The organism is Psychrobacter sp. M17(2026), assembly GCF_055699815.1.
Window position 1 is genome coordinate 1,038,086 of sequence record NZ_CM146741.1, and the last position, 57,671, is coordinate 1,095,756.

A 57,671-nucleotide genomic window follows, 5' to 3' on the forward strand; every position below is an offset into this window, starting at 1 on the left:
CCCGTTGGGTTATTTAAGACTTTGTTTAAGCGCTCGGACTTACGCAATCATCGCAAAATAGTCGTTATTGACGAAAATATTGGCTATACGGGCAGCTTTAATCTGATTGATCCAAAGTTTTTTAAGCAGGATAAAAAAGTAGGTCAATGGATAGATGTAATGATACGTAGTGTCAGCTATCAGCCGATCAGTATCGCCACCGCGATGGCAAAAGTCGTGGTTACTGATATTGGCGCTGAAAGTAAAAGCAATTTGGATGCGCTACATCAGCGTATGAATACTTATACTCGCAAGCTGTATGTGCTGCCACCGACGATCAATGATATCGATAGACGGATACAAGTGAGTGATGATGCTGATCACTCAGACAGTCAATCGGCTCAGCACTTATCTCACCAATTAGCAACAGGCATGAGTGCTATCGAAATTGCGCCAATGCCAACGGTTCATAATGTCATAGCCCAGCTGATACCCTCTGCGCCGCAAGTGACCGCTCATGTTATCTACAATACTTTAGTGACGCTGATCCATCGTGCTAATAAGCGTATTCAAATCACCACCCCGTATTTCGTACCAGATGAGGCGTTATCAGGAGCGTTAGCCACAGCCGCGAAGCGTGGCTTGGATGTGACCCTTATTATCCCTGAAAAGGTAGATTCGTTCTTAGTTCAGCATGCCTCGCAAGCTTATTATCAAGAGCTGCTTGAGGCAGGAGTCAAGATTGCGCTATTTAAAGGCGGATTGCTGCATGCCAAAATGGTCGTAATCGATGACGACTATTGTCTGTTTGGCACGGTCAATATTGATATGCGTAGCTTTTATCTCAATATGGAGGTCAGCTTAGCCATTTATACCCCTGAGATGGTCGCGCAAATCGCTGATTGCCAGCGCTGTTATCTACAAAACTGTCGCTATCTGAGCTTGAACGAGTGGCAACAGCGTCAGGGCTATCAGCGTCTATTTGATAATATGGTACGTCTGTTTAGTCCGTTATTGTAGCGCTTAGACTTTTGGGTTAAGGTAGTATCGATTGTTGTTATTTTTGATATATATAGATGGGCTTATTTTATGTTCGCTAACGCCACTGTTTCTACTACAAAAACGCCGCTGGATTATATGGCTGAGGGTTATTGGCAGGATTTTTTAGCGCAGCGAGCTATCGCGGGTGGTATTGCTTATGAGCAGCCATTACATGCCTGTCAATTGGATGAATCGCTACTCAGTCTGCAGCGTATCGATATATTACTCAGTCAAATACGACGCGATATCATCAAGTCAGACGAGCTCAATGAGGCAACAGTGTTAGCGGATGAGCGCTATCGTAACCTATTTATATTTTTAGCATTTTATGCAGGCCGAGTATTGGCTGAACAAGGGCGTTATATATCCAATTGGTACAGTCAATTTGAGCTGGCTAAGCGCTATCCCAATTTGCCTATAATAGAGGATGATTTTTATCAGCATATAGCGGTGGTCCATTGTGATAATGCTGAGTCGAATGATAGGGTGCTGAGCGCCTTATTTTTTGCTTTAGAGCCAATAGGACAGCGGCTATTCGGTAATATTGATCGTCAGTTCACAGCTATACAAGGTGGACAAGTGGCAAGTGGTCTATATCAAGCCGTGTTAGAGCGGCTGCCTAAAACAGTAGTCAATGAAAATTTAGAGACTAAAAGTTCAGATGCTAGAAATGTAAATGATAAAAGGTCAGTCAATGATGACTTAAGGGTTAAAGACTCAATTGCTACTATCGATAATAGTGATGATAATGATAATTCGTCTCAGTCAATAGCTAATAAAGCCTTAATTAAAGAGTCCACTATTAGCGAAACAGCTGCAGTTAAATCAAATATTGTCGATCGCGCCAGTAGTGAACCTAGCTTTAAAAAGAGTGCTTCACAACAATTTACGGTTATCACGAACAAACCAGTAACACCGACGCCAGAGATGTTTACCCAGTTATTGGATGAGCTAAACAGCATAGAAGTCGCGCAAACTAATGGCAATGAAGACTATAACCAAGCGTGCAGAACCTTAGATCAGTTCGAGCGTCATATAGCACGGCAAAAAACAGCTCGCAGCGAAGTTGATTTCTCAGATGCGCATCAACAGCAGCGTCAGCAAGCGCTCATCAAATTGCAAGATGCTGCTAGCGTTGGCCATACTGGCGCTATGCTGAGGCTCGCTATGTACGAGCTATTAGGTGAAGGCTTAGTCGCTTCAGTCGCTGATGCTGATAATAATACTGATAAAAAGGCCAGTAAAGAGGCAGGTATTGAGCTGGTTAAGCAAGCGGCTAATGCCAATGACAGTCGCGGACAGCGTCTGCTAAGTCGCCTATACTATCGAGGTTTCGGGGTCACGCAAGATATACAAAGCGGTAGACACTGGCTTGAGCAGGCGGCCAACAACGGTCATAGCGAGGCGGCAACTTTGGTCGCCGAGTGGCAACAAGGACAGACGCTTATCACGACTCGCCAGCAAGAGCAGCACAGTACTAAGCGCTATCAATGGCTTATTATAGCAGTGATAATAGCGGCTATTGCGTTGATTGTTTTTGCATAAAAACTATTGCTATAGTGCGCTACCGTGCTTTATTTTTAAATGTTATCTTTAATTAAAAGAAGCTGTTTTTGCATAACTTCTTTTATTATATCTCTCAATTACTCACACTTATTATTCTGAGCACTGACATGCCGTCCTTTGATCCGCTATCGTCCAAATCTAATGTCAAATCCGAGCCTTTAAATAAATCTCAAGTGAGCCTGCCACCTTGGTACTATCGTTCAGCTATCGCTGTCCTAAAGCCTCTATATCGGCTGCAAGTATGGAGGCGATCCCATCAGCGTGATAATTACCAGCAAGAGGTTGCGCAGCGTTTTGGTAAGCAGTATCCGCCCGCGCCAAAGGCTGACTCTAAAAACAACAGTAATAGAACCATTTGGTGTCATGCGGTCTCTTTAGGCGAGACCAATACCGTAGCGCCGCTACTCGATGCGCTCATGGCGAATGGTTTTACTATTTGGCTGACCAATACTACCCAGACGGGGTTCGCTCGTGGAGCTAGTCGCTTTGCTGATGATATTACAGTAGGGCGACTGAGTCATAGCTATGTGCCCGTTGATAGTCCAGCGGTGATTGAGACATTTTTGGCGCATGTCCAGCCGATCGCGGCGATGTTTGTAGAGACTGAACTGTGGGCAAATATCTTAACCAAGCTCTCAGAGCAGCATATTCCCAGTGTTTTAGTCAATGGACGCCTGTCAGAGGCATCTTTTAAGCGCTATCAAAAGATAGCTAGCGTAAGCGCTAGTATGATGCAAAATCTAACCCTGATTATTGCGCAAGACGAGGAATCAGCCCAGCGCTTTAGTCAGCTTGGCGCGCATAGCTCACAAGTACGTGTTGGCGGCTCGCTAAAGTGGGTGATTAACACCCCAAAAACTGCTAGTTCAAGCACTACTCAAAACGCTAAAGATGATAAAAATCTTAAATCAAGTTCAGATACTAAGAACAAGCCAGATGTTTTTTCAAGCAACGCGCATCGTCCAATTTGGATAGCAGCTAGCACGCATAGTGGCGAGGAGAGAGCGGCTATAGCTTTGCATAAGCAGCTGTTATCGAACCCAGCCCTGAATTTAGCATCGAATCCAGAACTGGCAAATAGCTTATTAATTATTGTACCTCGACATCCTGAACGCTTTGATGAAGTAGCAGAGTTAATTGCATCAGCTAAGCTTACGATGGCACGACGCAGTGTGGATGATACTATTACTGCGCAAACGCAAGTCTATCTAGCCGATACTATGGGCGAGCTGATGCTGTGGTATAGACAAGCAGATGTAGCGCTAGTCGGTGGCTCACTGGTCGATATTGGTGGTCATAATCCAGTGGAGCCAGCCAGTGTCGGCACGCCAATAATAATGGGTCAATACACACAGTCCTGTCAAAATGTGGTCGATAAACTAGCCAGTGTAGGGGCGTTATACCAGCCTAATAATCCATTTTATAAAGCGATTGCTGCCAATGAAAATCCTTTAATTGAATATAACCAAGCGACGAAAAACGAACCTTTGATCGCTGCAACAAATCAAGGCGATACTGATCCTATGGTGCTCATTTATTTGCAATTACAGAGTTGGCTGAGTCATTCAGAGCAAGCTCGCCGCGCAGGTCGATCAGGCGAGCAGCTAACGGCTCAACAGCGCTCAGCGTTGACCAAGCAATTGGCTATGATTGAAGAGGTCATTGAGTCGTCTACGAGCGTCGATCAAGTAAAGAGATAGTATGAACTGTATTTTATTATCCTCTACTGATTTTGTGCAGCACAACGCGGGTTATATGGCGCAGATTACAGCGCCTGCGCAGATTACTCATGTTCATAATATCCTTGGCGCGCAAGTAGGCGATACGCTAAAGATTGGCATGCTTGGTGGCAATCTTGGTACGGCTATTATCGATACTATAACGAACGGTAATATTCAATTGCGAGAAGTCCAGTTAACGATTCCGCCACCTGCTAAGCTCGATGTCACCGTCGTTTTGGCTTTGCCACGTCCTAAAGTACTGCGCCGTCTTATCATGGATATGACCGCGCTTGGCGTGCGCGATATTGTATTAATAAATAGCTATCGAACCCAAAAGAGCTATTGGCAAAGTCCGATGCTCAGCCGTCTTGATGAGTTTGTGCTGGAAGGGCTGCAACAAGGCGTGGATACTATCGCGCCGACTATCATTTTGCAAAAGCGCTTTAAGCCCTTTGTAGAGGATGATCTGCCAGCGTTAATAACAGATCGGGCTATCATCGCACATCCTTATGCACCGCTTTCATTAGCAAACTATTTGCGGCAATCAGTAGAAGAGGCCTTACCGAGTGTGGTGTTTATTGGTAGTGAGGGCGGCTGGATAGATTATGAGATTGAGCTTCTACAAGCGCAAGGTTGCCAAGCGCTCAATATTGGCGCTCGAGTATTAAGAACAGAGGCGGCTGTCAATGTGGTTTTGGGGCAGTGGCTGATACATCGTTAGTTACCAAACAAATATTCGCGTATAAAATCTATTATTTTAATAACGTAATAGGATACTGCTAAAGGCTAATACAAAAGAAGTTATAAGAAGTATTTATAGGTTAAATAAATGTATTGATAATTAATCTCATTTCCATTAGTATACTGTTTTAGTTATTTAACCGCTCTATTGCTATTTATTTTTCGCTATATATGCTGATTTTACTGTAGCTATCATTGCACTATTTTGGAGACTTCCATGCCGTCAAAAACGCTTAACACTTCACTATCCTTAGCTAATCCTGCAAAACTTGGCTTATCTGTTGCTGTATTTAGCTTGATGTTAGGGCTGGCAGGTTGTACTAAGTCAGAAACAGCTGATGCTGACGCGCCAGTAGATAGCACGGTGGCAGTAAGCGACAATGATGCCGCTGTCGCGCCAAGTAGTGATCAAGTGGTTACGATTTACTCATCGCGTAATGAGCAATTGATTAAGCCATTATTAGATAAATATACTGAAGAGACTGGGGTCAAAATTGAGCTAGTTACGGATAAAACAGGCCCGTTAATGGCACGTCTGCAAGCGGAGGGCAAGAACACCCCAGCCGATATGCTGTTGACGGTAGATGCTGGTAACTTATGGCAAGCGGCTGAGCAAGGCTTATTACAGCCCGTAACCTCAAGCGTGCTTGAAGCAAATGTGCTGCCAAATATCGGCTGCCAATATCGTGATCCAAAGGCCAATGGACAGGGCTATCATTACGTGCACGTACTATTCTTTATGATCCTAGTAAAGTTGACGCCTCGCAGTTATCGACTTACGCTGATTTAGCTGATCCCAAGTGGAAAGGTAAGCTGTGCCTGCGCACTTCAAAATCTGTCTATAATCAGTCATTAGTAGCCAGTATGATAGAGAATTTAGGCAGTGATGAAACTGAGCAAGTTATTCGTGGCTGGGTTGATAATTTAGCGACCGATGTGTTTACCGATGATACTAGTTTACTGGAAGCTATTGCCGCAGGTCAGTGTGAAGTTGGTCTTACTAACAGCTATTATTACGGTCGTATCCTTGATGAAAAACCTGATTTCCCAGTACAGATATTCTGGGCCAATCAAGACACTACTGGCACGCACGTCAATATCTCTGGTGCTGGGGTAATTGCCAACTCTGATGATCCAAGCGGCGCGCTAAAATTGATGGAGTGGTTGTCATCCGATGAAGCGCAAGGCATTTATGCCAGCTCAGACAAAGAGTTTCCAGTCAAAGAAGGGGTCGATAAATCAGAGCTACTTAAATCATGGGGCGAGTTCAAACCTGATAATATCAACGTACAAAAATTTGGCTCACTGCAAACTCAAGCGATTCAAATGATGGATAAAGCAGGATATAAATAATAACTGTTGAGTATTCATAAAAAAGCACTATTGATAGCTAAAACGGTAATAATTAGATGATTAAAGCTTTATGGTAACGGTATCAAAAACAGCTGATTATGGCTCTGATGATAATAATAATGATGACAACGCGATCTCTGCAGGCCGCGTTGTTAGTCGAGACCATACCATTATTCGCCGTGTACTATCCAAATCAGTCTTAGGACTGATTTCGTTGTTTATGCTCATACCGATTATTATCGTGCTATTTTCTTGGACGCAGCCAGTTGCTGATATTTGGCAACACATGGCAGATTACGTACTGCCACAAGTACTCAAAAACACCGCCATATTGCTATTAATGGTGACTGTCATCTCCGGTACTATCGGTACGGCGTTGGCGTGGATTACCAGTATGTACCGCTTCCCAGGACAGCGGTTTTTTTCTTGGGCGCTGATGTTGCCCTTAGCGATGCCTGCTTATGTCCTAGCCTTTGTCACTATTGGCATCGTTGACTTTAGCGGCCCGCTGCAAACAGGGCTGCGTGATTTAGGTATTAGCACCGCTATTCCTTCCGTGCGTAATATTTGGGGCGCAGGCTTAGTGCTATCGCTTGCTTTTTATCCTTATGTGTACTTGCTGGCACGTCAAGCATTTTTATCGCAAGGTCGCCGAGCAATTGAAGCAGGGCAGATGCTAGGGTTGAGTCGTAGCCGGGTGTTTTTTCGTTTAGCACTACCGCAGGCGCTACCTTGGATTTTGGGTGGCTTATTGCTTGCCACTATGGAGACTCTAGCGGACTTTGGTGCGGTGTCGGTGTTCAATGTGGATACTTTTACCACTGCTATTTATAAAGCTTGGTTTGGCTTTTTTAGTCTAACGACTGCTGCGCAATTAGCTGCGTTACTTATTGGGATGGTCTTTATCGTAGTACTGTTTGAGCAGTATTGGCAAGCTCGTCGCGGGCAAGCTATCACTCAAGGTAGCAATCGTCGTTTTGAGAGTAGCAAAAGCGCTAAATTTGCGATGAGCCTGCTCTGTGCTAGCGTATTTCTCACTGCTTTTTTAATACCGTTTTTACAACTGGTCTACTGGACGGTGCTGAACTACAAGCAAGATTTTGATGCGCGCTATATAGACTTTGTAATCAATAGTTTACTGATAGCGAGTATGACTACCTTACTTATTGCCGTGTTAGCCGTTATTATTGCTTGGGTGAAACGTCAATATCCTGATAAAAGCACTAAGCTGATGACCACTTTTGCCACGTTAGGCTATGTGGTACCTGGTACAGTATTGGCGGTAGGGGTTTTTATTCCTATCGCTTGGTTAGATAATCAACTCATCGCTTTCGGCATCACCTCTCAGCAAGTTTTATCTGGTAGCGTAGTAGTGATGTTGTTAGCTTTATCAACGCGCTTTATGACGGTAAGCTTTCAGCCTGTCGATCGGCAATTGCAACGTTTAACGATCAATCAAGAGGCCGCAGCTAAACTGCTTAGTGCCAGCCCTGTGCAACGTTGGCGACAAGTGGTATTACCGGTGCTCAGTCCGGGAGTATTAACAGCATTATTAATGGGCTTTGTCGAAGTAATGAAAGAGATGCCGATTACCCTGATGACCCGACGCCAAGGCTGGGATACTTTAGCTGTGCGAGTATTCGAGATGACTAGTGAAGGCATGTGGGAACGCGCGGCACTGCCTAGTCTGTTGATTGTCGTGGTTGGTCTGATTCCTGTATGGATATTGCTGCGCCAAAGCGATAAAACCAGCTAATAACAGACAATTTTTGCCCTTAGCAAGTTTAAGATTTACTCTATTTATAGCCTATTGGTGACGTTTATGACTACCGAATCAGTTTACAACTTAGCCGACCAGCCAGCCTTAAATAAGGATTTGGTTGAGGTGCGCCTTGATAATAAAGGGCAGCCGTTAGTAGCTTCGCAACAGATGCAACAGATGCAACAGCCACCAGTCTCTAAACCGCTCAATCACATCCGTGACGCTGCGGAGCACTATATTCCCAATAAGCCTTATCTTGCTGTACAAGATCTAATCGTTGGTTATGATGATACTACGGTGGTCAAAGGTTTATCGTTATCCTTGCAACAAGGCGAGATCGGTTGTTTTTTGGGGTATAGCGGTTGTGGAAAAACCACAGCGCTACGAGCGATAGCAGGCCTTGAGCAGTCGCGTCAGGGTATGATTAGTCTTAATGAACAACGTTTGACTGAGCAGACCAAAAGCACCTCATTTACAGTAGCGCCTGCCAATCGTGGTATGGGTATGGTGTTTCAAGACTATGCGCTGTTTGGTCATTTAAGTGTCGCCAAAAACATTGGTTTTGGTCTTAGTAAATGGTCTGCCAGCGACAAAAAAGCGCGCGTGGCTGAAATGCTAGAATTAGTGGGCTTAGCTGAGCATGCCAATAAGCGTCCAGCTGAGTTATCTGGCGGTCAGCAGCAGCGGGTGGCTTTAGCGCGGGCGCTCGCACCCAAGCCTAAATTATTATTATTGGATGAGCCGTTCTCGAACCTTGATGTCGTATTGCGCGAGTCATTGGCTATGAGTGTACGCGATATTCTAAAGCGTACTAATACTACGGCAATTTTGGTCACCCACGATCAAAATGAAGCTTTTGCCTTAGCGGATAAAGTTGGCGTGATGCATAATGGCAAACTGGTACAGTGGGCCACTCCAAGCGAGCTTTATCATGAGCCGATTAGTCCTTTCGTCGCTGAGTTCGTCGGTGAAGGCGCGATGATAGATGGCATCATTCAAGAAGGTCATGTCGAGACCATATTAGGCGATATTTATCGACCGATGGAGGTCTACGACTCATTAGGACGGCCACAGTATTGCGAATACGACTATCCTAATGGTACTGCGATTAAAGTACTAGTTCGTCCTGATGATATCATTCATGATGATGATAGCACTCAGACTGCGCTTGTGATCGGGCGCGTATTTCGCGGTGCAAACTATCTATACCGTTTGCAATTAGAGGATGGGCAGACCGTATTATCGCAAGTGCCCAGCCATCATAATCATGCGGTGGGCACGCATATCGGTATCTTGCCTATGCTTGAGCACGTTGTCGTCTTTGATGAGAAGAACATCAATGCTACGACTTGGTCAGATTACAATAAGGCTTAGCCTAAGCTTTAAGCTGCCTGATAAAAGCTATCTGATAAGAACCCTTAGCGAGTCGCTAGAATATGCAAATAGCGACCCAGTTGCTTAAAGGGTTCTTGACGCGAGTAGCGCAGCTCCATCCGAATCACTTCCTCGGGCACGTTGTGACCACCGCGTTTGAGTGGCGCGTAATCGTGAAATACTCGCAGACCACTCTCTAACGCTATATTATAGCGATGGTCAGCAAGCCAATGCTCAACCTCAAGCTTAGCGACAGGATGGTTGGGCGTGAGGCTTATTTTATTATCCGCTTGATAGCCGTCTGCACTAAGCAAGCTATCAAGCAGATTAAAATTACCCATAATCAAGTTACGATACTCAAAACTCGCAGGATTATAAAAGCATAAAGATAATGCGCCAGTAGGCGTGAGCTGACTATCAAAAAAGTCCATAATCTCAGCAGGTTTCGCCAGCCACTCTAATAGCGCATGACAGAGTATCAAATCAAATTTTTCTAGCGGTTTATTATTTGGGTCAGCTGCTAATGTCTTTGCAAGTTCTTGATAAGGGCAGACAATCCATTTTATTTCACCAAATGCATTCACCTCACAATCATTTGTATCTACTGCCAATTGCTTAAAGCTTGCTTGCGCTTTAGTTAGCATATTAGCTGAGATATCATTAACCACGACGTTATGACCTTGTGTTGCCAGCTCTATAGCAATCTGTGCTAGACCTGCACCGACATCTAAAACACGTAGGGGACGACCTAAAACCTTAGTCAACTCATCTACATACTCAAAAATATCACGACGCAATACCGCCAGTCGAATATCTCCTTTGAGACCACCATAGACCTTTTTTTCAAAATGATCCGCTACGTCATCAAAGCTACGATCGACCCGTGGCTCTTGCTCTGCCATCTGTGTGCTATCACTCATAGTTATTTCTTATTTTTACTTTTTTTAAAATATTTTTGACTCATGCTAAATTACTTCAGTTCCGTGGTCGTCTTAGCACCCATTTGAACACCAATTTTGAGAGTAGGATGACCACAAACACGACGATAAAGAACACCCAAATACCTGTACCTACTAGGTTATCTCGATAGGTCATAGCCAGATAAGTGGAGAGTACTATAGCGACTAACAGAGAACCCCAACGTATCAAGGGCAAAACTTGAGATTTATAACTGGGGAAAGCGAGCGCATAGTCGCTTGAAAAGCTATACAACACCATAGCTAGCACCCAAACGATTGCAAGAATAATATCCATGATAAATGTCAGCCTTTATAGGAGTAGCATCGCAAAGCTTTTGGATGCCAAAATTAATATTTATGAGTCAACAGTGTAACCAACAAAAATTATTTGTCTAGATAAAGATGAACCATCACTTTATAAGCTTATCGAAATTAATTTGACTTCTACTGACAGATTTTAAAGTAGCTTTTTACAATCGTTTACGGTATAAACAGTAAGGTATGAGCAACAATGTCAGATAAATATCAACTGTTATATCAATTAGCTAGTATCTATTTTTTGACCGCCGATATAACCTACTTCTACTTATTGACTGCTAAGGATAGCACTAATGACCATATCTCAAGATAAAGCTCAGCCAACATTGAGCACTCCCTTGTCTGCCGCTATTCACTCAAAAAAGACGCCAACGATGACTCGTGGTTTATTGTCCGTAGCGGTGGTTAGTAGTTTATTGCTAGTCGGTTGTGGCGATGACGATGATAATACCACGATCAACTATCTTACTACGGTTCAGACCGTCAGTGCTTTTAATCAAGCGCAGATAGATAGTGCAGGTTTTGGTTTGTCGGCTACTGCGACACCTAAAGCGAAATGCGATATTAAAATAGAAAAAGTTAGTTATCCAACGGTAGGGGCTGTAGGTGAGCGCACTAATGCGACAGCTGCTATTATGCTACCTAGTGGCAACAGCGCCGACTGCAAGGGTGATCGTCCTGTTCTGCTCTATGCACATGGTACGACGACTGATAAAGGCTATGACTTTAGCCAAGTAGGCAATGCCAATAACTCAGCAGCCAGTGAGGCAAACTTAATAGCTGCAAACTTTGCTGCGCAAGGGTATATTGTCGTTGCGCCTAACTATGCAGGTTATGACAGCTCTGATTTAGGCTATCACCCTTATTTAGTCGCTGAACAGCAATCAGCTGATATGGTCGACGCTCTCAATAGTGCTCGTACTATTATCTCTGAGCAGCAGCAAACCAATAACGTTAACTATACGGCTATTAATGATTCAGGTCAGTTATTTATTAGTGGCTATTCGCAAGGCGGTCACGTGGCTATGGCAACTGCTAGAGCGCTTGAAGCACAAGGAAAAACGGTAACTGCGATTGCCCCCTTATCAGGTCCTTATGCGTTATCAGCATTTGGTGATGCGATCTTCACAGGTAACGTCAATATCGGTGCGACACGTTTTGCGCCACTACTAGCTACTGGTCTAAATAAAGCTTATGGCAATATTTATAACAGCACTACAGAGATATTTAGTCCTCAATATGCTAATACTCAATTGCCAAGCTCGTTAAGTTTTGCGCAGTTAGTGGCTGCAGGACAATTGCCCGATAATGCGTTGTTTCAAGGAAAGCCTACTGGTAATGCTGTACTTGATCAATTACCTGCCAGTGAGCTACCTTTCGCGTTTTTAGGATTTGCAGCAGATAAATACTTAATCAAAACCGATTTTCGTGCCGCTTACGTGGCAGATGCCTTGCAAAATCCTGATAGTTTGATAGCCAAAACAGGCGTTCTTCCAGCCCAAAATCCACAAAATAACTTACGTAAAGCATTAAAAGCTAATGATTTACGTGGTTATGTACCTAAGATGCCAACGCTTATATGTGGTGGTAGCCAAGATCCAACCGTATTTTATGATCTAAATACAGGATCAATGTCAGCCATTATCAATGGGGTCAGTCAACAGAATCCAGCTGCTAATATCAATGTTACAGTGTTAGATGTTGATACCAGAGACGAGCGAGGAGCTGTTAGCTCAACGGTTAGTGCTATGAGCAATCCATGGATGAGTACTGCCACAACGGATACTATTCAAAAGCGTTTCGCTGCTACTTTGACAGCGGTACAAAATAAAGCTATTGCAGATGCACAAGCTGCTGGGGTTACCAATCCAGCTCTATTGCAACAAGCTGCTGGCGCTGCAGTGTTAGGTAGCTATCATGGTGGCTTAGTAAGTGCGTCCTGTACTGAAGCTACTCGTCAGTTCTTCGATCAAAACTTTGTCAATGTGGTTACTCCAGCCTAAGAAATTCGACATTCTATATTGATTTCTAAATAGTTAGCTATTGATGATTGATTAATAATTCAATAACGATCAAAAAACTGCACTCATAAAAGTGCAGTTTTTTGATGGATTATCCCTATAAGAAAACTATAACGCTAAGATAATCTACCTCGCCAATAAACACTCAAAATGGCTTTCAAAAATAGACTGATTTAGCTTAGTTTAATAGCATCTAAATGCCCCTAAATAGGCAACTTTGTGCTAAAATACACTTTGTTTTTTAGTCCCTTTTCTATTAAAAATAGCATCTTTATATTTCTCTAGTTTTGCCTCTAAAGTAGTGCTTTTTATGATGTATATATGAATACAGACTGCGCATTTTGCAGCAGTATTGATTGATTACCATAAGCGCGCTATAGCTGGCTATGAAAAGTTAGCTACAATCTTTAAGGCGAACATTAGAGCTGAAGATGAATAACGGAGTGTATATGAGCGACTCGATCAGTCCTATTGCCATCGTAGATGAGTTAAAGCAGTCCTATCTGGATTATGCGATGAGCGTGATCGTCTCGCGCGCGCTACCTGATGTGCGTGATGGCTTCAAGCCTGTGCATCGCCGCGTGATGTATGCGATGCATGTCTTATCAAACGACTATAATAAAGCCTACAAGAAGTCAGCGCGTGTGGTTGGCGATGTCATTGGTAAATATCATCCGCATGGTGATAGTGCCGTCTATGATGCTATCGTGCGTATGGCGCAGGACTTCAGTCTTCGCTACCCAATGGTCGACGGTCAAGGTAACTTTGGCTCAATCGATGATGATCCACCAGCCGCGATGCGTTATACCGAAGTGCGCATGACCAAGCTGACCCACCAGATGCTCGCTGATTTGGATAAAGACACCGTCGACTGGGAAGACAACTACGATGGTTCTGAGCGCATGCCAAGCGTATTGCCAGCGCGAGTTCCTAATCTATTGGTCAACGGTGCAACAGGCATCGCGGTCGGTATGGCGACCAATATGGCGCCGCATAACTTGACCGAAGTGGTTAATGCTTGCTTGGCCTATGCGCACAATCCGCAGATATCAAGCGATGAGCTGATGACGCATATTTCAGGCCCTGACTTTCCGACAGGCGGTATTATTTATGGCCGCGCGGGCATTCAAGACGCTTACCGTACGGGTAAAGGCCGTCTGCATATCCGTGGTCGCTATCATATCGAGCCGATGACGGACACGGGCGTCAACCGTGATCGTGAGCGTATTGTATTTACCGAAGTACCTTATCAGTCTAATAAAGCCAAGATGATTGAGCGTATTGCTGAGCTGGTACGCGACAAAAAAATCGAAGGTATCAGTGAAATACGCGATGAGTCTGATAAAGACGGTATGCGTATCGCTATTGATCTTCGTCGCGGTGAGACTGCGGAAGTTATCGTCAATAACTTATTCTTGCAAACGCCGCTTGAGTCCAGCTTTAGTATCAATATGGTGGCGCTCGATAATGGTCAGCCAAAGCTATTAACTTTGCGTCAGCTGATTGCCGCGTTTGTCCGCCATCGTCAAGAAGTCGTCACCCGTCGTACTATTTATGAGCTGAATAAAGCCCGTGTCCGTGGGCATTTGCTCGAAGGTCTAACGGTTGCTTTGGCCAATATCGATGAGATTATCGCTGCTATTAAAGCCTCAGCTAGTCGCGGTGAAGCTCGTGAGAGCTTATTAAACAATACTTGGGGTTCAGGTAGCGTAGTGGCTATGCTAAAAGCGGCTGGTAGCCAATCAGTACGTCCTGATTATATCGAAGGCGAAGACCCTAAAGCACCGTTTGGTTTGATTGTGCATGAAGACGCATCTAAGCAAAGCTATCGTTTATCGCTCGATCAGGTCAATGCCATCTTAGAGATGCAATTGCATCGCTTGACGGGTCTTGAGCAAGACAAATTAACCGAAGAATACCAAGACCTACTACGTGAGATTGCTAACCTTGAGTCTATCTTAGGCGATTTTGACAAGTTGATGACTATTATTTCCAATGAGATGATTGAGATTCGTGACAATTTTGGTGATGAACGTCGTACTGATATTATCGATTCACGTACCGATTTTAGCCGTGAAGATTTGATTCCTGAACAAACGGTAGTCATGACCGTATCGCGGACGGGCTATGCCAAAACCCAGCCAATTGATGATTATGTCGCACAAAAACGTGGTGGTAAAGGCAAGTCTGCGACCGCGATGAAAGAAGATGACGTCATCGATCATTTAATCGTGACCTCAACGCATTCAACCGTGCTGTGTTTCACCGATACGGGTCGCGTCTTTAGTTTACGTGGTTTTGAAGTGCCGATTGCCAGTCGCGGCGCACGTGGTCGACCCTTAGTGAATCTTATTGGTTTGACGGGTGATGAAACGGTCACCACTATCTTACCAATCCCCAAAATGGTAGAAGAATTATCTAGCAAAAATGAAGTAGCTTTAATAGATAGCGATTTGGTAAGCGATGACGAATCACTAGAAGATAGTAATGCCGCTGAGCCGCCTTTTGTTTTCTTTGCAACGGCCAATGGTACGGTCAAACGTGTTGAGCTCAAGCAGTTTGCTAATATTCGCTCTAATGGCCTGATTGCCGTCGGACTTGAAGAAGGCGATAAGTTAGTCAGCGCTCGTATCACTGATGGTAGCCAAGAAGTTATGCTGTTCGCCTCAAGCGGTAAAGCTATTCGCTTTAATGAGACGGATGCTCGCGCTATGGGACGTACCGCCAAAGGGGTACGTGGTATGCGTCTTGCTAGTGATGAATTCATTAAATCATTAGTAGTTATCGAAGATGATGTCCATGAAATCCTAATCGCTTGTGAAAAAGGCTTTGGTAAACGCACCTTTGTTGATGAGTTCAATACTCAGCATCGCGGCGGCGGTGGGGTTATCGCTATCAAGACCAGCGAGCGTAATGGCGCACTCGTTCGTGCCACTAAGGTTGATCCTGAAGATGATATTATCCTGATATCAGATAAAGGTACGCTAGTACGTACACCTGTTGAGCATGTGGCCAGCTCGGGTCGTAATACTCAAGGGGTGACCTTGATTCGTCTATCAAAAGATGAGAAGCTGGTCGCTATGGCGAGAGTTGAGCATGAAGAGGGCGATGATGACGCTTTGATTGATGCGATGAAAGAGGACGGTACATTTGCGGTTGAGGGTCAAGAGCAAGCAGAGGTAGACGCTGCGGCTAATGCTGGCATAGATGAAGTCGATAACGCGGATATCAGTGAAACTATTGATATTGCTAACGATTATAATCCACAAGATGACTCTTGATGTTAGACACTTGACTAGGCTTATAGAGTCAGTCTGATCTTCAGCAAATGATCTAAAACCTCTCAGTAAAAACCTCTAACATCACTGTTAGAGGTTTTTATTTTTTTGCTTATGCCATTGTCAATGGCTCTGACATTTTCTGTCGATTTTTACTAGTATTCAAAATGAGAACATGTCTTAATATTATTTTTATATACGGTATTAATGGTGATAGTAATAAGCTACTATTGTTTATCTGCCTTTATACAATGATTATTTATAGTGATACAAACTTTGCAGCGATGCTGAGCTTTGCGGTAATTTTAAGCTTTACGGTAATTTTAAGCTTTGCAGTAATTCTAAGTTAGGATAAGTCATGTTACATTTGCATCATTTAGAAAACTCACGCTCATTTCGTATTTTATGGCTATTAGAAGAGCTGAAAATAGATTATGAGCTGACTCGTTATAAACGTACTAAAGCCTATTTGGCACCTGATAGCCTAAAGAAGGTTCATCCGCTAGGGCATGCACCGATATTAGAGGTTGACGGTCGCTGTTTGCTTGAGTCTGGTTTTATTATTGAATACCTGCTCAAGCATTATGACGAACAGCAACGGTTTAAGCCTGCTGATAACGATGAGCTTGCTTGGGAGTATTATACTTTTTGGCTGCATTATTCAGAGGCTAAAGCGATGCCGCCTTTGGTCATACGCTTAGTCTTTAATAAGATTGTGGACAGAACGCCTTTTCTTATTAAGCCTGCCGTCAAATTTATGCGCAGAAGAGTCGAAAAAAGTTATATTGCTGACAATATCTTAGCTATGTTGGCACTCATAGAGCAGCATCTAGCAGACAATCTATGGTTTGCAGGAGAGAGCTTTAGCGCTGCTGACATTCAGATGTATTTTGTGGCTGTTGCTGCCAAGTCTCGTACACCGCTAGGTAGTGGCGATTATATTAATGTCATGAATTGGCTCAAACGTTGTCAGCAGCGCACAGCCTTTAAGCGCGCTGAAAAAAAGGGTGGTCACATAACTCTTTAATATATTACTCTCTAAAACTAAAAATTCTAGTTTATATAAAAGAGACGGGTTACTGCTGTTTTAATCGTTTCTCTTTTAATCATCTTATTGTAAATCTAGTTTACTAAGTCTTAAAGTTCTAAAAAAAAGCCTTTGACATTATCGTTGGAGGCTTTTGTAATTTTTGCTTTATTTATAAATCCAAAATATTCTTATATCTCTTAGCGGTATTTTTTGTCAGTTCAATTTGTAAGGCCTTTGTTATGCTCACTTCTAACCAAACTATGCAGGGCACTGTCGCATCAGTAGCATCGAGTTTTTTATTCGCGCTGATGTTTTTATTCGGCCTATTTATGCAGCCATTATCTGGTACACAAGTTGCCTCGTGGCGCGTACTGATTATGCTGATTAGTATTATGCTGTTAGTCAGTGTCACTAAGCAGTGGCAACATGTTTTTAGTTATCTAAAGACCCTAAAAACACCAAAAGAATGGTTATGGTTTATTTTGCCGACACCGATTTTAGGGGGACAGATTTGGTTATTTATGTGGGGGCCAGTCAATGATTTTGCTCTAGATGTGACTTTGGGCTATTTTTTATTGCCGCTGGTGATGATTATAGTGGGACGATTTTTTTATAAAGAGCCGGTTAGCGTGTTTCAGTGGATCGCTGTATTTTTTGCCGCGCTAGGGATAGGCTATGACATCTTTCAATATGGGCACATCTCCTGGGTGACGTTATTTGTTTGCTTGGGCTATCCGCCTTATTATTTGATGCGTCGAAAGCTTGCTGTGCCGCCTATCACAGGCTTGCTATCAGATTTGATATTGCTAACACCGATAGTTATTATCGTGCTTTTTGTAAGCGGCGGTATCAGTTTGGCCGTGCAAAATGCCAAATTGTGGTATCTGCTGCCGCTGCTTGGTGCTTTTAGTGCCATTGCTATGTCGCTGACGATGGTTGCCAGTCGTAAGCTGCCCGTGTCTTTATTTGGCGCGCTAAGCTATGTCGAGCCTATGCTGCTCTTTGTATTCTCGATCACTATTTTGAGTCAGAACCTCGATGAGGGTGGCTCTTTATTTATGTATGCCATGATTATGCTAGCGCTGTTTATTATGGTTGCTGATAGTGCATTAGGCTATGTTAATAACAAGCGTGAGAATCGTCTGCAAGGTTACCATGAGCCACAGATTAACAGCTTCCCGCTACATCGTCGTCTCAAAAATCACCGTATCGAGGGCATATTAGTTGCGCGACGCTTTCGTAAAATTAGACGCTATCAATCTAAGATTAATAAAATGAATCGCAAAATTGACCAGTTGCATTCCAAGTAACCTCTGTTCATTGCAATGTTAGAGCTAGCGTTAAAGTTAAAGATAGTGATGGCATAAACATTGCATAAAATTAAGGGTAAGTATAAGAAGAATGTTATATAAACCTTAGTTTGACTCTAGAATATTCAGAGTTGACCCTATAGATATTGTTTTTCGTAACAGACGCGCTACTAGGCAGTTTTAAAGCACTAGCAGCTAGGTTATTATTAATAATATTTTTATCTATGGCATTTTTATACGGATAAGTTTTATCATACTCTTATATTATTACCATTAATTATGGCTTAACAATAGGATAGTCCATGTTACATTTGCATCATTTAGAAAACTCACGCTCATTTCGTATTCTTTGGTTATTAGAGGAGCTAAACGCTGATTATAAACTGACCGCTTATAATCGTACCAAAGCCCATCTTGCGCCTAAAAGTCTAAAACAAATTCATCCACTCGGTCATGCTCCGATACTAGAAGCAGACGGACGCCCATTAGTAGAATCTGGTTTTATCATTGAGTATTTGCTTAAGCATTATGATCAAGCGCATGAGTTTAAGCCTGCTGATAGTGATGAATCAGCTTGGGAGAATTATACTTTTTGGATGCATTTCTCTGAAGCGTCAGTCATGCCGCTGTTGGTGATGCGTTTAGTATTTACTAAAGTCGTTGAGCGCTCACCGATGTTGATCAAGCCAATCAGCAAGGGTATTCGCAAGCAAGTTGAAAACAGCATGATCAGTAGCAGCTTGACCACGATGCTCAATATGATGGAGGAGCAATTGCAAGACGATCATTGGTTTGCAGGTAGTGAGTTTAGCGCTGCTGATATTCAAATGCACATCGCTGTCGTCGGTGCAAATGCTGGCAAGGGCTTAGATAAAGTAAAATATGTTAATGTGTTGAACTGGCTTAAACGCTGTGAGGAAAGAGAAGCTTTTAAGCGAGCAGTAGAAAAGGGTGGACGAGTGAAGTTTTAGGCTAATTCTCAAGCTATTCATTTAAAATAGCCTATGCTTTTGCTTTTCTTTTTACTAAGGCAATAGGGTCTCAATGACGATAGTTTTGAGGCCCTATTGTTTTTTTGGTTATAATACAGTGCCATTTAGAATAATTTTATTTAGCATAAATAGTACTATAAAAAGGTAAGCAAATGACTGACCCAAATGATCGACCTCTCAAAAATAGCGCTGAACCCAATCTTAAAGATATATCGCCAAAAGCTTGGGCACAAAAGCTACTAGTAGCGCTACTTTGTGTGGCAAGCTTTTATGGCGGCTGGAAGTCCCATGAGTCAAACATGGTGAAACAGTGCTACGCTAGTGGGGGCCAAGTCACTGAGGGCGAGAAAACGTTACTTTGCGAATTGTCTTAAGTTTTCGTTATTTACAACGATAAAAAACAATTAATACGTTTATTCATCAGTCAGCTATTACTAGAGATCAGCCATGTTACAACTGACCTTTTTGGGCACATCAGCTGGTGTGCCGACCAAACAGCGCAATGTCACAGCATTGGCTATTGAATGTCTAAATCTCTATCTAGCAAGTGCTAAACAACATAACAACAAGTCGCGTCCTTGGCTGCTAATAGATTGTGGAGAGGGCACGCAGCAGCAATTGTTACATACTAAGCTATCATTACATCAGCTGGTTGCGATCTGTATCACTCATGTGCATGGCGATCACTGCTATGGTCTGCCAGGACTGCTGGCTAGCGCGGCTATGTCTGGACGTACTGAGTCACTGACTATTATCGCACCAAAAGCTATTGCTACCTTGCTTGATGCGATAATGCTCACAACTGAATTACACTTTTCTTACACTATTAACTTTATAGCGGTAGAGGATGTATTATCTGAGCAAGAAAAAGCAAAAACAGATATAACCCTTGAACTGGATAAGCAGCAACAGCTCACTATTGATGTGACTAAGCTGTCGCACAGAGTGCCCTCCCATGCTTTTGGTATCACCCAGACCATCAGCCATCGACGTCTAGATACCGCCAAGTTAAAAGCCGAAAATATTGCGCCAAGCCAGTTATGGGGCAAGCTACAGCAGGGTGAGGATGTCACTACTCAAGAAGGTAAACACCTACTATCAGCGGATTATGTACATAATGAGCAGCTGCGGGCGCGTGTCGTAGTGGCAGGTGATAATGACACGCCTACGTGTCTAGTAGGTGCTTTGCAAGATACGGATCTATTAGTACATGAAGCGACTTATACCGCTGAGGTATTGGCTAAAATTCAAAGCCGCATCCAGACCCAAAATTCTGACTTTGACGCTGATAGTGATCCTGATACTGAAGCTGGTTTTGACCCGATGCATAGCAGCGCTCAGTTAGTTGGTCAGTTTGCGCAAGATATTGGGCTTAATAATTTGATCTTGACGCATTTTAGCGCGCGTTACCAGAGCTATGATGACCCTGATAGCAGCACAGCAAATATGAGCGATATCCGTATTGATGCTCAAAGTGCTTATCAAGGTAATCTTTGGCTAGCAGAAGACTTTGCGCAGTATTTAGTTAAGGGTAAGTCATCAACATTAGAAAGTAAGGTTGATAACGAAGTAGAGTTCTTAGGGTCTGCTCTCCCTTAAAGCTCACTATCTTCCGCCGCCAATTGCATCTTACCACTCCAATAACGGCTAAACTGATAAGCGATACGACCAGAGCGTCCACCACGCTCTGACGCCCAACGCAAAGCCTCCGATCTGATTTGACTTGCCAGCTCGCCATCATCAATCACTTTATTGCTAATATCTTGATTCTTAATAGGATAGCTATCAGATCCTGATAGCTGCTCAAGCTGTATACTTAAATAATGCTGGACGATATGCAGGTAAGCGGTTTGATCCATTGGCCCAAAGGATAACCAAAGCCCAAAGCGATCCGATAAGGACACGGTTTCATCGATAGTCTCATACGGATTAACTTCATCAGTCTGACCATTATAAATATTGAGATTGTCTTTCATCATTTGCGGTAGCAGGTGACGACGATTGCTGGTCGCATAGACTAGTAGTTTGTCCTGCTCAGAGTCAAGTGCACCATCAAGTACACTTTTCAAGGTACGATAGCTCTCATCTTGCCCATTAAATGACAAGTCATCGCAATACACGACATAGCGACAGTTGGAGTCGTTTGGCAATTCATTAATAGCCGCGCGAACCTTATCAAGCACTAGCAAGTCATCACGGGCAATCTCAATAACCCGCAGACCCTCGCTATGATAGGATTGCAATAGAGCACGAATCAAAGAGGATTTACCCGCGCCGCGTGTCCCTGTCATCAGCACATGATTGGCCGGATAACCCTTTAGGAACTGCCGCGTGTTCTGAATCAGCTTAGCCTTTTGGGTGTCAATCCCATGCAGGTCATCTAAGCTTAAAAATAGATTAACGGTCAGAGGTTGCAGGTGGCCTGTAGACCCGCCAACCCAGCGATAAGCCAACTGCTCAGGATCTATCTGAATAGTAGGGGTGACTTGCTGATGCAAATACTGGCTCAATAAATCTAATAAAGGCTCGGGTAGTGCATAGGAAGAGCAATAGGGATTAGGTGATTTAAAGTCGTCAGTTGATTCAGGCATAATAACTCTATCTAAGTTTAATGGACGTGTAACGGTGGTGATTATGCTACTACATAGGATAAGCTAAAGGTATACTGATTATGAAAAATAATGCCATTAATTATCCAACAAAACAAGCGCTACAAACACAAGCTACACAGCTATTGCCAATATTGACGGCTGCCTTTTCAAATTTAGATTATAAAGAGATAACGCATCAACGTATCAGTCATCAAGATACTAGCCATCAAGATATTAGCTTTCAAGGGTTAACAAAGGCGCGGCACAGTCAGCTTGGTCAAGTTATGATTAAGTGGGAAACAAGCGCAAATATCTATTATGATCTAACGAGTTTAGGTCATGAAATAAAGGTGCTAAAAGCGCTGAATGGTTCTCAAGCTAAAGCGCAAGCTTCTATAATTATTGCGCCACAACTGCTAACTGACAAGAGCTTGATTATAAAAATATTAAACAAAAATTACCAGCTAACCCTTCTAATCATGCCTTACTATCCATTAGGCGCTCTAGCGCGTCAGCTTAACGCTACCAATCGTCAGCTATTAACCTGCCAGCAAAAGCAGCATTATATTATGCAAGCGGCGCAGTTAATAGCTGATCTACACAGCCAAGGCTGGCTACATAACGATATAAAGCCTAGCAACTTTTTGATTGGCTCTAGTCTAACTGACGACAACGTTGATTCAACGCCTAATTTATTACTGACAGATTTTGCTGTGGCGCAGCGTATAGATAACTTTAAAAACGATAGTAATCTTGCTGGCACGCCCGCCTATCTTGCGCCTGAGCGCTGGCAAGGACACACACCAACTCAGCAAAGCGATATTTATGCTTTTGGAATTATGGTGTACGAGATTTTGACAAGGGATAGACCGTTTAAGAGAGCAAAGACAAGTGACGACGCAATGCTTGATTGGGCGACTCAGCATTGCCAGCAGCCTATTGCTAAATTACCTAGCCAGTATCGTGATTATCAAGCTATTATTAATAAAACTTTAGCAAAACGAATTGAAAGTCGTTATAAAGATATAAGTGATGTTATAAGCGATTTGAAGTTTTTTGCCAGTTAGTAGTAGTAATTATTGATAATCTTGATAAAGTGCTTCGACAGGCTTGTCGTTGACGATACTTTGGCACTGTGCAAACTTAGTATCAAACTGCGTCTTTAAGTCATTAATATCTTTTAAGGTTGTCTTATTCGTATTAGCATAATAGGCTTTAGCGCTTATCGCATAGAGACTCAAGGTATCTAAAGCCTCATCGCAGACCTCAAAGGGTTCGATAGTAGGTATACGATTGACGCTCACATTATCCAGAACTCTATAGATATTGTTGGCAGCAATGCCTACTAATTTTGGGTCTTTGTTCGCAATGGCTCTTTCGGTATCGGTTTTTAAGATTACTAATTCTTTTGATAGTATTTCCGCATCATTATGATAGCCACTAAACTTCTCAAGATTCATCATAATCTTATTGTTTTCGTCGGTATCTACACTCATCCCAGCAGTATTAGTCTCTGCTGTGATAGCTGGATCGTACAGACTACGCAGTCCATAAAGCCCAAACGCTAATAGTACTAGCAAGCCTGCCGTTAGCCAAAATCCTTTATTCATCATTTCCACCTAGAGGTTTTGTGGTCTATAGACCTGGCAAGTAGTATGGCACAGTTTATGAGTGCTGAGTTTATCAGTGCTAAACCTGCCTAAATATGATGCAGATAAGAGGCTATCCAAAAATCAGACACAAAAAAACCTGCTAATAAGCAGGCTAATTTTTAATCTTATCTTTTCAATATAAGCTAAGATGTACTATCCGAAAATGGTGGGGCTGGAGAGACTCGAACTCTCACACCTTGCGGCGCCAGAACCTAAATCTGGTGCGTCTACCAATTCCGCCACAGCCCCATTATCCAAACTCTATCATCGTTAACATCCAAAATCAAATGCCAAGCAGATAGATAACTGATTCGGTAGTGCGTCTCAGTGGTTGGCTATTATATAGAGTTTAAATGATTTGGCAAGCCCTTTTTTGAATTAAATTAAATATTTTTTAATAGCCTGTATTTTAGCGTTATAACGTTCTATTTATATATCCATCTTTATTGATCGCTAGGTATGATTATCATACGCTCAGTCATTTCGATTCGACCCGTTTTAACCCTAGTTCCTTTAACTCTATTAGTGGCGACGCTATAGTAATTTTTGAGAGTCGTCCTCTAACAAAGATAATTTACGCGTTAACGTATTGCGTCCCCAGCCAAGTAATGTCGCAGCAGTGTTTTTCTTACCTCCGCTATGGGTAAGCGCGGCGTTAAGTAAAATACGTTCAAACTCAGGAGTAGCAGTCTGTAGAATATCGGTTTTGCCCGCTTGTAGTGACAGCGTTGCCCATTTGGCAAGTGCCTCTTGCCAGCTAGTCGCAGTAGAGTCAGATGCAACTGAAATGTTTTGTAGACTGAGCTGGGGGCTAGGATTGTTGTCGCTATTGTTATCGTTATAAGTAGCAGTCATCTGGGGCAATGACTCATCAATCGTAGTTAATAGCTCCGGTGGTAAATCTTCAACCAATACCATGTCGCCTGTGGTCATTACGGTTAGCCAAAGACAAACGTTCTCTAATTGACGAATATTGCCACGCCAAGCAAAGTTTTGCATCACGCGCATAGCATCGGGATGTAGCTGTTTAGGCGTAGTATTCATTTGTTTACTAGCACGGTGCATAAAGTGGCTGGTAAGCTCAGCAATATCTTCACGGCGATCGCGTAACGGTGGTAATGGCAGACGAATGACGTTAAGCCGGTAAAATAAATCTTCGCGAAACTTGCCTTGCTGCACGAGATGCTCAAGGTTTTGATGAGTGGCGGCAATAATACGCACATCGACTTTGACAGGCTGCTGACCACCGACGCGGTAAAACTCACCGTTAGCTAGTACTCTCAGCAATCGCGTTTGCGTGCTAAACGGCATATCACCAATCTCATCTAAAAACAGCGTCCCACCATCTGCTTGCTCAAAGCGACCTTGACGCATCGTCGTCGCGCCTGTAAACGCGCCTTTTTCATGACCAAATAGCTCAGATTCAATTAAATCATGCGGGATAGCTGCCATATTCAGTGCAATGAAAGAGTGCTTGGCACGCGGTGAATGTTGATGCAAGGCGCTGGCAACCAGTTCTTTGCCTGTGCCTGATTCTCCCGTAATAAGCACGGTAATAGGGGAGTGAGCTAAGCGCCCGATCGCGCGAAAGACATCTTGCATCGCCTGCGACTGACCGATAATGCCACTAGGATTATTGTTCGGCTGTTTTATAGAGGCATCATTAGCGCTAACCTCTTCTTTAACCTGAGTCTTTGGTTTTACAGTTGCTTTCACTGTAGGCAATAACGCTGCTGTAGCTGGTGTAGTATTGGCTCGCTCTGTGCTCTTAACCGCCTGTGCTTTATTATTTGCTACATCGAGGCTAGGTGTTGCGGGTTGATAGTTGATCGCTTTATAAATAACAGCTACGGCATCATCCAAATCAAAAGGCTTGGGCAGATAGTCAAATGCGCCTGTCTGGTAGCTATCTATTGCTGAGGTAATATCGGAGTGTGCGGTCATGATAATAATAGGAATATCAGCAAAATGCTTGTGTACCCAGTCGCTAAAGGACAGACCATCCATCATTGGCATACGGATATCGGTTAAGATAACATCAGGCAAAACAGAGCGGCTCTCTTGCTCCTGCAAAACATCGTTCAGACGCGTCCAAGCTGCTTGTGCTTGAGTAAAGCTCACTACGTTCAAATCAGCATCGGTAAAAGTATCAGCGAGTACTAAACGCAATGCGGCATCATCATCTATCAGCCATAGAGTGGCTATATCACTAGTATCTACGCCATTGGCAGTTGGGTTATCGGACACTTTATTCCCTTTATCATCAACGTTGCTCATAAATTTATTATACTCGTTATTTTATATTTTTAGCGCTGCTCTGTTTTTAGAACGGATAAATCGCTATCGTCATTGAAGATCAAGTTGCAATATTAGGCTGGTTAAAGGGCAGATATACTGTAAAGCTAGTTTGATTACTGTTTTTACCGTTGTTAGGCGTTTTAGTGGAGCTGACCTCTATCCTACCATGGTGGCGGCTGACGATATCTTGCACTATAGACAAGCCCAAACCTGTCCCTGTCGCTCGACTACTTACCATCGGAAAGAATATCTGCTCAATGAGCTTAGGGTCAATACCGCTACCATTATCGGTAATAGTAACTTGCAATACTTGCTTATGTTGCTGACCGCCAATAGTATGCTGAAAGGCAATCCGTGTTTGGATAAATAATACAGGCTTAAAAAACTTGTCATTGCTATTTAACTTTTGACCTTGTTGCTTTTGTAAATTATCTATTTGATTGTCGTCTCTATCTTTAATAGCTTCAATAGCCGCGTTATTTGATAGCGCTTGCTGATGCTCTACCATCGACTCACAAGCATTATTTAGTAAATTCAAAAATACTTGGATTAACTGATCTTTATCCGCTTCTATCTCTGGCAAAGATAAATCATAGTCACGTTGCAATGTTACTTGTGAATATTGGCTCATCACCAACGTCAGTACTTGCTCAAGGATTTGGTGAATATTTAATGTTTGCCAATTGGGGAGCTGATTAGAGCCCAATAGCTGTCCAATCAGCTGAGTTAATCGATCGGTTTCAGAGATGATAATATCGGTATAAGTTAGCATCTTTTGAGTGGTTGATGCAGTATTGGTCTCATATTCTGAGGAATTTTTTACAGAATCTTGCGCGGCGACTTGGTCAGCTGCTTGGTAAGTGACAGCGTTTAGCTTTGCCAGTTGTCTTTGTAGCAGCTGTGCGGCGCCGCGAATACCTGCCAAAGGGTTTTTGACCTCATGAGCCACCGACCGTAGCATATGACGGGCGATATCATATTGCTGCTCTTGCTGCTGCTCCTTTGAGATACGACTTTGTCGATCCTTGCCCCACATCTCAATAATATAATAGATCTGATGCTGCTGGATAACTGGCGTCACGCTATAATCGACTAATATGGCAGCGCTTTTGCTAGAGCTACCCAGCGCTTGTGGATGGATACTGTGATCATGATCGACAAAGGGCTGCTGATACAGGCGAGCATGAGCAAAGCGCTCTGTTAGCGAATAGATATTATTAATAGGGTGATTAACAACATGATTATTTTTATCACCTGTCTCATTAGGAGCTAATAAAGTCAAAATAGACTGATTCAATAGACGGGCGCGACTAATGGTTAATAACTGCTCGGCTTGCGTGTTTAGCCATCTTATCTGTAGCGACTCATCGACCCACAAAATAGCGGTAAATAAATGCTGTGAGAGAAAGGTTAAATCAGGAAGCGTTGTAGCAGCATCTGTTTGAGTAGTCATTATAAAGGCCCAAATAAGACAAGAGTGAAGTAAAAGTGAGGTAAGGTATTATTATTTAACTGTTATTTAACTATAAATCATGAGCATAGCACGGCAAAACTAGCGGTAAGTATAAAAAAAACGTACAATGCGCACAGCCATTTTATCTCAAGCAAGGTCAGCTATGTCCAAAACTTCTAGCCCATCAGCCAATATCGTCTCAACCAATGATCCATCAAGCATGCAGACAGTAAAAGATGCGGTAACCGTATTTAATCCTGCCCAAAGCTCAGAACCTATTCAACAAGCGCCAAGCCAGCCTTATCACCATAAAGCCAATCATAATGAGAACCGTAGTATTGCTCAAAGCAGTGCAGGCAACACTGCGACGGCTAGTGCCCCGACCACAGCGCCAAAGATTGGTTTTGTATCATTAGGCTGCCCAAAGGCTTTGGTAGATAGTGAGCGTATTATCACAGAGCTGAGCCGTGATGGTTATCAAGTCGCCAGTGATTATGAAGGCGCAGATTTAGTCGTGGTCAATACCTGCGGCTTTATTGAGTCGGCAGTACAGGAGTCACTGGACGCTATTGGCGAGGCGATTAGCAAAAACGGTAAAGTCATCGTCACGGGCTGCTTGGGGAAAGAGGCAGACAAAATTCGCGCGATGCATCCAGCAGTGCTCGCAGTGACAGGTGCTCATGCGTACGATGAAGTCATTAGAGCCGTTGCATTACATGTGCCCAAGCCTGAGCGTGAGTTGAATGATAAATATAATCCTAAAATTGATCTGATCAACGAGGCGGGTATTAAACTAACCCCAAGCCATTACGCTTATCTTAAGATATCAGAGGGCTGCAATCATCGCTGCACTTTTTGCATTATCCCCAGTATGCGCGGCGATTTAGTCTCGCGTCCAATTGATAGTGTGATGAATGAGGCGCTAGCGCTAAAAAACGCTGGAGTTAAGGAGCTACTCATTATCTCACAAGACACCTCAGCTTATGGCTTAGATCTAAAGTATAAGACTAGCTTTTGGAATGGCATGCCGCTTAAGTCAAAATTCTATGACATGTGTCAAGCGCTTAACGACTTAGGTATTTGGGTGCGCCTGCATTATGTCTATCCTTATCCGCATGTCGACAAAGTTGTCGCATTAATGGGCGCGGGCAAGCTACTGCCTTATTTGGATATTCCTTTTCAACATGCCAGCCACAGCGTTCTCAAAGCGATGAAGCGACCTGCGCATAGTGAAAACACGCTAGAGCGTATCAAAGCATGGCGTGAAATATGTCCTGATATTGTGATTCGCTCGACCTTTGTGGTTGGTTTTCCTGGTGAAACGGAAGAAGACTTTCAATTGTTGCTTGACTGGCTGGTTGAAGCACGTCTTGACCGCGTTGGCGCGTTTACTTATTCAGAGGTTGAAGGCGCAGTCGCTAATGACTTGCCTAATCCAGTACCTGAGGCGGTAAAACAAGAGCGCTATGAGCGCTTTATGGCATTGCAACAGGATATCTCCGCGCAAAAGCTGCAAGAAAAAATCGGCAAAACGATGACAGTACTAGTCGATGAGATAGACATGGAAGAGAACATCGCTATCTGTCGTAGCTACGCTGATGCACCAGAGATTGATGGTCATGTCTATGTTGATGATATTAATGTTGGTGGTAATGGTCCTACTGTAAAAGTCGGGCAATTCATCACGGTTATCATTGATGACGCTAGCGAGTATGATCTATTTGCCAGCTATCAAGGTTAAATAGTCATTCAAATAAGCAAAAAATAATGGGCAAATAGAGTAGATGAAAATTGCCCAATAGCTAGGGCGTATCATCAATTAAAACATTTATATTTTATGGGTTAAAAATGGCTATATTTCCGCCACTCTTTATAAATTTCTAGACAATATGTTCATATTCTCTGCAAAATTTATCTTGATTGACAAAAATCTATCTCATTTTTACCCTCATAACCTAATTAATGACACGCCCTAGTAGTTTTTGCTACAATTAGCGCAATTTGTTTTTACGCTCTACTCTTCATTATTATAATATCGGCGTTTAATAATAACGCTACGGTTTACTCATATTATTAATAACATATTACTCATAAAAGGTGCTCTTATGTCTGACAAAAACCCTCGTTACTCGCGCATTTTGCTTAAGCTGTCAGGTGAGGCTTTGGCTGGTGGCAAAGATATGGGCATTGACAGCGAAGTATTGGACAAAATGAGTTTATCTATTGCCCATCTGCGCGGTCTTGGTGTACAAGTCGGTATCGTCGTCGGTGGTGGTAACTTGTACCGCGGCGCACAGTTGCAAAAAGAAGGTTTGGTTGGGCGCGTCACAGGCGATCAGATGGGTATGCTTGCGACGGTCATGAATGGCCTTGCTATGCGTGATGCTTTGGAGCGCCGCAATATTAAGACGCGCTTGATGTCAGCGTTACCGATTGGCGAGGTGACTGAAAGCTATAGTAGCCGTAATGCTATTCGCCACCTCAAAAATGGTGAAGTCTGTATTTTTGTGGCAGGTACAGGTAATCCGTTCTTTACTACGGATACCGCAGCGTGTTTGCGTGGCATTGAGATTGAAGCGGGTTTGATCCTAAAAGCGACCAAAGTCGATGGTGTCTATGATAAAGACCCAAGCTTACATAGCGATGCGGTCAAATATGATGGCTTAACCTTTGATGAAGTATTAGAGCAAAAGCTTGGGGTCATGGATTTAACGGCTATCGCTTTATGCCGTGAGCATAATGTGCCACTGCAAGTGTTCGATATGACCAAACCCAATGCGTTATTAAATGTGGTTATGGGCGAAAACGAAGGCACAAGGGTCTATCATTAAACAGCATCATCATACAGAATGATTAAAAGATGACAGCGCCAACTATATATAGTTAACCGTTAACAACCAATAATAAAATATATTATCGATAAGGATAGAACCATGATCAAAGAGATAAAGCAAGAAGGCGAAGCGCGGATGCAAAAAACGCTAGAGGCGCTCGAGAGTACCTTTAGTAAAGTTCGCACAGGTCGCGCCCATCCTGGTATGTTGTCAGGTATTATGGTCAGCTATTATGGTGCGGCGACCCCGTTGAATCAGGTTGCTAGCGTCAACGTCGAAGACTCGCGCACCCTGCTAGTCCAGCCGTTCGATCGTACTATGGTACAAGCGGTCGATAAAGCCATTCGCGAAGCTGATTTGGGCCTTAATCCCATGACCGCTGATGTAATTCGTGTACCGATGCCATCACTGACTGAAGAGACCCGTCGCGATATGCAAAAGCTGGCACGTGGTGAAGCTGAAAACAGTCGTGTTTCTATTCGTAATGTGCGTCGTGATATGATGAACGATATCAAGGACTTAGCCAAAGAAAAAGAGATATCAGAGGACGATGAGCGCCGCGCAAGCGATGAGATCCAAAAGATTACCGATAAGTACATCGAAACGATCGATAGTCGTCTAAGTAAAAAAGAAAGTGATCTGATGGAAGTGTAAGCAGCTTTTTTGCTTATTAAGTCACTAGCCATATAAGAGCTGGCATCCTCTCACAAGAGCTATTTGTTAGAGTGCCAGTTTTTTTTGTAAATGAGTTTTATAAGCCCATTTTACATCTCTTTTTTGCATCGCTTATTTTATGCAGTCTATAATAGCAACAGCTTATGACTTCCTTTATAGACGTTAATTCTATTTTCTGTCTTAAATTTACCAATGATAATGGCTCTAAAATGCACAAAGAACCCACGCTAGATATTCTACCCAAACACATTGCTATCATTATGGACGGCAATAATCGTTATGGCAAACAACACGCGCTAGCTAAAGGCGCAGGCCATAGTAAGGGTAAGGATGCGCTTGATCCTATCGTTGAATACTGTCGTGAAGTTGGCATTGAGGTGTTAACTGTATTTGCCTTTTCAAGTGAGAACTGGCAACGGCCACCAACTGAGGTGGCGCTGCTGATGCACCTGCTATCAGTGACGATTACCGAGCAGCTACCAAGGATGCAAACATATCAAATCCAGTTGCGCTTTATTGGGGATCGTAGTCAGTTATCAGACGAGCTACAAGCGCAAATGGCAGATGCCGAAGCTCAGACTGCGCACTTTACAGCAATGAGCTTAGTCATTGCGATCAGTTATGGTGGTCAATGGGATATTGCGCACGCCGCAAAACAGTTGGCTGAGCAAGTGCAAGAGGGCAAATTAGAAGCCAAAGATATCGATAAAGAGCGACTGGCCCAGCACGTACAGCTTGCTGATGCGCCAGCGGTTGATATGCTCATTCGTACGGGCGGCGAGTATCGACTATCCAACTTTTTATTGTGGCAATCGGCCTATGCAGAGCTGTTCTTCACTCAGACATTATGGCCGAACTTCACTGCAGAAGAGCTAGCATCAATGCTCGCAGAATTTGCTCAGCGTCAACGTCGTTTCGGTAAGACCAGCGAGCAAATACTGAGTCGCTAAGCCAATCATTAACCTGCGCCAATTAGCTGTTATAATGCCTTTCAGCATGAGTATTATCAGTTAACTATTTTCGTAAACCTACTGACTACAACTAAAAGGCTCGATCACTATGTGGCAACGGATTAGAACGGCAGTGGTGCTGATCATTATTGTTGGTATCGCATTATTTGCCAGCCAAACACCGGTTCTATTCGCGCCGCTCCTAGCGATTGGGGTGACTATTGCGGCTCATGAGTGGACCAAATTGATGCCTAAATGGCGTCAGCCAGTGGTGTTTGTGCTGATAGTATTGGCCATCACTTTAGTCTCTCTCATATTTGAAGCGACTTGGGTGCTGTGGTGGCTGGCCTCCTTAGTTATTTGGCTCATGGCACTATCTTGGGTCACTAAGTTTCCGACATTTACTAACTGGTATGGTCAGCGCTTGGCTTTGATGGGCGTTGTCATTTTGACTGGTTCAATCACCGCTATGTTCTATTTGTGGCAAGCATCGCCTTGGTGGCTGATGTATGTGTTCTTGATGGTATGGTGCGCAGATAGTGGTGCTTACTTTGTCGGACGTAAGCTTGGCCGCGTCAAGATGGCACCCAATGTGTCACCGAACAAAAGCATGGAAGGATTAGCTGGTGGTTTAGTGACGGGCTTAGTGGTGGTTATTGGCATTAGCTTTTTTAAGCTGCAACTCACGGGTATAGCTTTAGTCGCATTTGTAGCTTTGTCAGCGATCACTATATTAGCCTCAGTATTAGGTGATCTGTTTGAATCGATGCTCAAGCGCCGTGCTAAAGTGAAAGATTCAGGCACTATCCTACCAGGTCACGGTGGTATTTTAGATCGTATTGACTCGCTCTTATCTGCCACGCCGATATTTGCTTTAGGGTTTTGGGGGTTACAGCAATTAGGCTGGTTGGTGGTTTAAAGCATAAAAATTTTGTTTGAGTTCTAATGAGTAGAGCTTAGCTATTTTTATTAGGGTTTGACACTTTTGTAGGCATCAACACTTCTTTAGGTATTATTTTTAGGTACTATTAGACAGGTATTAGTAGTTATGACGCAACGCATCGCGGTACTAGGCGCAACAGGCTCAATAGGCGATAGCACTTTGGCAATATTGGACAAGCACCTAAAAGACTATCAAGTCTATGCGTTATCAGGCCATCAACGCCTAGATAAACTGCTTAAGCTTTGCCAACAATTCGAGCCTAAACGGGTCGCTGTACCAACCGCTGCTGTCGATGATTTTGCCGCACAGCTTAAACAAGCTGGTTTGACAATTGATGTGGTAGGCGGCGCTGAAGGACTCATTGATATTGCCACTGACAGCCAAGTCGATACGGTAGTTGCCGCGATAGTGGGTGCTGCAGGCTTGCCTTCTACCTTAGCCGCTGCGCGCGCAGGTAAACGCATACTACTTGCCAATAAAGAGGCGCTAGTGATGGCAGGTGAAGTGATGATCAAAGCGGTCAAAACCCATCATGCTACCTTATTACCCTTAGATTCTGAGCATAATGCTATCTTTCAGTGTCTGCCCGCCTGTATTCAACAAGATAATACGCAGATTCATGACAGCAGCCATGGCGTACGTAAACTGTGGTTAACCGCCTCTGGTGGACCTTTTTTAAAGCAGTCATTTGCGCAGATGCAGCAAGCAGGAATCAGCGAGGCAATCAAACACCCTAACTGGTCGATGGGTCAAAAGATATCTGTCGATTCAGCGACGATGATGAACAAGGGGTTAGAATTAATAGAGGCCTGTCATTTATTCGATCTACCTGAGAGCAAGATAAATGTGGTTATTCATCCACAAAGCATCATTCACTCAATGGTAGAATATAACGACGGCAGTTATTTGGCGCAGCTGGGCAGCCCCGATATGAAAACCCCGATTGCTCATGCGCTAAGCTACCCTAAGCGTATTGATAGTGGCGCTCAACCCTTAGATTTATTTGCTCTAAATAATTTAGAGTTTATCAAACCTGACCTGCATAAGTTTGCCTGTTTGCGTCTAGCACGTGATGCTATGCAAGCAGGTACACAAGCAACGATAGTACTCAATGCCGCCAATGAGCTGGCAGTAAAAGCTTTTTTGCATAGCCAAATACGTCTAACGGATATTGCCACTATTAATGAGCAGGCATTAACCCAAGTGCCAGCGCCTACCTTGAATGCCGATGCTGATATTGACGATATTTTAGCCATTGATCGCTTAGCTAGGCGTTATACGACTAAGCTAATTGCTGATATAGCTTGACCCAATTGATAGTAGGTTTAGTTGAGATGAGACCATGACATTTATTCTAACTTTGTTAGCCGCGATCTTTGTTTTAGGTCCGCTCATTGCTTTGCATGAATGGGGTCATTATATCGTGGCGCGTTTGTGCGGCGTAAAGGTGTTGACGTATTCTATAGGCTTTGGGCCTAAGCTTACTGGCTGGACGAGTAAACGTAGTGGTATTGACTATCGTCTCTCTATGCTACCGCTTGGCGGTTATGTCAAAATGCTGGATGAGCGTGAGGGTGAGGTGGCAAAAGATCAGCTGCATTTAGCCTTTAATCGCCAACATCCGCTCAAAAAGATCGCTATTGTAGCGGCAGGTCCAATCATGAATTTTGTGATTGCTATTGCGCTGTTTTGGGTGTTGTTTATGACCCCATCAGAGCAGCTCGCCACTAACATAGGTCAAGTGTTGCCCGATACGCCAGCAGCTATGGCTAAGCTACCAGCAGGCGATAAGATTGTTGCCATTGACGGTTATCAAGTACAGACTTGGGAAGGTATCAACTATCGATTGGCTGGGCGTATGGGGGAAACTGATAATGTTAGTATCACCTTACAATCCGCCACCAACACCAGCCAAGCGACTACGTATCAAGCGCCTGTCACTCGCTTTATGCAAGAGCGAGATCAAGGTAAGGATGCGTTAAGTAGTTTTGGTGTTTTACCTTGGCAGCCTAATATCACGCCTACTATCGGTGAACTTTCTCCAGATGGGGCCGCTATTAAGCAAGGCTTGCAAGTAGGGGATACGATTACTGCCATTAATGAGACGCCTATAACCGATTGGATCAGCGCGACGCGTATTATACGTGACAGTCCTGAGGTGTTATTGAGTTTTACGGTATTGCGCGATGACAAATTAGTCAACTTGCCAGTTATGCCACAGGGCAAAAAAGATAATTTAGGCAATCGCTTTGGCCAGATTGGTGCTATGGTAGTTCAGTCTGAGATTGTTATACCTGATGAATATAAAACCACGATCGTTTATGGTGCTGGTGAGAGTTTGATTAAGTCGTTTCAAAAGACCGAGCAGCTCGCGGTGATGACCGTAGACTCTATGGGTAAAATGATTTCAGGTGTGATCGGTTTGGATAACTTATCAGGACCGATTACTATTGCCAAAGTCGCTAAGCAAAGCTTTGATATCAGTTGGGAGATGGTATTATCTACCGCAGCTTTGATCAGCTTGAGCTTAGCGGTACTTAATTTATTACCTATTCCAGTCTTAGATGGCGGTCATTTGGTCTACTATATTATCGAGCTGATTCGTGGTAAACCCTTATCAGAGAGTGTCCAAATTGTAGGGGCTAATATTGGTTTACTCTTACTGTTAGGTTTCATGGTGTTAGCAATTGGTAATGATATCAGCCGACTTTTCTGATGATTACAACTGACAGTTTGTTATTTAAGCTCGCTGTGCTATTGCCCGTATAGGAATGGCATTTAACGAACAAGTATTAGCGTTTATGATTTTTTAAGCTTCGATGCTGTAATATTAGTAATTTTTAGTTTATTTTATGATGTGTTTTATATACAGTGTCTTGAGTCTGTATGGGATGAATCGCTTATTTAGTGTTTATTCCCTTCTTAAGACGCTTTTTAACTTAACTTTAGCACCTTTTATTGACGGATAGTGTTTATGCGTACGCCTTTATTTATGAGCGCGGCTGGGTTGCCGTTAGTGGTAGCAATGATGAGTGTCTCGGCACAAGCTGCAGATTTTGTAGCCACCGATATCGAATTTTCGGGTCTACAGCGCCTAACCTCTGATAGTCTCTATCCAGTTTTGCCTGTTTCAGTTGGCGATACGGTGACTGATGCAAGCTTAGCGGCTAGCATCAAAGCTTTGTATGCGACTGAGAACTTTGCCAATATTCAGAGCCGTGTCACGGGTAATCAGCTGCTTTTTGCTGTCGTTGAGCGTCCGATTATCGCTGAGGTAAATTTTGAGGGCAATAAGCTCATTCCTAAAGAGGGCTTGACTCAAGGTCTTGAGAACGCAGGGTTATCGGTAGGTGAGGTGCTCAAGCAGGCGACGCTTCAAGGGGTTGCCAATGAGCTACAACAGCAATACATCTCGCAAGGCTATTATAATAGCGATATCGAAGTCGATCAGACACTACTTGATGGCAATCGCGTAAAATTAGACATCCGCTTTATAGAAGGCAAGCCCTCTAAAGTGGTTGATATTAATGTCATTGGTAATAGTCATTTTAGCGATAAACAGATCAGAGAGGTGTTTGCGCTAAAGGAGTCCTCTTGGACGCGCTTGCTCTCTAAATCTGATCGTTATGCGCAAGAGAAGCTAGCCGCCAGTTTAGAAAACCTCAAAGCACTCTATCAAAATGATGGTTATGTGCGTTTTGCCGTTGATAATGCTGTGCTCAATATCAGTGAAGATAAAAGTAATGTATTTATTGAGATCAGCCTAACAGAAGGCGCGCAGTATCAGTTCGGTGAGATTAACTTCTTAGGTAAACCTAAATTCGATACTGATGAGCTCAAAGAGCTCGTGACTTTTACGCCTACCAATAATTATTCACAAGCTGAGCTAGACGCAACCACTTTGGCGCTAAAAAACCGTTACGGCAATGAGGGCTATTATTTGGCTCAAATACGTCCTGTACCGCGTATTAATGATGATACCAAAGTAGTCGATATTGATTATTATATAGATCCTGCACGGCCTGTTTATGTGCGCCGAATCAATTTTAGTGGCAATGTCAAAACCATGGACGAAGTACTACGCCGTGAGATGCGCCAACTAGAGGGTGCTTTGGCCTCTAATGAGAAGATTCAGCTATCGCGGGTTCGCCTGATGCGTACTGGTTTTTTTAAAGACGTCAAAACTGAGGTTAGATCAGTACCCAATCAGCCGGATCAAATTGATGTCAATTATATCGTTGAAGAGCAACCCTCAGGTAGCTCAACGATTGCAGCGGGTTACTCACAGAGTGGCGGTATTACCTTTCAGTTAGACTTAACTCAAAATAACTTTATGGGCACTGGTAATCGAGTAAAAGCGGCGTTATCACGCTCAGAGACTCGTGATTCTTATAGCTTAGGTTATACCGATCCGTATTTTACTGAAAATGGTGTCTCGCAAGGGATTAGTGCTTACTATCGTGAAACCAAGTTTGATGATAGAAACGTGAGTAACTACGTGACTGACTCTTATGGTGGTACGCTGAACTATAGCTATCCTGTTGATGAAACCAAGCGCGTTAGTGCTGGTATCAACGTGGATAATACGACAGTACGTGGGGGTCGATTCCTTGGCGTCTCAAACGTCGATCGCATCTTAGAGGACGGTGGTGAAGTCACCAGCTTTGAGGAAGGTGCTAACTTTAAGAACGACTATACCACCTACAATCTATTATTAGGCTGGGATTATAGTACGCTTGATCGTCCCGTATTCCCGACTAAAGGTATGAGTCACAGGGTCGATGGTACCATCGGTCTCGGTGATTCCAGTTATCAAAAAGCTATCTATAGCGGTAATATCTATTATCCTATATACAAAGATTGGGTCGCACGCGGTTATACTAAGCTTGGCTATGGTAATGATTTGCCATTTTATGAGAACTTTTATGCAGGGGGTTATGGCTCAGTACGTGGCTATGAGTCCTCAAGCCTAGGACCTAGATCTAAAGCTTATAATGATGTCATTACTGGGACTGATCGTATCAGAGATGAAGAGGTCGGTGGCAACGCTTTAGCAAGTTTTGGCGCTGAGCTGATCTTGCCACTACCTTTTAAAGCGGACTGGGCCGATCAAGTTCGTCCTGTGCTATTCGCTGAAGGTGGTCAAGTATTTGATACGACTGGTAGAGAAGATAGCACCTTTACTGATCCTGTTTCAGGTACGGCAACTGAAACCCCACTACTTACTCAAGATAATAAGTTTCGCTTTAGTGCTGGTGCTGGGGTAACTTGGTATACGCCGATTGGTCCTATTTCGATCAGCTATGCGGTACCGTTTGGCGATCAAGAAGGCGATCAGACTGAAAAAGTCCAGTTCCAGATCGGTAGTACCTTCTAAGCGAGTTATAATAAGCTATAGGGTTAATGGTTTGCTCAGTTTTGTGCAAGTGTAGAGCTAGGTAAATCATTAGCTTATAACATTAAGAGATAGCCAAGGTGATGGTTTAGCTTGGCATCTATTTCTATTTTACTACTAATAATAGTACTATTAACTATGATAACGATTTCGCAACTTATCAGCCAAATTGAGCAACGTCAGCCAGTACTAAATGAGGCGACGCTCAGTCCCGAGCAGCTGCAAGTTAAGCTAAGCAGCATCGGTAATTTAATAGACGCTAAAGAATCTCAGTTAGGGTTTTTGGCTGATCCAAATTACATCACCCATCTTGCTAGTAGTCAAGCAGGTGCGGTGCTAGTGACAGAGCAATTTTTTGATCAAGCACCTAAGTCTTGTATACCGTTAGTCGTTGCAACCCCGTATTTAGCATATGCAAGCGCCAGTCAGTTATTTGCGCCCAAAGCGGCTACCTCTACTATTCATCCAACAGCGATAATCGCTGATAGTGCTGATATCGCTAGTGGTGTCAGTGTTGGCGCTTTTTGTGTGATTGGTGAGCAGGTAACAATAGGCACAGGTAGCTGTCTAAAAGCCCATGTCGTGGTTGAAGCAAACAGTCATATTGGTGATTACTGCATATTTGAGTCGCAAGTGGTCGTAGCCCATAATTGTCTGATCGGCAATCATGTCCGCCTTCATACTGGGGTAAGTATCGGTAGCGAAGGTTTTGGCTTTGTACCAACTGCTGATCCAAGCGTTAGTGGCTGGGAGCGTATTGCTCAGCTGGGGCGAGTGATTATCGGTGATCATGTACGTATCGGTAGTAATACTTGTGTGGATCGTGGTGCTATCGATGATACCGTCATTGGCAATCACGTTATTATTGATAATTTAGTGCAAGTTGCGCATAACGTTCGCATTGGCGATGGAACTGCGATAGCCGCTAATACTGGTATTGCTGGTAGCACTACTATAGGCAAACGCTGTATTATTGGCGGGGCTGTTGGTATAACTGGACACATCAATATAACTGATGATGTAACTTTATCAGCTATGACTATGGTCACCAAATCGATTAATACCGCAGGGTACTATTCCTCTGGTACCGTTGCTATGCCGACGGCAAAATGGCGACGTGCTGCGGTTCGCTTTCGTCAACTAGGTAATGATTAGTTATTGCAATCGTTTTTATTAATTGTAGCCATAGTTTTTAAGTACTGCTTATTTTAAGTATTATGTATTCTAAAGATCATGTACAGAGTTTTATAAAATAATTTTAGTTTACCTTTATGAGTAAACAGCCCGCAACGATTGCAAGGAAGCACTATTATGAACGCCATCAATATCGACATAGAAACCTTGACTGATGACGATATAGAGTCATTAGCTGAGCAAAACCTGACTTTACCGCTTACTTACCATACGCTCAAGCACTATTTGCCACATCGTTATCCCTTTATGTTGGTTGATAAAATTACCGCTTGTAAGCCTGGTGAATGCATTACTGGTATCAAAAACGTGACCATTAATGAAGAGTTTTTTAATGGACATTTCCCTGATGAGCCGATCATGCCAGGGGTGCTGATGGTCGAGTCTATGGCGCAAGTTTCAGGGGTACTTGGCTTTATTAGTGCAGGGTTGACCGCTGAAGATGGCTATTTGTATTTATTTGCAGGGGTGGATAAAGTGCGCTTTAAGCGTCAAGTTATTCCCGGCGATCAGCTCATTATTAGATCTACACTAACTATGCAAAAGCGTGGTATCTATAAGTTTGACTGTACGGTACATGTGGGTCAACAGCTTGCCTGTAGCGCGCAAGTGATGATTGCTCGTCAAGAGCAGAATGCTTAGTGCTGCTGATCAGCGTCATACTCTCTCATTCGTAACGCCTTAGTGGGGCGCTCGTTGGACGGATACAAATAGTCAAAAAATCCCTTTTTAGTACCAGCTTATTGCAGCTATTATTAAAATTACCAAGGCCTATATTATGAGTCAAATTCATCCTACTGCACTCATCTCGTCATCGGCAACGATAGATGATACTGCTGTCATCGGTCCTTACTGCGTTATCGGTGAGGAAGTAACTATAGGCGCGCACACGGTGTTACATCGTCATGTGGTCGTCAGCAGGTTTACTCGAATTGGACAACATAATGAGATATATCAATTTGCCAGTATTGGTGAGGATTGTCAGGATTTAAAGTATGCAGGTGAGCGCACTTGGCTTGAGATTGGTGATCATAATATCATTCGTGAAGCTTGTAGCTTGCATCGTGGTACCGTGCAAGATAACTCGTTGACTAAGATTGGTAATCATAATTTACTGATGGTCAACACTCATATTGCTCACGATTGCACTATTGGTGATAGTAATATTTTTGCCAATAATGTAGGCATTGCAGGTCATGTGATTATAGGCAATCATACTATCGTTGGTGGTAATTCAGGTGTTCATCAGTTTTGCCGAGTAGACGATTATAGCCTGATTGGCGGTGCCAGCTTAATTGTGAAAGATGTTGCCGCTTTTACTATGGTATCAGGTAATCCAGCGCGCGCTCATGGTCTTAACGTTGAAGGTATGCGCCGCAAAGGATGGACACAAGAGACTATCGAAGTATTGCGTCAGGCTTATATTACTATTTTTAGATCAGGGCTTACGACTAAGCAAGCGCTTGATAAGCTGCAAGAAAAGGTAGCAGATGAGCCCAAAATTCAGCTGTTAATCGACTCTTTAGCGCAAAGTAGCCGCGGTGTGGTTCGCTAAAGCTGCCATATCGTACTAAGCAGTCATGACGCTCAAGTCGACTATTTAAAAGCCATAACTAATTGTTATGGCTTTTTGTATTTATAGCTTCTTGACTTTTGGCGCTGATTAGCAGAAACTGCCAAGTTATATGTAGTAAGATTGTAGCAACTTATCTTAACTAACCGTAAGTTTTAACCAACAGCAAACTAGCAATTTTTTTGATTATTATCGTTTTTTTTATAAGAACCTAAGATTATCAAAGCAATTATTAGTAGATTTTAGGAGTGTTATATGGCACAGCAAAGGGAAAATTGGTCTAGTAGAACAGGGTTTATTCTAGCCGCTGTTGGTTCAGCAGTAGGATTAGGTAACATATGGCGCTTTCCCTATGTCGCTTATGATAATGGTGGTGGGGCATTTATGGTGCCTTATCTCATTGCCTTGTTAACCGCAGGTATTCCACTATTATTTTTAGATTATATTATCGGACACAAGTATCGCGCAGCAGCACCACGCGCCTACAAGAAATTCTCTCCATCAGGTCAGTTTGTTGGCTGGTGGCAAACGCTAGTCTCGTTTGTTATTGCCATCTATTACGCGGCGGTGATCGTTTGGGCGGGCAGCTATATGCTGTTCTCATTCGGGCAAAAGTGGGGTGAGGATACAACGACCTTCTTTGTCACTGACTTTGTACAGCATACAGGCGAGCTGACCTCAGTATTTGTACCACAGATGTTTATAGGGCTGGTCATTGTTTGGGCAGTTGCTATTTTGATTATGTTCGGTGGTATCCGTAAAGGGGTTGAGCTGGCGAATAAAATCTGTCTGCCTTTGCTTATAGTACTGTTTGGTATTATGGTATTCAAAGCCGTTACTCTACCTGGCGCTATTATTGGTTTAAATGCATTCTTTGAACCCAATTGGACCAGAATGAGTGATCCAAATGTTTGGCTTGCCGCTTATGGTCATGTATTTTTCTCTCTATCGGTAGGTTTTGGTATCATGGTCACTTATGCCTCCTACCTTAAAAAGAATACTAACCTAACAGGTGCAGGTTTAGTCGTCGGTTTTGCGAACTCTTCATTCGAGCTTATTGCAGGTATTGGTATCTTTGCCGCTATCGGCTTTATGGCGATGTCAACCGGTCAAGATGTTGCGGAAGTTGCTAGTGGCGGTGTTGGCCTTGCTTTCTTTGTCTTCCCTAAAATCATCTCGACGATGGGTGCAAGCGGTGATTTTGTTGGCTTCTTATTCTTCGGCTCTTTAGTGGTCGCTGGTATCAGCTCACTGATTAGTATTTTAGAAGTACCAATTTCGGCCTTTCAAAGTAAATTTGACTGGTCACGCAAAAAAGCCGTTGCCCTGATTTGTGGTGTTTGTGCGGTGATCTCTATTGGTGCTTTCTCGACAGGTAGCTCGCTGGTGCTCGTTGATGTGATCGATCATTTCGCCAATAATATCGGTATTGTAGCGGGTGGCCTAATGTCTATCGTACTAGTCACTTGGTTTAATCGTAATAAAATCCCAGGCTTGCTGGCGCACATCAACAGTATCTCTAGTATCAAACTAGGCGGTGCTTGGATATTTATGTTGACGGTTATTACGCCTACTGTGTTGACTATCTCTTTAGGTCTGAAATTTATTGATCTGGTTAAAACACCTTATGAGGGCTACTCTTCAACCATCCTATTATTATTTGGCTGGGGCGTTGTAGTGTTCTTTGGCTTAGGGGCGTTTATACTGAGTCGTATGAAAGGTATACATGACGAAGAAGATGATAAAGCTCGCCTGCTCGATGATGCACGCTAAATGAGGCATTAAAAATCTAGCAGATAGAAATTATTTTATAAGGATTTACTATGAGTACTTCAGCTATTATTTTTATGATTATCTCTATGGTATTGATATGGGGTGGCTTGATTGCTGCAATCATTCATCTAAGAAATAATCCTGATATTCCGATGGATCAGGTTCCTGATGATCGATATTAATACTTTTATAGTGTAGAAATAAAAGTATTAGTTACCATAAAAAAATGCCAGTCAGCTTTTACTGTCTGGCATTTTTGGTTTTGATCTGTTAGGCGTAGGGTACGTTCCACACACCGATATCGAAATCACGAATAACAAATGGTGCGCTGGAGGGCACCCTACAAAAGCTAAAAGAGTTGAACTTTCAATTGCACGTTTTTAGTTTTGATCTAAATAATGTTGCAGCTACAGCAAATTAAGCTCAGGCACGCTCTGTCCACGTTTGGCATAAAAATCATTAACGAACTGATCAAAGGTATCTTCTTCGATAGCTTGTCTAATACCTGCCATCAAGCGCTGATAATAACGTAGATTATGAATGGTCGCTAACTGCGCCCCAAGCATCTCTTTACATTTATTCAGATGGTATAGATAAGCACGGCTAAAGTTTTGGCATGTATAGCAGTCACACTCAGGATCTAGCGCACCTGTGTCCTCGCGATACTGGCTATTACGAATACGTACTACGCCAGCGTTCTGAGTATCACCTGTGACAAAATAATGACCATTGCGCGCATTACGCGTTGGCATGACGCAGTCAAACATATCGACGCCGCGCCGTACGCCCTCAACCAGGTCCTCAGGCTTACCAACACCCATCAGATAGCGTGGCTTATCGGCTGGCATATCGTCAGGTAGATAATCAAGCACCGCCATCATCTCTTCTTTAGGCTCGCCCACAGATAGACCGCCGATAGCATAACCATCAAAGCCGATATTGAGTAGACCCTCAAGCGACTGCTGGCGCAGATCACTATACATACTGCCTTGCACGATACCAAACAGCGCATTGGTGCTGCCAAGATTTTGATGCTCATCAAGACAGCGCTGACCCCAACGTAAGGACAGCTCTAGAGACTTTTTGGCCTCATCATGAGTAGCAGGATAGGGCGTACACTCATCGAACTGCATAACGATATCAGAGTTGAGACTATACTGAATTTGCATGGATTTTTCAGGAGATAAAAATACCTTTGCGCCATCGATAGGGGATTTGAAGTTTACCCCTTCCTCAGTGATCTTACGCATAGCGCCCAAGCTGAACACTTGAAAGCCACCTGAGTCGGTCAAGATAGGCTTGTCCCAATGCATAAATTTATGCAAGCCACCGAACTTATCAATGATATCAGTGCCTGGACGCAGCCATAAGTGAAAGGTATTGCCTAATATAATATCCGCGCCAATCGCTTCGATATCACGTGGCAACATGCCCTTAACGGTACCGTAAGTACCTACTGGCATAAATGCTGGAGTCTGTACATCGCCATGATTGAGGTGCACGGTACCACGACGAGCACGGGACGCGCCTACAGCCGTTTTATGTAAAGTAAATTGCATAAGAGAGTCGCTTTTTAATCGATAAAATGGCGCTGATTATACCATTGCTTGATGATTTTTGTGAGTTGAATAGTTTTTGTGGGACGCTCATTAGCAACTTGTCAGTTTAGAAGACCGTTTGGCTCTTAGTTTTGAGTGACTAGTTTTAAGCATAGTATTGTTGAGCATAGTAGAGCTATACCTATACCTATACCTAAAAGACACAGACAGTAAGACTGCAAAATTGCTAAAGTAAAGCTTAATTAAATAAATAATGGCAGGGATAAGCTATGAAAGCGGGTGTTTATTTATTAGTGGGCAGTTTATTAACCTTACCAGGAGTGGCTATGGCTACTGAAGAACCGGAGTATACGGTTTTGACTCAAGTGGATGACTTTGAACTGCGCCGCTATGATCCGCAAATTGTGGCACAAACGTGGGTGTCAGGCGATCAAAAGCAAGCGGGTAATAAAGGCTTTAAAATACTAGCCGACTATATTTTTGGTAATAATACTGCGCCTAGTGGCGAGAGTAGTAAGATTAGCATGACATCCCCTGTCAAAATGCAGCCACAAACGAGCGAATCACAAAAGATCGCTATGACCTCTCCTGTAGCTATGCAAGAGCAAGACGGTAAGTGGCGAGTTAGGTTTGTGATGCCGAGTAAATATACCATGCAGACATTGCCAAAGCCTAATAACTCTGAGGTTAGTCTTATCGAAATACCCATGCAGACTTATGGCGTGATTAAGTTTTCAGGGTTTACAGGTGAGCAAAAAGTGGCGGATAAAACCCAAGCGCTAAAAACTTGGATGCAGGGTCAAAACTTAGAGATAATAGGGGATGCTGAGATGGCACGGTATGATCCACCGTGGACATTGCCTTTCATGCGCCGCAATGAAGTGATGATTGAGTATCAAGCCAATTAATAATAATTTCTATGGATAATATATTAATAAGCGTAGGGTGCATTCCATGCACCGCTAACTCAATTTAGCGACGAAATAAAAAGTATTTTTTTGAAGTTTGGTGTAGCTACATGAGAAAAGACAGCCTAGGCTGTCTCTTTTAGTCTCGCTACTCACTAGAGTCTCTATAATCTACTAGCTGTTTTGTTCACGGATAATACCCAGCATACGGCGTAATGGTTCGGCTGCGCCCCATAATAGCTGGTCACCGACAGTAAACGCGCCTAGATATTCAGGCCCCATATTCAGCTTACGTAGACGACCAATAGCTACTGTCAAAGTACCAGTGACCGCGACAGGCGTTAGGCGCTGTATAGTCGCCTGCTTGTCATCTTCGACCACGTCTAACCACTCGTTACCACTGTTCTTTAGCGCCGCTTCAATCTCGCTCAATGGAATATCTTTTTTGAGCTTGATAGTAAGCCCTTGTGCATGGCAGCGCATAGCACCAATACGCACACACATCCCATCGATAGCAATCGTGTTATCAGCGTCATTACCTAAGATTTTATTAGTCTCAACGCCGCCTTTCCACTCTTCTTTTGACTGCTTATTGTCTAATTGAACATCGATATAAGGAATTAAGCTACCTGCTAATGGCACGCCAAAATACTGCTGCGGAAAATCCGCTGAGCGCTGAGTAGCAGCGATCTTTTTATCGATCTCAAGGATAGCGCTTGAAGGATCAGCCAGCTCATCGGCAACCGCGTCACGCAATACACCCATACCTTCGATCAGCTCGCGCATATTGTTCGCGCCTGAGCCACTAGCCGCTTGATAAGTCATCGCGCTGACCCATTCAACCCAGCCTCTATTGAAAAGCTCACCAATTGCCATCAGCATGAGCGATACCGTACAGTTACCACCGATGAAGTCTTTGGTGCCGACCGCTAGTGCTTCATCGATGACTGAACGGTTCACTGGGTCAAGAATAATAACGCTGTCATCTTTCATACGTAAAGTACTGGCAGCATCAATCCAATAGCCGCTCCAACCGCTATCGCGCAGTGGCTGATGTACCTTTTGGGTATAGTCACCGCCTTGACAAGTAATAATCACATCACAAGCAGCTAGGGCGTCAATATTATGAGCATCTTTTAATTGGCCAGTTTCAATACCATCAAAGCTTGGCGCATCGCCGCCAGCATTACTTGTCGAGAAGAACACTGGGGTAATACCAGCGAAGTCTTTTTCGTCACGCATACGCTGTACAAGTACCGAGCCGACCATACCGCGCCAGCCGACCAAACCTACTGTCAAGTTGCTCATCAGATGTAATCCTTATTTACCGTTGTTGCTTATTTAAGATTAGGTAATACCAAACTATTTGCTGTAAAGTCAACCAGTAACAATGCCGTGAATAGCCTTAAAAAGCAAGACGTTTACGAAGAATTTATGAGTTTTTTTAATCACTATTAGCTGGGTGTATAGCAACTTTGAGTTATCGTTTTACTATAATGAGCTATAAACCATTTGCTCCAATAGGTAAATTATTTATTGAATCACTACATAATAAAGCGCTAACATCGTGCACAATAGATCTTAAAATTATAATACTTTACTATTAGCTTTTTGCTATTACTTTAATAACAGGTTCATAAGTCTTATGGATTTTATTTTTATATACTATGCTGTACAGCTACTGGCAGGGTTTGTGGTTTTTGTCACCATTTGGGGCTGGATACGCTTAGATAACTGGTGGGTGCGAGCGGTTGAGTTCCCTCGCATTCAAATACTAGTGCTGGGCGCTAGCGCTTGGCTTGGCATGTTGCTGTCTGTGCCGTTAGTTTCTGGATCAGAGTGGCAGGCTAAAGAGTGGGCACTGTTCGCCGCCCTTAGCGCCTCGTTAGGCTTTCAGCTGCGTATGGTGTTGCCTTATACGCGACTGTGGAAAAAAGAGGTACAACAAGCTAAAGTCAAAGCGGATGGCGACACCACTCATCAGCTCAAAATTATGGTCTCGAACGTATTGACCCCTAATAATGAGACCCAAAAACTCATCGATTTAGTCAATGAACAGCAGCCTGATATTTTGATTACGCTTGAGAGTGATAAAAAGTGGGAGCAAGCGCTAAGCGTCATTGAAGCTGATTACCCTTATACGGTTAAAGTGCCTTTAGACAATCTATACGGCATGCATCTATACTCTAAGCTTGAGCTGATAGATCCTCAAGTTAAGTATTTAATGATCGATGATATCCCCTCTATTCACAGTCAAATGCGCTTGCCAAGTGGCCGAGTTATTTGGCTATATTGCCTGCATCCGATGCCGCCAAGTCCAACGGAAGCTGATAAGTCAACGACTCGTGATGCTGAGCTGCTGATGGTCGGACGTCATATCTATGATAATTATCAGACTGCAATTTTGGCGGGTGACTTAAATGATGTGGCGTGGTCAAAGACGACACGGCGTTTTCAGCGCATCTCAGGCCTGCTTGATCCACGTATTGGACGCCATTTTATCAATACCTTTCATGTTAAGTATCCGTTCTTGCGCTGGGCACTTGACCATATCTTCCATAGTGCCTGCTTTACGGTAGTGGATATCAAACGCATGCCATCGATCGGTTCTGATCATTTTCCTGTATTAACTACCTTGCAGTACGAGCCTGAAGAGACTAGGCAACAGGAGCAAAACGCGCCGACAAAAGATGCAGAGGACATTAAAGAGACGGAGAATAAAATTAAGGAGGGCAAAAAGGAAGGTCGTAAGGTTTCTAAAGAGCATGCAGAGGAGACTATAAAAAGGGGTCAACAAGACGCTAACTGTAAATCTGCTTAAGCAATGCATTAGCACTTTATTATGAATGATCTATATGACTTGATTGTAAGCAAAAGCGTACAGACAAAGGGGTCTTTAGCGTCTAGGTGAGTAGGAGTGATTGATCTATAATACCTCCTATCAGCACAAGGAGCGTTAAGGATAACGTGTTGAGGCGTTGGCAGCATTAGCTAAGCTTACGTTTATGACTTAGGATAAGTCAGCAAGGATGAGATAATAATTATACGATAAACTGCCTAAAACCCAAACCTATTGCCCAAGGTTTGGGTTTTTTCTTATCGATTGGTTTTATGATTGTGCTAAGTGTGGCATATCTAAAGCAGGTAACAATACTATTTAAAGGTTGGTAATATTGGATAATTATAAAGCTCTAAACAATTGCTTAAATTGGTTTTATACCTTAGAGTAAAAGCTTATGAGCTAATTGTATTTTCTAAGCCAACTGTATTTTCTAAGTTGACTGCACTTTGTAAGCTGACCATCATTGGAGTCGTAATGAAAACAGACTTTTTATCATTTTTAAAGCCAGTGACGAGGTCAACCTTACTACCCACACTATTATCCCTATCAGTAATAGGGTTGAGCGCTTGCGGTGGTTTTAATGACTTGGATGCGGCAAGAGCGGCAGGTGCTGGTATTGGCAGTACAGTGACCAATCCAAATCAACCTGTTGATCCAGAGATACAAAGCAATTGGCGTTATTCCTCTAGTGAAACTGATGATACTATCTTTTCAGTAACTGCCAATAATAATGCGATTAATAGCTTTATAGAACCTAATACTAATCTTCGAGCTATACCAAGAGTTGAGCTTAAAAAACAACTGGTAAATAACTTTATTGTAGAGTCAGTCAGTATAATTGCAGGTGGGGCAGTGGTTTGCTTGCCTTCTTGCGATGTGCGTATTCGTTTTGATAATCAATTTGCTATTTATCGGATGCAAGATAGCGGAGATGGTATTCTCAAACCTGCTAATAGTAATATTGAAGCTGCTTTATTTAGCAAATTCACTACCTCAAATAAAGCGATAGTGAGCCTACCTATCGTTGGCTTTGGCAATGCATTTGATGCAGAGTTTGATTTGCGTAATTATGATCCCAATCAGATGTCTTTATCGCGATGATCTCATTGATAAAATCACAGTTTTTTAATGCAAAAAAATGGCCTATCCAATAGATAGGCCATTTTTTATTGAGCATTTTTATATTGTTGTTTACTCAAGTACTTGAATGTAGGAGCTGGCGCGTAGCTCTTGTAGCCAATCCTCTTGAGCTTGCGGCGCTAGGCGCTGATACAGTGCTTGGCGAGCCATATCACGACGATATTCATCGCTAGCATCATATTGACGCTCATCTACTACTTTTAAGATATGCCAGCCGAATTGAGTTTTGAATGGCGCTGAATAATCTCCAACGCTAGTGTTCTTCATCATTGCTTCAAAAGGTCCGACCATATCTTGCTCGCTGACCCATTCTAGATCACCACCGCGCCCTGCTGAGCCTGGATCATCTGAATAAGTAGAGGCCAATCCTGCAAAGTCAGCGCCTTGACGCAGTTGATCATATAGATCGTTAATCTTTTGCTCCGCTAGCGCATCCGTCTGCAAGTCATCTACTTTTACTAGAATATGACTGGCACGCCACTGCGGTACAATCATTTTGTCGCTGGACTTTTTGTTCGCAAGCTTAATGATATCTATGCCCTCAGGCGTCACCAATGGCGCACTGACCGCGCCCACGTCAAGCTTAGTGATCTCGCTTGATAGCTCAGTCGGTAGCGATGCGGCTTTATGGTAGCCCATATCGCCACCTTGGATATTAATAGCATAGCTGCCTTGTACAGCAGCTATAGCAGCGGCTACGTCGACGTTGGGCGCTTGCAAGCGACTGCGTAAAGTTTGGGCTACTGCTAGAGCTTCATCGCGCTGCGCTTGCGATAAACGACTATAATCATCTATGTATGGCACACGCACATGAATGGTTTGATACTCACTTTGGTTCAGGCGCTTAGCCTCAGGAGAGGCTAAAAACGAATCAACATCTTGCTCGCTGATACGCACCCGACTACCCACTTGACGCTGCTGCAAAGACTGAATAGCTGAGTCTTCTATCAGTTGTGCACGCAAAGCGGCATAGCTGCCGGGTTGCTTAGCATCCAAACGCTGTTGCAGGGCGGCAAGGCTATTAACCCCTTCGCTTTGTCCAATCTGTGCTAAGCGCTGATTGATAGCTGCTTCATCAGGCTTCACCCCAGCACGGTTGACTAATGACAACTGCAACTCACGCAATATCAGCGCGTTAAGCACTTCAGATTGTAGCTGCGCTGAATTGGCTAAGGGCTGACCTGCAGCTTTTGCGCGTGCTTGCGTCTGTTCTATAGCTTCGATTAAGTCGCTCTTTAAGATAGCGTTGTCATTAACCAATGCAATAATACCGTCGTTGCTATTAGCCGCACTGATAGACGCGCTAAGGCGATTAGTTGTATTTTGAACCTTAGCGCTGTCATTGACAGTAGCATCGATTTGATTATTCACTGCTGCTGCTTGAGCATTGACGCTCAAAAATAAGCCAGCACTACTAGCACTCATAGCGATCAGTACAACGCGACTACTCTGACGTAAAGAAAAAATACTCATAATGTTCCTTATCATTGTCATCTTAAAATAGGATGATTTAACGGTATATTTTATTTGTGAACGTTCAACACGCCCTAATTATAGCTTTTGATAATGACTAATCTTTCCACGCGCTCTGCACAGGCTCAAAGCCTAAGACTTTCTCAGTGAGTAGGCGTGTCAAGCGACTATCACCGCTGCCTAGACCGCTTAATCTAATCTCAGCCATTACCGCTTGAGTCGGCTCATCTCTGACATTTAAATCGTTATAGTAGCGTCGACCATAAACAGCAAAACCAAAGCAGCAATCTTCATAATCAATTCCTACTAAAGCATCTAGCATCTTATCACGGCGATGATCATATTGGCCTTGAGCTATCACGCGCCAGTTATTGTTTACAGGAAATACTGCAGAGGCAGTAATCGCAGATAACGGCAGCTGGTTGGTATTCTCATCAGTTTCGCGCTTGATATAGCCAACATTGAATAAACTATTGTTAGAAGGCTGATAGCGCAGTTCAGTAGTGATAAAATTTAGATCATAGTCACTCGTTAGCGCACCGCTCACATCCACCCAAAGATTATTGTAAGGCTGAATACTCGAATCCCAAACCATGCCTGATGATGAGCTATTGAATAACTGCTGATCACCATCTAAGGTCACGCGACCATCGTCGATATAGAATTGTTCTGCAATGCTACCATCGAAACGTGTCACCCCCGTTGCATCGATGTAACGATAATTAATCCCAGGCGTTATAGCGTGCAAGTCTTGCAGGCGATCATGGCCTAAGAACCAGCTGTCTGAAAACAGCTGCTCATAGTTAATAGAGGCAATACGGGTATTAAAGTTAGGGATATCATTTTGATTCTCAAATGGAGAATACGTATATTTTAGGCGTGGACTGAGTAGCTGATAGCCACCCATAGTATCGTCAAATGCCCCAAACGGAGAACCAGCACGATACAAATGTAAGCCTGCATCGATACTAGCTTGTGGCACTAGCACCGATTGACTGCCATCATCTTCACTAAGCTCATTATCTGCTAGGCTATCTTGATCGTATGAGGTGTATAGATGCTGTACGCTCAGCTCAGGCTTGATATAACCCCAAGCGGACTCTATCGGATAAGCGGCGCTAAGCTTGTTATAGACACGGACGCCACTTTTCTCAGTTTCTGAGCCATCATCGATAGATTTTTTGAAGTAAGCGGAATCATGAACCCCCGTTATATCGAACGCTTTTGCCCACGGTAGACGATAGTCAAGGGTCAACTGCGGCAGGCGTGAATAGGGCTTGTCCTTGTCTTGTAAAGGTTCGCCATTATTATTAAAAGCATCTAACGTCTGAAAGGTCTCAACCTTCAGCTCGCCATTCACAAAATCATTATAGTAGTTGAGCCGCGCGCGTCTAGGCAGGTTTACAGTATTATCTGATAGCCCTAGTGTATCAAAGTCGTTTAAGTAGTCAGCGTCTGAGACATAGCTATACTTGGCATCACCGCTTAAACGTGGAATATCGCTTGATGACCAATAATGATCATAGAAAAAACTATTGCGATCCTCACCATCGTATTCTTTATCATTAGGTAAATATGAGCCATTAAAAATACCTGAACCATAATCTTGGGTTAAATAGCGAAACTCACCTGAGAGCATAGGGTTACGATTGGTATAGATATGAGTGTTGAGCGTCGCATCATAATTGGGTGCTAGATTAAAATAATAGGGAATATCAATCTCAACACCGTTCTCACTACCAACGCTGGCATTAGGTAATAAAAACCCGCTGCTACGCCTTGAGTCAATCGGAAAATTAAAATAAGGCAGATAGAAGACAGGCACATCAGCTATGCGAAAGGTAGTATTATAGGCTTCGCCACGACCCGTATCCGTATCTAGGTCGATACTTTTTGCATCAAGCTGCCACTTACGATCAGTGGGCGGGCAGGTGCTAAACATCACGTTATCAAGCTCGTATTGACTCTCATTGGGACGATTTAGCTGCTGGGCGTAACCATGCGCTTGTAACGGTACGCTGGCAAAAGCCACATCATAAGCGGTTGATTGCCCTGTCTGGGTGCTATAGTTTAAACTATCTGCTACGCCAATTAGACCGCCTTGAGCTACTTTTTGGGTAACAGGTGTTTGCCGGTTAGTGTTTCTAAAAGCCGTTGGATTGCTAAAAGCGGCAGGCTGGTTTCTATTATTAACCTGACTATTGGCACCATTGCCTATCGCTTGATCGGTAAACATGACCTTACCTTGAGCGGCTGCAACCCCTGTAGTCAAGTCTAATACGACTTTATCGGCCTCGATATGCTGCGTGCCTTGATCGATAATGACATTACCTGACAGCTCAGCGTAATTAATATTATTATAGTAGCCATAATCAGACTCAGTAAACAGCGATGCCTTACTGTTCGGCAGATTCGCAGGATCAATAGCCGCCTGCCCATTATTCAGCCTATTATTAGCTTCATTGACCGCACGTTGATAGTTAGGATTACTATTAGGATAGACCCATTGACCTTCGCAGCGCTGAGCACTATCGATTGCATTGGGTAGCAGTTTTAGGTCTCTGCCTACGGGTTGTAGAGTTGAGCTCAGCTTACCTGAGTCGGTAGTCGACTGCTCGTTTACAGATTGATCACCTTTATCATCGAAGCTTGTCTCAGGCTTTAACTGATAAAATTCAGCCAAGCGTACCAAGCTATCTTGAATACTTTCATCATCTGCATTCAAAGCCTTGTCATTAACTGGGTCGTCATTAACTACTTTATTAGCATTAATAGCCGTATCGTTTTGGCTAGATATCACTACAGTATCCGCGTCATTAGCGCTGTTAGTAATGGCAGTCACAGGTATAGCGCTTTCAGCTAAAGCGCTGTATGAGCTATCCGTAATCAGATCATCAGTCAGATCATTTTGAGCATTAGCTAGTAAAGTTGGGCTATCGGTAATCAGAGGCGCAGCAGTTTGCAGATCAGAGCTCACAACGTCAGCTGCAGCTACGCTTAGCCCAGTCAAACTCAAGGCCCCAAATAAGATCAGGCGAATGCTTTGATACAGCGGAGAATATAACAAGGGCGCACCTATGATTGTAAAGCTTCGTGGATGATGATCAAAATAACACTTTATCACTTATAAACAGCAACAATATAACGATTAGATAATAACGAACAAGCAATAGCGAATAAACACTGCTGCCGTGTAAGACTATAGTTTGTATGGCTATAATATGTACGGCTATAAATATTAACGACTTATGATAGTCAAAAAAAACCAAATCAGCTACACTATTGAGCAACTTTTATTATTGACCTCATTTTTAAAGTGAGGGCACGCTCTAGATCATTATAGAAAAGGTCTTTTGTAATAAGCCTAAGTGAATAGTCTAAATGGTTCGCCATTTTAGCAAGTATTTGCCTGATTTATCATTATATTTAACTTGTGAATTTTTTTATGACAAATAAGCCTTTTAGCCTTGATGCTACTGCCAGCACAGCTGACGATAATAGCGCGATAACGTGTAGCCGCCTGCAACAATTACATAGCTGGTTGCAAAAAGTGTTTGAGCAGCCCTATACTCTAACGAGCTTACCTGGGGATGCCAGTGCTCGCCGCTATCATCGCCTGCAACTGGTTAATGAGAATGTAGATGCAGGTGCCAGCCGTTACATGGTTATGGACTCAGCAGATGAACAAGACGCCATGCAGCAGTTTATCAAAGTCACCAAAATAATGACACCTGCGATAAATGTGCCAAAGCTGATAGCACAAGATATCGAACAAGGGTTCTTGGTATTACAAGATTTTGGCTCTGTAGAGTTTGCTGATTTATTGCCAGAGGCGACTCATAAGCAGGTGGATAAGCACTATCAGTTAGCCATGCAAACCTTGATAGCGCTTCAGCGCTTAGATACGAATGTCGTCAAGTCTGAGTATCAATTGCCCGATTACGACACGGCGCTCCTGAACCGTGAGATGGATCTTTTTCGCGACTGGTTCGTGCCTTATATTGGGGTGAGCCTAGACCTTACACTTTGGGATAATCTAAAAGTAGCCTTGATAAAAGAGATTTTGGTGCAGCCGCAAGTGGTCGTGCATCGTGACTATCATAGTCGCAACTTGATGCAAGATCAGGCTGATAATGCTCGATTGGGAGTTATAGACTTTCAAGATGCGGTGATTGGGGCTTATAGCTATGATTTAGTGTCGCTAGTGCGTGACGCTTATGTAGAGTGGCCTGAGACCCAAGTATCACAGTGGATTTATGACTATTGGCAATTGCAACAGCAGGCTAACTTGCCAACAGCTGCTAGTGCTGAGCAGTTCGAGCATGATGTCAATATTATGGGTGTTCAACGTCAACTAAAGGTCTTAGGGATTTTTATTCGTCTGTTTCAACGCGATGGTAAGAGTCGCTATTTGGCAAATATCCCCAAAGTATTAGATGACTTGATGTTCGAGCTGGAGTGGCTTGAAACTCAGGGTAGTGATGAGCTGATAGTAGCAATAAAACCTTTTAATAAATGGTTAATAGAGACGGTATTACCGACTTGTCAGTCGAAGTTTGTGCAGCAATATATTTAGCTATATTGGTCGATCTAAGAGAGCTATATTCAATACTATTATAAATAAGGAGCAGGCATGGCGGTAATAACGCAGGCTATGATACTAGCAGCAGGCAAGGGCACGCGTCTGCGTCCATTGACTCTAAAGACGCCGAAGCCTCTAGTAGAAGTGGGCGGACAGCCTCTTATCGTCTGGCATATCAAAGCGCTACAAGAGGCAGGCATCACTGATATTACGATTAATGCCTCTTATCTAGCGGACAAGCTTATGGATGAGTTAGGTGATGGGTCGCAATTCGGTGTACGTCTACACTGGTCAGTAGAGGCAGGCGAGCCACTTGAGACCGCAGGCGGGATATTTCACGCGCTACAAACGGATAAATTGCAAAACGCGCCTTTTATCTTAATTAACTCTGATGTGTGGACAACTTACGATTTTGCACAGTTGCAAGAATATGAGCTTGGGGCTGATCAAATGGCGCATTTATTATTAATCGATAATCCACAGCACAATAATGGCGGTGACTTTGCTGTTAATAATGGCTTGGCTAGCGAGCAAGCCATTGGCGATGCGGATAAATACACTTTTGCTGGTATTAGCGTGCTATCGCCGCGTCTACTTGATGGCATAGTTACAGGTCAAGCGGCTGCACTGGCACCCTTACTATGTAAGGCTATGATTAAGTTTCAAGTAACCGCTGCTATCATTACTGATAACTGGGTAGATGTCGGTACGCCTGAGCGCCTAGAGCAAGTAAATGAGTTTATCAACAGCCATGATATTAGCCAGCATCGCGGAGTCTGAATAATAAATAGCAATAAAAAAGCAGCATTGACTAGTCAATGCTGCTTTTTTTAGCTTTGATATTAAACACTAATATTTAGGTCTATAAGTTTTTAGACACCCATCGCCAATCTAATCAATTGCGCGAAAATAAACACAACCAAAAACCCACCGATATACAAACCAATAAACCAGACCCACTGCGATTGTTTTTTACTAAGATTTTTCATTATAACCTCTAGATTGTTAGTTATTTTGGCAACTGTATTTATACCGTTACCAAAACGCTATCAGTACATAGGCTCATGATTGGATTTGCCTTTGAAAGTATAATAAGCAAACGCGGTATAGCTCAAGATAATAGGTAACATAATACCTGCGCCAATCAACATAAACGATAACGAAGTATCCGCCGCCGCCGCCTCATAAATAGTCATCTGATAAGGCACGATATAAGGGAATATCGCAAAACATACCCCAATATAACCCATCAAAAATAACCCAACTGTCAATAAAAAAGGACGATATTCACGGTCGCTAGTGAGATCTTTACGCATAAAAAAGAAAAGCAATAATACGATAATCGGCATAGGCGCTAGGTATAGCAGTCCTGGGAAACTAAACCAGCCCTCTAGAGCATCGATGTCAGAGAAAAACATAAAGCCGGTCACAACGACCATAGCGACCACTAATGCTGAGAGTATCCAGCCAGATACCTTGCGCGCCCATACTTGCAGCTTATGCTCAGTCTTGATAATAAGCCACGTCGAGCCAAGCAGGGCATAGCCGATAATCATTGCAATACCGCAAACAATGGCGAATGGGGTTAGCCAATCGAAGGGTCCGCCACTATAAAGGCGATTACTTGCCTCAATACCTTGTATTAAAGCACCGAGCATAATGCCTTGGAAAAAAGTGGCCGTAACAGAGCCTACAAAGAAAAACGTATCCCATATATGACGACGGGTATTGGCTTTGAAGCGAAACTCAAACGCCACCCCGCGCATAATCAAACCAAACAGCATAAAGGTAACGGGCAAATATAAGCCACTCATTATAATGCCATAGGCAACTGGGAACGCGGCAAATAAACCACCACCACCCAGTACCAGCCATGTCTCATTACCGTCCCAAAATGGGGCGATAGAGTTCATGATACGGCTACGGTTTTTATCTGACCCTGCAAAGGGGAATAATATACCACAGCCCAAATCAAAACCATCGAGCAGCACATAGATAAAGACCGATAGTGCAATCAAGCCGCCCCAAATCAGCGGTAAGTCTAATACATCACCATAATTAAACATTAGCGTAGCCCTCCATCATCGACATCATCAGCAGGCGTATCTAAATCCTCAGCATCACCTTTAGTCTTTTCAGCAGCGTTACTATCACCGCTTAGTGTACGACCTTGACCTTCCGTAATTGAATGCTCATAGAAGTTGTCATCAGCAGGATCCTCATAAGGCTTAGGTCCTTGGGCGACTAGACGTAAGATATAAAAGCTACCAGCACCGAAAACGAAAATATACAGAACAATAAAACCTATGAGTGTCGTGGCGACTTGCTGGGCTGCAATGGGCGACATGCTCTCAGCGGTACGGATAACACCATAGACCGTCCAAGGCTGACGTC

Annotated in this window: 44 protein-coding genes, 1 tRNA gene and 1 pseudogene (2 of these 46 running past the window's edge); 33 read left to right on the plus strand and 13 right to left on the minus strand. The window is 43.3% G+C overall.

The genetic code is table 11. From position 1 onward, the window contains the following. The 7 genes and pseudogenes from ACR63T_RS04415 to ACR63T_RS04445 all read left to right on the plus strand — a co-directional run. Positions 1 to 999, plus strand: partial view of a cardiolipin synthase gene (locus ACR63T_RS04415; RefSeq protein WP_472784893.1) — the 3' portion only. It extends 555 nt beyond the left edge of the window; 999 of the gene's 1,554 nt are visible here — the last part of the coding sequence; its start codon lies off the left edge, out of view; it ends in the stop codon at positions 997 to 999. A 69-nt stretch (positions 1,000 to 1,068) separates the two neighbouring features. Then, complete coding sequence (locus ACR63T_RS04420) at positions 1,069 to 2,565, plus strand: tetratricopeptide repeat protein (RefSeq protein WP_472784894.1); 1,497 nt, start codon at positions 1,069 to 1,071, stop codon at positions 2,563 to 2,565. 128 nt (positions 2,566 to 2,693) lie between these two features. Next, positions 2,694 to 4,286, plus strand: coding sequence for a 3-deoxy-D-manno-octulosonic acid transferase (locus tag ACR63T_RS04425; RefSeq protein ID WP_472784895.1), 1,593 nt, complete (start codon positions 2,694 to 2,696; stop codon positions 4,284 to 4,286). 1 nt (position 4,287) lies between these two features. After that, complete coding sequence (locus ACR63T_RS04430; RefSeq protein WP_472784896.1) at positions 4,288 to 5,028, plus strand: 16S rRNA (uracil(1498)-N(3))-methyltransferase; 741 nt, start codon at positions 4,288 to 4,290, stop codon at positions 5,026 to 5,028. Positions 5,029 to 5,265: 237 nt separating this feature from the next. Next, positions 5,266 to 6,401 (plus strand): annotated as a pseudogene (locus tag ACR63T_RS04435) (extracellular solute-binding protein). 70 nt (positions 6,402 to 6,471) lie between these two features. Next, entirely contained in the window at positions 6,472 to 8,157 is a 1,686-nt protein-coding gene (locus ACR63T_RS04440; RefSeq protein WP_472784897.1) for an ABC transporter permease, read from the plus strand. Positions 8,158 to 8,223: 66 nt separating this feature from the next. Then, positions 8,224 to 9,537 carry an ABC transporter ATP-binding protein gene (locus ACR63T_RS04445; protein ID WP_472784898.1) on the plus strand — a complete coding sequence of 438 codons (1,314 nt, stop codon included), beginning with the start codon at positions 8,224 to 8,226 and terminating at the stop codon, positions 9,535 to 9,537. Positions 9,538 to 9,581: 44 nt separating this feature from the next. Here the strand turns inward: ACR63T_RS04445 and ACR63T_RS04450 are convergent, their stop codons facing one another. Beyond that, positions 9,582 to 10,457: a methyltransferase domain-containing protein gene (locus ACR63T_RS04450; protein WP_472784899.1), complete on the minus strand. Its 876-nt coding sequence runs from the start codon at positions 10,455 to 10,457 to the stop codon at positions 9,582 to 9,584. Positions 10,458 to 10,512: 55 nt separating this feature from the next. Further along, positions 10,513 to 10,791: a hypothetical protein gene (locus tag ACR63T_RS04455; protein ID WP_305899870.1), complete on the minus strand. Its 279-nt coding sequence runs from the start codon at positions 10,789 to 10,791 to the stop codon at positions 10,513 to 10,515. Between the two features lie 316 nt (positions 10,792 to 11,107). On the opposite strand from ACR63T_RS04455, the gene ACR63T_RS04460 reads away from it, so the two are divergent. The 7 genes from ACR63T_RS04460 (at position 11,108) to ACR63T_RS04490 (ending at position 21,044) form a co-directional block, all read left to right on the plus strand. Then, on the plus strand, positions 11,108 to 12,817 hold the full coding sequence (locus ACR63T_RS04460; RefSeq protein WP_472784900.1) for an alpha/beta hydrolase family protein: 1,710 nt from the start codon (positions 11,108 to 11,110) through the stop codon (positions 12,815 to 12,817). Between the two features lie 467 nt (positions 12,818 to 13,284). Continuing rightward, a complete protein-coding gene (gene gyrA, locus ACR63T_RS04465; RefSeq protein ID WP_472784901.1) occupies positions 13,285 to 16,116 on the plus strand; it encodes a DNA gyrase subunit A in 2,832 nt (943 codons plus the stop codon). 355 nt (positions 16,117 to 16,471) lie between these two features. Continuing rightward, positions 16,472 to 17,140 (plus strand): glutathione S-transferase, encoded by a 669-nt coding sequence (locus tag ACR63T_RS04470; RefSeq protein ID WP_472784902.1) that lies wholly within the window; start codon positions 16,472 to 16,474, stop codon positions 17,138 to 17,140. 242 nt (positions 17,141 to 17,382) lie between these two features. Beyond that, on the plus strand, positions 17,383 to 18,453 hold the full coding sequence (gene rarD, locus ACR63T_RS04475) for an EamA family transporter RarD (protein ID WP_305899874.1): 1,071 nt from the start codon (positions 17,383 to 17,385) through the stop codon (positions 18,451 to 18,453). A gap of 302 nt (positions 18,454 to 18,755) precedes the next feature. After that, entirely contained in the window at positions 18,756 to 19,424 is a 669-nt protein-coding gene (locus ACR63T_RS04480) for a glutathione S-transferase (protein WP_201572653.1), read from the plus strand. 173 nt (positions 19,425 to 19,597) lie between these two features. Then, a complete protein-coding gene (locus tag ACR63T_RS04485) occupies positions 19,598 to 19,819 on the plus strand; it encodes a hypothetical protein (RefSeq protein ID WP_201572655.1) in 222 nt (73 codons plus the stop codon). 73 nt (positions 19,820 to 19,892) lie between these two features. Then, on the plus strand, positions 19,893 to 21,044 hold the full coding sequence (locus ACR63T_RS04490; RefSeq protein WP_472784903.1) for a ribonuclease Z: 1,152 nt from the start codon (positions 19,893 to 19,895) through the stop codon (positions 21,042 to 21,044). On the opposite strand, the gene ACR63T_RS04495 is transcribed toward ACR63T_RS04490, so the two are convergent. Beyond that, entirely contained in the window at positions 21,041 to 22,036 is a 996-nt protein-coding gene (locus tag ACR63T_RS04495) for an ATP-binding protein (protein ID WP_472784904.1), read from the minus strand. The two genes, ACR63T_RS04490 and ACR63T_RS04495, sit on opposite strands and share 4 nt — an antisense overlap. Before the next feature lie 80 nt (positions 22,037 to 22,116). Here ACR63T_RS04495 and ACR63T_RS04500 point away from each other — a divergent pair, with 80 nt between their 5' ends. Beyond that, positions 22,117 to 23,103 (plus strand): protein kinase domain-containing protein, encoded by a 987-nt coding sequence (locus ACR63T_RS04500; protein ID WP_472784905.1) that lies wholly within the window; start codon positions 22,117 to 22,119, stop codon positions 23,101 to 23,103. Between the two features lie 9 nt (positions 23,104 to 23,112). Here ACR63T_RS04500 and ACR63T_RS04505 read toward each other — a convergent pair whose 3' ends face one another. The 4 genes from ACR63T_RS04505 to ACR63T_RS04520 all read right to left on the minus strand — a co-directional run bounded on the left by ACR63T_RS04505 (position 23,113) and on the right by ACR63T_RS04520 (position 27,439). Next, entirely contained in the window at positions 23,113 to 23,649 is a 537-nt protein-coding gene (locus tag ACR63T_RS04505) for a hypothetical protein (RefSeq protein ID WP_305899878.1), read from the minus strand. 203 nt (positions 23,650 to 23,852) lie between these two features. Then, positions 23,853 to 23,937, minus strand: a tRNA-Leu gene (locus ACR63T_RS04510). Between the two features lie 285 nt (positions 23,938 to 24,222). Then, complete coding sequence (locus ACR63T_RS04515) at positions 24,223 to 25,965, minus strand: sigma 54-interacting transcriptional regulator (protein ID WP_472784906.1); 1,743 nt, start codon at positions 25,963 to 25,965, stop codon at positions 24,223 to 24,225. 79 nt (positions 25,966 to 26,044) lie between these two features. Further along, positions 26,045 to 27,439 carry a two-component system sensor histidine kinase NtrB gene (locus tag ACR63T_RS04520; protein WP_472784907.1) on the minus strand — a complete coding sequence of 465 codons (1,395 nt, stop codon included), beginning with the start codon at positions 27,437 to 27,439 and terminating at the stop codon, positions 26,045 to 26,047. A gap of 163 nt (positions 27,440 to 27,602) precedes the next feature. Between ACR63T_RS04520 and rimO the strand changes: the two genes are divergently transcribed. From rimO to ACR63T_RS04585, 13 genes are all read left to right on the plus strand, one after another. Beyond that, positions 27,603 to 29,180, plus strand: a complete 1,578-nt coding sequence (rimO, locus tag ACR63T_RS04525; protein WP_472784908.1) for a 30S ribosomal protein S12 methylthiotransferase RimO — start codon at positions 27,603 to 27,605, stop codon at positions 29,178 to 29,180. A gap of 364 nt (positions 29,181 to 29,544) precedes the next feature. After that, the gene (gene pyrH / locus ACR63T_RS04530) at positions 29,545 to 30,270 is read left to right on the plus strand and encodes a UMP kinase (protein WP_201572669.1); all 726 of its coding nucleotides are present in this window, start codon (positions 29,545 to 29,547) and stop codon (positions 30,268 to 30,270) included. Positions 30,271 to 30,372: 102 nt separating this feature from the next. Then, a complete protein-coding gene (gene frr / locus ACR63T_RS04535; RefSeq protein ID WP_201572671.1) occupies positions 30,373 to 30,927 on the plus strand; it encodes a ribosome recycling factor in 555 nt (184 codons plus the stop codon). Between the two features lie 230 nt (positions 30,928 to 31,157). After that, positions 31,158 to 31,898, plus strand: coding sequence for a polyprenyl diphosphate synthase (uppS, locus tag ACR63T_RS04540; RefSeq protein WP_472784909.1), 741 nt, complete (start codon positions 31,158 to 31,160; stop codon positions 31,896 to 31,898). Between the two features lie 109 nt (positions 31,899 to 32,007). Continuing rightward, a complete protein-coding gene (locus ACR63T_RS04545) occupies positions 32,008 to 32,817 on the plus strand; it encodes a phosphatidate cytidylyltransferase (protein ID WP_305899883.1) in 810 nt (269 codons plus the stop codon). Positions 32,818 to 32,946: 129 nt separating this feature from the next. Next, a complete protein-coding gene (gene ispC / locus ACR63T_RS04550; RefSeq protein ID WP_472784910.1) occupies positions 32,947 to 34,149 on the plus strand; it encodes a 1-deoxy-D-xylulose-5-phosphate reductoisomerase in 1,203 nt (400 codons plus the stop codon). A gap of 34 nt (positions 34,150 to 34,183) precedes the next feature. Beyond that, positions 34,184 to 35,557 (plus strand): RIP metalloprotease RseP, encoded by a 1,374-nt coding sequence (gene rseP, locus ACR63T_RS04555; RefSeq protein ID WP_472784911.1) that lies wholly within the window; start codon positions 34,184 to 34,186, stop codon positions 35,555 to 35,557. 258 nt (positions 35,558 to 35,815) lie between these two features. Continuing rightward, positions 35,816 to 38,218, plus strand: a complete 2,403-nt coding sequence (bamA, locus tag ACR63T_RS04560) for an outer membrane protein assembly factor BamA (RefSeq protein WP_472784912.1) — start codon at positions 35,816 to 35,818, stop codon at positions 38,216 to 38,218. 156 nt (positions 38,219 to 38,374) lie between these two features. Continuing rightward, positions 38,375 to 39,391, plus strand: a complete 1,017-nt coding sequence (gene lpxD, locus ACR63T_RS04565) for a UDP-3-O-(3-hydroxymyristoyl)glucosamine N-acyltransferase (RefSeq protein WP_472784913.1) — start codon at positions 38,375 to 38,377, stop codon at positions 39,389 to 39,391. Positions 39,392 to 39,547: 156 nt separating this feature from the next. Further along, on the plus strand, positions 39,548 to 40,069 hold the full coding sequence (fabZ, locus tag ACR63T_RS04570) for a 3-hydroxyacyl-ACP dehydratase FabZ (protein WP_305899887.1): 522 nt from the start codon (positions 39,548 to 39,550) through the stop codon (positions 40,067 to 40,069). Positions 40,070 to 40,205: 136 nt separating this feature from the next. Continuing rightward, positions 40,206 to 40,982 (plus strand): acyl-ACP--UDP-N-acetylglucosamine O-acyltransferase, encoded by a 777-nt coding sequence (gene lpxA / locus ACR63T_RS04575; protein WP_201572687.1) that lies wholly within the window; start codon positions 40,206 to 40,208, stop codon positions 40,980 to 40,982. A gap of 273 nt (positions 40,983 to 41,255) precedes the next feature. Continuing rightward, positions 41,256 to 42,773 (plus strand): sodium-dependent transporter, encoded by a 1,518-nt coding sequence (locus tag ACR63T_RS04580; protein ID WP_472784914.1) that lies wholly within the window; start codon positions 41,256 to 41,258, stop codon positions 42,771 to 42,773. Between the two features lie 50 nt (positions 42,774 to 42,823). Continuing rightward, positions 42,824 to 42,955, plus strand: a complete 132-nt coding sequence (locus tag ACR63T_RS04585) for a methionine/alanine import family NSS transporter small subunit (protein WP_305899889.1) — start codon at positions 42,824 to 42,826, stop codon at positions 42,953 to 42,955. Between the two features lie 225 nt (positions 42,956 to 43,180). On the opposite strand, the gene tgt is transcribed toward ACR63T_RS04585, so the two are convergent. Further along, positions 43,181 to 44,332, minus strand: a complete 1,152-nt coding sequence (gene tgt, locus ACR63T_RS04590) for a tRNA guanosine(34) transglycosylase Tgt (protein WP_472784915.1) — start codon at positions 44,330 to 44,332, stop codon at positions 43,181 to 43,183. 269 nt (positions 44,333 to 44,601) lie between these two features. Here tgt and ACR63T_RS04595 point away from each other — a divergent pair, with 269 nt between their 5' ends. Beyond that, a complete protein-coding gene (locus ACR63T_RS04595; RefSeq protein ID WP_472784916.1) occupies positions 44,602 to 45,240 on the plus strand; it encodes an SOUL family heme-binding protein in 639 nt (212 codons plus the stop codon). 174 nt (positions 45,241 to 45,414) lie between these two features. Here the strand turns inward: ACR63T_RS04595 and asd are convergent, their stop codons facing one another. Then, the gene (gene asd, locus ACR63T_RS04600) at positions 45,415 to 46,548 is read right to left on the minus strand and encodes an aspartate-semialdehyde dehydrogenase (RefSeq protein ID WP_472784917.1); all 1,134 of its coding nucleotides are present in this window, start codon (positions 46,546 to 46,548) and stop codon (positions 45,415 to 45,417) included. Positions 46,549 to 46,885: 337 nt separating this feature from the next. Between asd and ACR63T_RS04605 the strand changes: the two genes are divergently transcribed. Then, complete coding sequence (locus ACR63T_RS04605) at positions 46,886 to 48,061, plus strand: endonuclease/exonuclease/phosphatase family protein (RefSeq protein ID WP_472784918.1); 1,176 nt, start codon at positions 46,886 to 46,888, stop codon at positions 48,059 to 48,061. Positions 48,062 to 48,556: 495 nt separating this feature from the next. Next, a complete protein-coding gene (locus tag ACR63T_RS04610; protein ID WP_472784919.1) occupies positions 48,557 to 49,183 on the plus strand; it encodes a hypothetical protein in 627 nt (208 codons plus the stop codon). 90 nt (positions 49,184 to 49,273) lie between these two features. Here ACR63T_RS04610 and ACR63T_RS04615 read toward each other — a convergent pair whose 3' ends face one another. Beyond that, positions 49,274 to 50,695 carry a peptidylprolyl isomerase gene (locus tag ACR63T_RS04615; RefSeq protein WP_472784920.1) on the minus strand — a complete coding sequence of 474 codons (1,422 nt, stop codon included), beginning with the start codon at positions 50,693 to 50,695 and terminating at the stop codon, positions 49,274 to 49,276. 97 nt (positions 50,696 to 50,792) lie between these two features. Continuing rightward, positions 50,793 to 53,762: an LPS-assembly protein LptD gene (locus ACR63T_RS04620; RefSeq protein ID WP_472784921.1), complete on the minus strand. Its 2,970-nt coding sequence runs from the start codon at positions 53,760 to 53,762 to the stop codon at positions 50,793 to 50,795. Between the two features lie 378 nt (positions 53,763 to 54,140). On the opposite strand from ACR63T_RS04620, the gene ACR63T_RS04625 reads away from it, so the two are divergent. Beyond that, entirely contained in the window at positions 54,141 to 55,271 is a 1,131-nt protein-coding gene (locus ACR63T_RS04625; protein ID WP_472784922.1) for an aminoglycoside phosphotransferase family protein, read from the plus strand. A gap of 57 nt (positions 55,272 to 55,328) precedes the next feature. Beyond that, positions 55,329 to 56,057: an N-acetylmuramate alpha-1-phosphate uridylyltransferase MurU gene (gene murU, locus ACR63T_RS04630; protein WP_305899897.1), complete on the plus strand. Its 729-nt coding sequence runs from the start codon at positions 55,329 to 55,331 to the stop codon at positions 56,055 to 56,057. Positions 56,058 to 56,326: 269 nt separating this feature from the next. Here the strand turns inward: murU and cydB are convergent, their stop codons facing one another. Together cydB and ACR63T_RS04640 are read right to left on the minus strand one after the other, a co-directional pair. Continuing rightward, positions 56,327 to 57,343 (minus strand): cytochrome d ubiquinol oxidase subunit II, encoded by a 1,017-nt coding sequence (gene cydB, locus ACR63T_RS04635; RefSeq protein WP_305899898.1) that lies wholly within the window; start codon positions 57,341 to 57,343, stop codon positions 56,327 to 56,329. Next, positions 57,343 to 57,671: the 3' portion of a cytochrome ubiquinol oxidase subunit I gene (locus tag ACR63T_RS04640; RefSeq protein ID WP_305899899.1), read on the minus strand. The gene runs 1,177 nt beyond the window's last position; only the last 329 of its 1,506 coding nucleotides appear in the window; its start codon lies beyond the right edge, outside the window — the gene reads right to left on this strand; the stop codon is at positions 57,343 to 57,345. The genes cydB and ACR63T_RS04640 overlap by 1 nt, the downstream gene beginning before the upstream one ends.

Coding starts and splice junctions, on each gene's coding strand:
- ACR63T_RS04420 (WP_472784894.1), top strand. CDS start 1,069: ATGTTCGCTAACGCCACTGTTTCTACTACAAAAACGCCGCTGGATTAT.
- ACR63T_RS04425 (WP_472784895.1), top strand. CDS start 2,694: ATGCCGTCCTTTGATCCGCTATCGTCCAAATCTAATGTCAAATCCGAG.
- ACR63T_RS04430 (WP_472784896.1), top strand. CDS start 4,288: ATGAACTGTATTTTATTATCCTCTACTGATTTTGTGCAGCACAACGCG.
- ACR63T_RS04440 (WP_472784897.1), top strand. CDS start 6,472: ATGGTAACGGTATCAAAAACAGCTGATTATGGCTCTGATGATAATAAT.
- ACR63T_RS04445 (WP_472784898.1), top strand. CDS start 8,224: ATGACTACCGAATCAGTTTACAACTTAGCCGACCAGCCAGCCTTAAAT.
- ACR63T_RS04450 (WP_472784899.1), bottom strand. CDS start 10,457: ATGAGTGATAGCACACAGATGGCAGAGCAAGAGCCACGGGTCGATCGT.
- ACR63T_RS04455 (WP_305899870.1), bottom strand. CDS start 10,791: ATGGATATTATTCTTGCAATCGTTTGGGTGCTAGCTATGGTGTTGTAT.
- ACR63T_RS04460 (WP_472784900.1), top strand. CDS start 11,108: ATGACCATATCTCAAGATAAAGCTCAGCCAACATTGAGCACTCCCTTG.
- gyrA (WP_472784901.1), top strand. CDS start 13,285: ATGAGCGACTCGATCAGTCCTATTGCCATCGTAGATGAGTTAAAGCAG.
- ACR63T_RS04470 (WP_472784902.1), top strand. CDS start 16,472: ATGTTACATTTGCATCATTTAGAAAACTCACGCTCATTTCGTATTTTA.
- rarD (WP_305899874.1), top strand. CDS start 17,383: ATGCTCACTTCTAACCAAACTATGCAGGGCACTGTCGCATCAGTAGCA.
- ACR63T_RS04480 (WP_201572653.1), top strand. CDS start 18,756: ATGTTACATTTGCATCATTTAGAAAACTCACGCTCATTTCGTATTCTT.
- ACR63T_RS04485 (WP_201572655.1), top strand. CDS start 19,598: ATGACTGACCCAAATGATCGACCTCTCAAAAATAGCGCTGAACCCAAT.
- ACR63T_RS04490 (WP_472784903.1), top strand. CDS start 19,893: ATGTTACAACTGACCTTTTTGGGCACATCAGCTGGTGTGCCGACCAAA.
- ACR63T_RS04495 (WP_472784904.1), bottom strand. CDS start 22,036: ATGCCTGAATCAACTGACGACTTTAAATCACCTAATCCCTATTGCTCT.
- ACR63T_RS04500 (WP_472784905.1), top strand. CDS start 22,117: ATGAAAAATAATGCCATTAATTATCCAACAAAACAAGCGCTACAAACA.
- ACR63T_RS04505 (WP_305899878.1), bottom strand. CDS start 23,649: ATGATGAATAAAGGATTTTGGCTAACGGCAGGCTTGCTAGTACTATTA.
- ACR63T_RS04515 (WP_472784906.1), bottom strand. CDS start 25,965: ATGAGCAACGTTGATGATAAAGGGAATAAAGTGTCCGATAACCCAACT.
- ACR63T_RS04520 (WP_472784907.1), bottom strand. CDS start 27,439: ATGACTACTCAAACAGATGCTGCTACAACGCTTCCTGATTTAACCTTT.
- rimO (WP_472784908.1), top strand. CDS start 27,603: ATGTCCAAAACTTCTAGCCCATCAGCCAATATCGTCTCAACCAATGAT.
- pyrH (WP_201572669.1), top strand. CDS start 29,545: ATGTCTGACAAAAACCCTCGTTACTCGCGCATTTTGCTTAAGCTGTCA.
- frr (WP_201572671.1), top strand. CDS start 30,373: ATGATCAAAGAGATAAAGCAAGAAGGCGAAGCGCGGATGCAAAAAACG.
- uppS (WP_472784909.1), top strand. CDS start 31,158: ATGCACAAAGAACCCACGCTAGATATTCTACCCAAACACATTGCTATC.
- ACR63T_RS04545 (WP_305899883.1), top strand. CDS start 32,008: ATGTGGCAACGGATTAGAACGGCAGTGGTGCTGATCATTATTGTTGGT.
- ispC (WP_472784910.1), top strand. CDS start 32,947: ATGACGCAACGCATCGCGGTACTAGGCGCAACAGGCTCAATAGGCGAT.
- rseP (WP_472784911.1), top strand. CDS start 34,184: ATGACATTTATTCTAACTTTGTTAGCCGCGATCTTTGTTTTAGGTCCG.
- bamA (WP_472784912.1), top strand. CDS start 35,816: ATGCGTACGCCTTTATTTATGAGCGCGGCTGGGTTGCCGTTAGTGGTA.
- lpxD (WP_472784913.1), top strand. CDS start 38,375: ATGATAACGATTTCGCAACTTATCAGCCAAATTGAGCAACGTCAGCCA.
- fabZ (WP_305899887.1), top strand. CDS start 39,548: ATGAACGCCATCAATATCGACATAGAAACCTTGACTGATGACGATATA.
- lpxA (WP_201572687.1), top strand. CDS start 40,206: ATGAGTCAAATTCATCCTACTGCACTCATCTCGTCATCGGCAACGATA.
- ACR63T_RS04580 (WP_472784914.1), top strand. CDS start 41,256: ATGGCACAGCAAAGGGAAAATTGGTCTAGTAGAACAGGGTTTATTCTA.
- ACR63T_RS04585 (WP_305899889.1), top strand. CDS start 42,824: ATGAGTACTTCAGCTATTATTTTTATGATTATCTCTATGGTATTGATA.
- tgt (WP_472784915.1), bottom strand. CDS start 44,332: ATGCAATTTACTTTACATAAAACGGCTGTAGGCGCGTCCCGTGCTCGT.
- ACR63T_RS04595 (WP_472784916.1), top strand. CDS start 44,602: ATGAAAGCGGGTGTTTATTTATTAGTGGGCAGTTTATTAACCTTACCA.
- asd (WP_472784917.1), bottom strand. CDS start 46,548: ATGAGCAACTTGACAGTAGGTTTGGTCGGCTGGCGCGGTATGGTCGGC.
- ACR63T_RS04605 (WP_472784918.1), top strand. CDS start 46,886: ATGGATTTTATTTTTATATACTATGCTGTACAGCTACTGGCAGGGTTT.
- ACR63T_RS04610 (WP_472784919.1), top strand. CDS start 48,557: ATGAAAACAGACTTTTTATCATTTTTAAAGCCAGTGACGAGGTCAACC.
- ACR63T_RS04615 (WP_472784920.1), bottom strand. CDS start 50,695: ATGAGTATTTTTTCTTTACGTCAGAGTAGTCGCGTTGTACTGATCGCT.
- ACR63T_RS04625 (WP_472784922.1), top strand. CDS start 54,141: ATGACAAATAAGCCTTTTAGCCTTGATGCTACTGCCAGCACAGCTGAC.
- murU (WP_305899897.1), top strand. CDS start 55,329: ATGGCGGTAATAACGCAGGCTATGATACTAGCAGCAGGCAAGGGCACG.
- cydB (WP_305899898.1), bottom strand. CDS start 57,343: ATGTTTAATTATGGTGATGTATTAGACTTACCGCTGATTTGGGGCGGC.